The following is a 57,671-nucleotide window of genomic DNA, read 5'->3' on the forward strand; positions in this document are numbered from 1 at the left end:
ATCCGGCCCTCAGGGTATCGGGTTCCCACATTCATCCGCACATGTGCGGATGAATGTGGGAGGTGTTCGGATAAAGTCGATAATCAAGGCACCTTTGTGGTGGTTTTTCAGTTTGCCAACGATATGTGAACGGCTAAAAAAGTCTGCTATACTCTTTCCCGCTGTCCCCATCGTCTAGCGGCCAAGGACGCCACCCTTTCAAGGTGGATATCGCGGGTTCGAATCCCGCTGGGGGCACCACAGAATCTGAGCAGCCCGTTATCAATTCGGTAGCGGGCTTTTTGCTACCGATATGCCGGGATTCGAACCCGGCAGGGTGCGGATCCCGGCATCATCGCAAGGCCTGTGGTCAAAAAATGGCAAATATGAGTACTGTTACCATTTTAATAACAGCGATTTCATGCCTTCAGAAGGCGATTTAGCCGTCAGGCGTCCTACGGCGGAAAAATTGCAGACGTTTATCGGCTAAGTACTTGGACATATGTTGCGTAACACTACATATTTTGCAAATAAATAATGTTACAGGACTTGTGACAGTACTCATATTTGACGTTTTTTGCCCACGCCCCCTTATTGCGTGGGCGAATCAGTTCCAAAACGGGCTTCAAAGCGTCCTTCGCAAACAAAAACCGGGGCCCGCATGATGCGGACCCCGGCTCAATACCGTGACGATATGTCAGTTACGCTCTACACGTAGAACAGAATGTCGTCGTAGGTCGGGACCGGCCAGTAGTCGGCTGCCACGATCTCCTCCATGGCGTCCACGGCGGCGCGCAGCGCATCCATAGCGGGAACGACCTCGTGCGCGTACACGTTGGCCTGCTCCTGACCATCGAGGCCCTCGGCCTTCTGATGCACGGCGTCGAGCGCCTTGATGGAGTCGTTGATGGTGGTGATGCCGTTGCAGAGCTTGTTGAGCGTGTTCTGCTCACACTGCATGGCGGCCTCGGCGCCAGCGGCACGGATAGTCTCAAGGCCCTTAGCGACCTTGGTGGCATAGGCGGTAATGACCGGGCGATAGGTACGACGTGCCTCGCGAACCATCGTGGTGGCCTCGATGTTCATGAGCTTGTTGTACTTCTCGAGCTTGCAGTCGTAGCGGCACTGGGCCTCGGCCTTGGTCAGGACACCCGTCTCCTCAAAGAGTGCGATGGCCTTATCGGAAACAAAGGCGGGCAGGGCGTCGGCCGTGGTCTTGTTGTTGGCAAGGCCGCGCTTCTCGGCCTCGATGGGCCACTCGTCGGAGTAACCGTCGCCGGAGAACAGGATGCGCTGGTGATCGGTCAGTACCTTCTTGCAGTACTCGAGCGCGGCGTCCTGGAACTTATCCTCGGGCGTACCCTCGAGTGCGTCGGCGAAGGACTTGAGCGACTTGGCCACGGCGGCATCGAGCACCAGGTTGGAGTCGGAGACGTTCTGCTCGGAGCCGCAGGCACGGAACTCGAACTTGTTGCCGGTGAAGGCGAACGGGGAGGTGCGGTTGCGGTCGGTGTTGTCCTGCATCAGCTTGGGCAGGGTATCAGCGCCCAGGTCGAGCACGCCGCGCGTGGCATGGACGGAAGCCTTGCCATCGATGATCTTCTCGACGACCTCGGTAAGCTGGTCGCCCAGGAAGATGGACATAATCGCCGGAGGAGCCTCATTGGCGCCCAGACGATGGTCGTTGCCGGCCGAGGCAACAGAGGCACGCAGGAGCTCCTGATAGTTATCGACAGCCTCGATCACCGCGGTGAGGAAGACGATGAACTGCAGGTTGTCGAGCGGGGTGTCGCCCGGATCGAGCAGATTCTCGGACTCGGTGCCAAGCGACCAGTTGTTGTGCTTGCCCGAACCGTTAATGCCCTCAAAGGGCTTCTCGTGCAGCAGGCAGACCAAGTCGTGGCGGGAGGCGATGAGCTTCATCTTCTCCATCATGACCAGATTCTGGTCGATGGCCTCGTTGACCTCGCCATAGACCGGCGCGAGCTCATGCTGGCAGGGAGCAACCTCGTTGTGCTTGGTCTTGGCGGGAATGCCAAGCGCCCACAGTTCATCGTCCAGGTCCTTCATATAGGCCGAGACGGTGGGGCGGATAGCGCCAAAGTAGTGCTCCTCGAGCTCCTGGCCCTTGCAGGGAGCAGCACCAAAGAGGGTGCGGCCGGTGATGACCAGGTCCTTGCGCTTGCGGTAAGCGTCCTTCTTGATCAGGAAGTACTCCTGCTCGTCACCCACGGAAGGAACGACCTTCTTGGGGGTCTTGCCGAACAGAGCCAAAACGCGCTTAGACTCACGCGAGAGCGCGGTCATGGAACGCAGCAGCGGGGTCTTCTTGTCCAGGGCCTCGCCCGTGTAGGAGCAGAAAGCCGTGGGGATGCACAGGACGTCGTCCTTGATAAAGGCGGGGCTGGTGGGATCCCAGGCGGTGTAGCCACGGGCCTCGAAGGTGGCGCGCAGGCCGCCGTTGGGGAAGCTGGAGGCGTCGGGCTCGCCCTGAATGAGGTTCTTGCCCGTAAACTTGGTGATGGCGGTGCCGTCGTGGTTGGGCTCCAAGAAGCTATCGTGCTTCTCGGAAGTAATGCCCGAAAGCGGCTGGAACCAGTGCGCGTAGTGCGTCGCGCCCTTGGAGATGGCCCAGACCTTCATGGCATGGGCAACGGCGTTGGCCACATCCAGGTCGAGCGGCTCACCGCCCTCGAGGGTTGCAGCAAGGCGCTTCCAAATGTCCTTGGGGAGGTAGTCCTTCATGACTTCCTCAGAGAACACCATGGTCCCGAAGCGGTCAGTAAGATCGGCCATACGGAACTCCCTTCGTATCGGCACCGCGTGAGAAGCGGTGTTGATTACTAACGAACGAGTCATAGCTTAGACTCGCCGTGTTTCCGCGACATTACCGTTATGTTGCTGTCGCGAAACCAATCAATGAGGTTACCCTATCGAGACGGCGTTGCCACCCTCAACAGCCAATCAACTGTATAAATAGCAGACCTCTCCCCATGGTTTAAGGATAGTCAATTTGGGATGGAGCTCTATTAACTGGTATTTTGCATCAGATACCAGTCTTTATAGTCCGTGCCTAGATTAGCCGCTCTGTTATAGGGAATGCCGATAGCAAGGCATCTTTGATTGGTATCCCCGAATAACGAGTGAAACTCCGCCGTGACACAGTGGTGCTGTAGAATCCTTACAACACATCACACTATTTAAGTATCTAAAGGAGCACGATATGCGCGTCGACGAGGTTTTTAAGCAGGCAGCATCCCAGGGCACCGCGCCCGTTTCGTTTGAGATGTTCCCGCCCAAGGGCGAGCTCACCCTCGACACGGCTCGCGAAGTGGCAGGCAATCTGTGCAAGCTTTCGCCGAGCTTTGTCTCGGTCACCTGCTCGGCTGGCGGCTCGGGCAACGGCGCCACCACCGCCCCCATCGCGCATATGATTACGAGCGAATTCGATACACCCTCGGTGGCACACCTTACCTGCGTGGGCCGCTCGCACGCCGATATCGCCGCCAAGATCGACGAGTATCGCACCGCCGGCGTGGAAAACATCCTGGCCCTGCGTGGCGATCTCCCTGCCGGCGCAACCGAGGACGACAAGCCCGCCTCGGACTACGCCTACGCCCGCGACCTCATCCCCGAGCTCGTCGACGCCGGCTTTTGCGTGGGCGCCGCAGCCTACCCCGAGGGCCACATTGCCTGTGAGGATCTCAACCTCTCGGTCGAACACCTCAAGCAAAAACAGGACGCCGGCGCGAGCTTCTTTGTGACACAGCTCTTCTTTGATAACGAGTGCTTCTACCGTTTTCGCGAGCTTGCCGACAAGGCCGGCATCACCGTGCCCATTACCGCGGGCATCATGCCGTTTATGGGCAAGTCGCAGATCAGCCGCATGGTCTTTATGTGCGGCGCGTCGCTGCCCTCCCCCGTCATCAAGATTCTCGCCAAGTACGAGAACGACCCCGAGAGCCTGCAGGCAGCCGGTGTAGATTATGCCGCCCGCCAGCTTTGCGACCTCAAGGAGCACGGCGCCGACGGCCTGCACCTGTACACTATGAACCGTCCTGCGATCGCCGCGACCATTATGGAGCGCCTGGGGTAATGGAAAAACCGCACATCGATACAACCGCTGTCGAAGTGCCGGCCGACCTTGCGTCGCCGGCGCTTTACCGTGTCGATGCTGCGCACCATCCCCGTGTCGACCGTGCCGAGATGCTGCGGTATCTGGGTTACGGCGGCCAGCAGATTGAACCCGAGCTGTCACGACGTATTGAGCTTGTGGTCGAGCGTCTGGAACTTGACATTGAGCCCCGTGGCGTGCGCCGCGTGTTTGCCGTCGATGCCACGGGCGTGGACGAACAAAGTGAGCCTTGCATTCACTTGGTCGGCACCAACGTTGAGCTGCGAGGTCGCGATATCTATCGACATCTCAAAGATGCCCGCTTTGCCGCGCTCATGGCATGCACCCTCGGCATGGACGCCGAGCGTCGCCTGCGCACCACGGGAGCCCAACATCCCCTGGAGGGCGCCGTGCTCGACGCCGCGTGCTCCGCTTACGTGGAAGCCGCCGTTGAGCAAATGGACCAGCAGGTCAAGACGGACGCCGCCGCACACGGACTCGCCGGCAACTGGCGCTTTAGTCCCGGCTACGGCGACTGCCCGCTCTCGGCCCAGCGCTCGATCGTCAATGCGCTCAACGCCACGCGGCTCATCGGCCTGACCGTCACACCCACCAGCCTGCTCATGCCCACCAAAAGCGTGACCGCGGTGATCGGTCTGTTTGACGGCGAGGTCCACGACGCCCAGACCCGCCCCACCTGCAATATCTGCCGCATGCGCGAGAGCTGTCGCTTCCGCGCCGCCCACACCACCTGCTATTCCAGCCATTAGGAGCCCCCGATGTTTACTCCGCTTATCACTCATGATTCTGACGGCGCTGCATTGGCGGCACCCGTTGATGCCGCACGTCGCAACGGTGCCACGTACAAGACGCGCACGATCGACGATCTTCGCATTAAGGACGATCGCCTGCGCGCCGCCATCGAGGGCACGGGGCACCTGCTGTTCGACGGCGGCATGGGCACCATGTTACAGGCGGCCGGCATGAAGGCCGGCGCCCTGCCCGAGCTGCTCAACTTTGAGGAGCCCCAGGTCATTACCGACATTCAGCGTCAATATGTCGAAGCCGGCTGCGGCGTAATCACCGCCAACACCTTTGGCGCCAACGCCCACAAGCTCGACGGCGCCGCCACCGTGGCAGATGTCTTTGCCGCCGCTGTCGCCTGCGCCCGCGCGGCCGGTGCCCACTACGTCGCCGGCGATATCGGTCCCATCGGCGCGCTGCTTCGCCCCTTGGGCACCCTGAGCTTCGACGAGGCCTATGACCTCTTTGCCGAGGAAGTGCGCGCCGGCGTCGATGCGGGCGTGGACCTCTTTATTATCGAAACCATGACCGACCTTGCCGAGATCAAGGCTGCCGTCCTCGCCTGCCGCGAGAACTCCGACCTGCCCATCTTTGCCACCATGACCTTTGAGGAAGACGGCCGCACGTTCCTGGGTACGAGTCCCGAGGTCGCCGCCATCACGCTCGACGCCATCGGCGCCGACGTTTTGGGCATCAACTGCAGTCAGGGACCGGCCGAGCTCCGTGGGCTTGCCGCACGCATGCTCACCGTTACCGACAAGCCCGTTATGGTGCAGGCCAATGCAGGACTCCCCCATGTGGACGACGACGGCAATACCGTCTTTGATATCCAGGCCCCCGAATACGCCAAGGCCGTCTCCGGCATGATCGCCGACGGCGTGAGCGTCGTGGGCGGCTGCTGCGGCACCACGCCGGCGCACATGGCGGCCTTGCGCACGCTTATCGACAACCACACGCCCAGCCCGCGCCGCCGCAAGCCCAGCATGTCGGTCACGAGCGCCCAGACGGTCGTGGACCTTCCCTGTGACGGCCACAAGATCGCCGTCATCGGCGAGCGCATCAATCCCACCGGCAAAAAGCGCCTGCAACAGGCCCTGCGCGACGGTGACCTGGACTACGTCGTGAGTCAGGGCATCAGCCAGCAGGAACAGGGCGCCGACATCCTGGACGTCAACGTGGGCCTGCCCGAGATCGATGAGGTCAAGATCATCCAGCAGGCGACCGAGCAGCTCCAGGGCTCCACGCTGCTACCGCTGCAGATCGACTCCACCGACCCCGCAGCCGTCGAGGCAGCCGTGCGCCGCTACGCCGGCAAGCCCATCATCAACTCGGTCAATGGCAAACAGCAAATCATGGATGAGATCTTCCCGCTGGTCGCCCACTACGGCACCAACGTTGTCGGCCTTACGCTCGACGAAGGCGGCATCCCCGATACCGCCGAGGCCCGCTTCGCCATCGCCGAGCGCATCGTGGCCGAGGCTGCCCGCTACGGCATCGGACCGGACCGCATCCTCATCGACTGCCTGGTCATGACCGCCTCGACCAATCAACGCCAGGCCGAGCAGATCCTGCGCGCCATGTCCCTGTGCAAGGAGCGCCTGGGCGTCAAATGCGCGCTCGGCGTGTCGAACATCAGCTTTGGCCTGCCTGCCCGCCCGCTGCTGGGCTCGGTCTTTTTGGCCGCCGCTTTTGGCGCGGGCCTGGACGCCCCCATCATGAACCCGGGTTCCAAGCGCTTTATGGATACCGTCTACAGCTATCGCGTCCTGAGCGTTGAGGACGAGGGCTCGACCGGATACATCGAGCGCTACGCCGGCTGGACCGATCCGTACAAGATCGCCGCCAACCCGGCAGCGGCTCAGGCCGCATCGAGTGATGCCGCGCCTGCTGCTGGCACCGCCGGCACTGACGGCAACGACGACCCGATTCGTCGCATGGTCGTCTCGGGCCGCAAAGGCGAGATCGCTGCCGAGACCGAGCGTCTGTTGGCAGGCCACGATGCCATGGACCTCATCAACAATCACTTTATCCCCGCCCTCGACGAGGTGGGCGTCCTCTTTGACCAGGGCAAGTTCTTCTTGCCGCAGCTCATGGCCTCGGCCGAGGCCGCGCGCGTGGGCTTCGACACCATCAAGCGCCTGATGCCCGCCGGCGAGATCGCCGACAAGGGCAAGATCTGCGTGGCCACCGTCAAGGGCGACATCCACGATATTGGCAAGAACATCGTCAAGATGCTGCTCGATAACTACGGCTACACCGTCTTTGACCTAGGCCGCGACGTCGACCCGCAGGAGGTACTCAAGACCGTCAAGGAGCGCGATATCAAACTCGTCGGCCTCTCGGCGCTTATGACCACCACGGTCGTCGCCATGGAGGAGACCATCAAGCTGCTTCATGCCGAGGTGCCGGGCGTCAAGATCATCGTGGGCGGCGCCGTACTCACCCCCGAATACGCCAAGCAGATCGGCGCGGACTACTACGCCAAGGACGCCGCCGAGAGCGCTCGTATCGCCGAAGAGGTCTTTGGGCAGTAACACAACGGAAACAACCGAGCACCAAAACGTGCCGCACGCGCCACTTGGCACGTGCGGCACGTTAGAATAGATAAGACTATGCTCGTTTTGGCAGATAGGAGCGCAAGGATGGCGATCACGCCCGCAGAAATCGCGGAAACCCGCGGCATGGTTGAGGAGCAGAACCTCGACATCAGGACCATCACCATGGGTGTTTCGCTCATGGGTTGCGGCGACGAGAACCTCGACCGCATGTGCACGAAAATCTACGACCACGTGACGCACACGGCTGAGCATCTGGTCGAGACCGCCGAGAACCTCGAGCGCGAGTACGGTATCCCCATCGTCAACAAGCGCGTTTCCGTCACCCCGGTGGCGCAGATCGCCGCGTGCTGCAAGGATGAGGACCTCACCCCCATCGCGCATGCCCTCGACCGCGCGGCCGAGACGCTCGGCATCGATTACCTGGGCGGCTTCTCCGCACTCGTCCAGAAGGGCATCGGCGACGCCGACCGCCGCGTCATCCAGTCCATCCCCCAGGCGCTCGCCACCACGAGCCGCGTCTGCTCCAGCGTCAACGTCGCCAGCCTGCGCGCCGGTATCAACATGGACGCCGTGCTCATGGCCGCCCAGACCATCATCGATGCCGCTAAACTCACGGCCGACCAGGATTCCGTCGGCGCTTCCAAGTTTGTCTGCTTTGCCAACATGGTCGAGGACTCCCCGTTTATGGCGGGCGCCGTCCACGGCGGTGGCGAGGCCGACGCCGTCATCAACGTAGGCGTCTCGGGCCCCGGCGTTATGGCCGCAGCCCTGGAGACGCTCCCCGACTCCGCCTCGATGATGGAGGTTGCCGAAAAGATTAAGCAGACCGCCTTTAAGATCACCCGCGCCGGCGAGCTCATGAGCCGCGAGGCCGCTCATCGCCTGGGTGTCGAGAAGGGCATTGTCGACCTGTCGCTGGCTCCCACGCCTGCCATTGGCGACTCCGTCGCGCGGATCCTCGAGATCATCGGCGTGGGCACCTGCGGTGGCCCCGGCACGACCTGCGCGCTCGCCATGCTCAACGATGCCGTCAAGAAGGGCGGCGTCATGGCCAGCTCCAGCGTGGGCGGTCTCTCCGGCGCCTTCATCCCCGTGTCCGAGGACGCCGGCATGATCGCCGCCGTCGAGGCCGGCGCACTTTCGCTCGAGAAGCTCGAGGCCATGACCTGCGTGTGCTCCGTTGGCCTGGACATGATCGCCATCCCCGGCGACACCCCGGTCGAGACCATCGCCGGCATCATCGCCGACGAGATGGCCATCGGCGTCATCAACAACAAGACCACGGCCGTCCGCGTGATCCCCGCCATCGGCAAGGGCGTGGGCGACTGCGTCGAGTACGGTGGCCTGTTCGGCCGTGCGCCCATCATGCCGGTGAACCCCAACGCCGGCACCGTGCTTGCCCACCGCGGTGGTCGATTCCCGGCGCCGCTGAACTCGCTGAAGAACTAGCTGAGGGGTTCGGGCGAGGAGCCCCGCCGCCGGGCGGCAGACATATAAGGTCGCCTGCTCGGACAGTCCTGACTCGCACGGAGAGCACATTAAGTGCTCTCCGGCTCGTGCGGAACTCGCGATCGACCTTATATGTCTGCCGCCCGGCGGCGGGGCTCCCGCACAACGGGACCTCAGTTGGGTTCTATCCCGTATGGCAGTCGCTTCGCTCCTGCCCGCCTTGGTTGTGAGGGCGGTTTGGCGTTGGAACGGTTCTTTCTGATATATGCTGGCTGCGGCTCTTCTTTTAGGAGGAGTCGCTTTTTTGTTGCTAGGAGGTTGGCCCGTGGTTGATGGGGATGCTCACTCTGAGCTCCTTTCTGCTGATTGGAATCAGGAATGGATGCAAATGCAGGCAGCTCGACATCGAGCTGATGATTCTTTTGAGTGGGATAAGCGGGCTCGGCATTTTCGGCCGCTTGAGACTGCTCCGTATGCCCGGGACTTTATGAAGCTGTTGGCGTTAAAGCCTGGTGAATCGGCGCTTGATATGGGGTGTGGGGCTGGGTCGATTGCTATTCCGCTTGCTCAGGCTGGGCATCCTGTGATTGCGGCTGATTTCTCCCCTGCCATGTTGGGCACGCTTGATGCTGGCATTGAGTACTATGGACTCGAGGATCGTATTACGCCGCTTGAGCTTGCTTGGGATGATGATTGGGATTTGGTTGGACCGATCGCAAAAGCGGTAGATGTTGCCTTTGCCAGTCGTTCTGTCACCACGACCAACCTAAAAGGTGCACTTGCCAAGCTTGATCGTACGGCTCGTCGGCGTTGTGCTGTCACGATGGTCGCCAACTCCAGCCCGCGCTATGATCTGCACTTGATGAACGCTATCGGCGCCTCGGTTACCTGCAGCAATGGCTTTGTGTATGCCTTTAACATTCTCATTCAGATGGGTGCCCTGCCGCAGGTTACGTACTTTGAATCGCCCCGTCGCGACACCTTCGATAGCCTTGAGGCGGGCGTGGCAGATTTTTCCCGTATGCTCGAGCACGGCAACGAGGATAAAATCGACCGCCTGCGTAACTACATCGTTCAACACATGATTGAGAACCCCCATGCCGGTGAGCCGGGCTCCAAGGGTGTGCCGCAGGGGCGCTATATGCTCGATCATGTCCGCAAGGTTCGTTGGGCGTTTATTGCATGGAAGCCGGTCTCTGCGCCCAGCTCATAGCCTGTTCGCAGCCCGCACCGCCCACTCACTCGGCATCCGCATTCTTTTTGAACTGGGCAAACGCGCTCCACACCACGCCGTTCCTGCGCTATCGTGGGACAGCTCACGTAGATTAAGGCCCCGTCGCGGGGCGCCCCATACATAGAAAGCGAGAACCCATGGCACTGACAGGAGCCCAGGTCAAGCAGCTTCGCAGCATGGCCCATCACCTCAACCCCGCCATCATCATCGGCAAGTCCGACGTCAACGAGGGCACCGTCGAGCAGACGGTCGCCTACCTGGAGAAGCACGAGCTCGTTAAGTGCTCCGTGCTCGATGGCTCCAGCCTTTCCGCCCGCGAAGCCGCCGAGGAGCTCGCCGAGCGTTGCCACGCCGAGGTCGTCCAGGTCATCGGCCGCAAGTTCTCGCTGTATCGCGAGTCCTCGCGCAAGGACATCGAGAAGATCAAGCTCGTCTAAGAGCCAATGATCCGGCGAGCCAACACATAGCAAGCTTACGGGTGCCCAAGTACTTTGGGCGCCCGTTTTTTATCGCTCGACCAGCACGCGATTGAGCCGCCCCTCCACCAAGCGCTCGTATAGACGCCGCGTCTCGGGCTCGGGCACGCCATTGACCTGCTCCCTCAGATGGTGCATATGCCCGCTGTACAGCTCGACGATATCGCGCCGCCGCCCCGCCGCACTGTAGACACGCATGGCGCAGCGCACCATATCCTCACGCGCCGTTTCCTGCCGAAGCCCCGACTCCGCTAGCCAAATCGCCGACTGCAGATCGTTTTCTTCTAGAGCGGCATTGGCCCCCTTGATCATGCAATCGATGTACTTTGACTGCATAATGCGTCGCATACGCAAAAAGTAGGTGGGATTACAGCCATTGGGAACATACAGCGGTCCGGCATAAAGCTGCTCAATCTTAAGGCACAGCTCAACTAAATGGGGCCCGCGCGCACCCGTGCGATTTCCCAAAACCTCGCGGCTTATCTGGTCAAACAGCCGTACATCGGTCTTGACGTAGTCGCCGTTGAGCCCGATGCATTCATTTTGGATGAGCACACACGACTTGCCATCCGGCGTCGGTCCCAAAGCCGACCGCAAGCGCGATATCGTCGAGTACAGGTTGTTGCGAGCGCTATTGAACTCGGCATGGGGCCACAGCTCCATGGCCAGCGTCTCACGATCGACGAGCGCATCCATGCCCAGCGCAAGCCGCTCGGCAAGTGTCGCCGCCTTCTTGCGGCGCCACATTTTGTCCGTGATGGGAAACCCGTCGCGCTCGGCGCGAAACGCGCCAAACATGCGAATCTCGATATGGTCGATGGTATCAACGGCTTCAACCTCGCCAGCCTGGAACAGGCGCTCGCCCTCCCCTTCCAAATCGTCGCGCAACGAGTACCGCGACAGCTCGCGCACGGGAAGCTTCTTGCGTATCCTGCCCGCCGGCTCGCCCAGACAATGCATGGCAAGGCGCGCAAAGAGCCGATACGATGGCTCTAGAATCCCCGCGCGATTCATGGACATCCAGGCCGCAAGGTCGCTGTCTCGGCCCGCACAGGCCAGATGCAGCGCCACCATCCAGGCCTCCGCTCCACCAACCTGCGTCTGGCTTATATCGAGTAGCTCCGCTTCCTCGCGCACCGAAACCATCGAGGTGTTACGCAGATATGCCGCGCGCTCCAGCAGCAATGCGTTATCGCGCATGTACGCAATCGACTCCTCGGCAAGTTTGAGCACTTGGACCGCACGGAACTTTGCATTAACCGGCCGTCCCTCTGTCAGCGACTGCCAGCCTTCTAGCAACAGGCCAAACAGCTGAATCTGGTTGTCGCGCATGCGCACGGCAAAACGATCGAGCTCGTTGAACGCCGCGTCGTCGGTTACCGGCAAGCCGGAAAGGAGCCGCCGTGCCGCCAACACCATGCGCACCCAGATAGCCATCGCCTTAAGCCCACGTACGTCGAGCGCCTCCCGCACCACCGTCATCTCGTCGTCGCGCTCGTCGGTTCCCGCAAACGACCCGTCAAAGAGCTCCACCAGCATGCTATCGGCCCGTATAACAATCCCCGCGATATCGAGCTCACAGTCGTAGGCCTTGCTCGTTTTGAGCTGCTGTAGAACGCCGCCGTCATCTCCCCGCTCGGTCAGACAGCGCTTGACCTCGATATGCGCAGACAACATATCGAGTGCGGTATGGGATGTCTCGATTTCTGGCACGGCCAGGTTCGTAGGAAGCCCAAGTCCGTTGTCCCCATAGCAAACAGCCGTTAGTGTCTGGGCCACCCTCCATGAAACAGGGTCTATTTCGCAGGCCGCCCGTTCGCCCCCGCGCTCGATGACCGATGCCATATAGCGGGCGAGCTTTGTGTTGGACACGCTGACCGCCGCCAGATATACGCCAAGCGCCTCGGCAGGCGTTGGCTCTGGAGCCGGATCGTCGGCATCGATCGTGCCCAGCGCTGCTCGGCAGATATCGGCCCCGTGCCCCGTCAGGGCCAGATCGACCCCATACTGCCCAGCAAGTTCAAGGACCGCTTCACGGTCCAAAAAGGCATCCGCCAGGCCCATCGCCGCATCGCATCGGCCCGCCTTAAGCAAAATCCGGGCCGCCCTCGGAACAAGTTCGGGGCGAACCTCGGCCACCAACTTACGCAAACGCAGGCGTCCGTTATCCTCCGTGCCCAGACACGTAAAACTCCGCTCGGCGGGATCCAAGCCAAAGATCGGGTAGTCGCGTACAAAGTAGGACTGGTCGACCATCGACAGCCTCACCCCGCAAGCCTCGAGTTCTGCGATATTGCCCTCGCCCATCAAAACCATGAGACATGCCACGCAAAACAGCGCATTATTGTCGAGCGAAGCCAGATCGGCAAGTGCCGCGCCATATACGTTGACAATCTCGTTTTCGAGCAGACCGGCTACGTCGCCTTGGCCATACAGACCCGTCTGCAATGCCGAAACGAGCTCGGGCACGCCCTGCGTGAGCTGATAAAAGTCGAGCGATGTGCTGATCGAAAACGCCGATGCCCACGCCGAATACTCATAGGCATGCACCTTGAGCATCTGCGCATTGATCTTAACCGAATCGCCCAGCCCATGAATCAGCTGACGATTTGAAGGACGGCAGGAGATAAAGACCCCTACCCCCATAGCGCGCAGGCCGCGAATCCTGTCGATGAGGTCTTCGGTATCGTGCTGATCGAGGTTTGGCACATTATCAATCGCGATAAGGGAGTGCGGTTTGTCTTTGAGTTCTTCGGCAACCACCTCGAGCTGCATAAACACCTCGCGCCCAATGGCGCGATCGGCCTCGATAATCCGCACGGGGCCTCGCGTCGGGTCGCATTTAACCTCATGGGTGTACTGAAGCAGCACCGAGGTCTTCCCAAACCCGTCGGGCGCATAAAGAACCACGATGCCGGCCTTTCGGCCCTTGGCGATAAGCTCATTCATCAAGCGTTCGCGTCGCACCATATAGCCTCCGCCCAGCGGCATCAGCTCGAGGTCGTCTATACCGCTCAAATCGTTTACCATGCCCGCTCCTCAACTCGACCGTATGGACACTGTAGCCGCAAGACCATACAAGCCGCGCTATGAATAGAGCGACCTTGTGTTTTAGGTTGTCTTTTGGTACGCAAGCGGCAAGTTTTTGTACAGCGAAGGCCGATTGTTATTAATCCCCCGACTAATCGGTCTTTAAGCAGGTAAATGAGCTTGTCAGCTTGTCCCATCTAAGCGGCAGTGTAACGCAGATGAACAAGGTTCAGCCATGTCATTCAACTCGCCTAGCACCCGCTACCGTCTACGACCTTCTAGTGGCTTTTTTGCATAGAATCTGGTATAGAATGAATCAAGCTGTTGGGCATCCGGCATTCGTCAAGCTTGCGGCAAGTTTTTGGTCAAGTGGGCAAAAAGGGATAACAAAAAGGCCCCCGCAAAGCGGAGGCCTTAATCAAGGCTATGTCGAGGTGCAGGATTCGCGCTACTCGCAGAGCGAAAGGGCGGCCTCGTCGGCAACGACAACGCAGTTGGTGTGCAGCTGCAGGATCGAAGCCGGGCACTCGGGCGTAACCGGACCATAGCACATGTCATGCACAGCCTGAGCCTTGGCCTCACCGTTGGCGACGACCAGGATCATGCGGGCATACATAATGGTCTGAGTGCCCATGGTGTAGGCCTGACGGGGAACATCGTCGATGCTGTCGAACAGGCGGCTGTTGGCCTGAATGGTGCTCTCGGTGAGGTCGACGCAGTGCGTGCCCTTGGAGAAGTGGTCATCGGGCTCGTTGAAGCCGATGTGGCCGTTGTTGCCAATACCGAGCAGCTGCAGATCCGGGTAACCGGCCTCGGCGACGATCTTGTCGTACTCAGAGCAGGCAGCGGCGGCGTCGGGGTTGGAACCGTCGGGCACATGCGTGTTGTTCAGGTCGATGTTGATGTGATCGAAGAAGTTCTCACGCATGAAGTAGTGATAGCTCTGGGGATCGTCGTGCGAAAGGCCGCGATACTCGTCCAGGTTGTAGGTGCTGACCTCGGCAAAGTCGACGTCGCCCTTCTCGTACCAAGCAGCGAGCTGCTTGTAGGCACCGATCGGGGTGGAGCCGGTGGCAAGGCCCAGCACACAGTCGGGCTTGAGGATAACCTGCGCCGAGATGATATTGGCGGCCTTGCGGCTCATATCCTCGTAGTCTTTAGCTTTAATGATCTTCATTACGCGTCCTTTCTCGTACAAGAGAGGCAAGGCTCCCTTACAAGCACTTGCCCGCGGCCCGCGTCGGCCGCAACCAACGTGTGCGGCCACCAGGGCGAGGTCGCGTAATGTATGTGTCTCGTGTCTAACCGCGTCGAGGCCCCTGCCCGTCCACGGTGACCCAAAGCCTTTTAGCTTCGGACAAATCCCATCTTGCCACGGAGGGCGTCCTCTTTCAAGGGCGCCCTCCGTAAACGTGTTTGAATTGTAGGCTAATGGCCACGTGCACTTGCTAGCGCTCGCGAGCAACGATGAGCTGGTCCATCTCTTCGACATGCACGCCAACGGAGCCCTTGATGCTCGAGAACTCAACGGAGTTGCACACCAAGATGGGAACCGTCACATCGTAGCCCTCGGCAGCAATTGCCTCGCGATCGAACTCAATGAGTACATCGCCCTTATGGACGATGTCACCCACTTGCGCATGTACGGTAAAGTGCTTGCCCTCGAGCTGAACGGTATCCAAACCAACGTGAATGAGCACGTCCAAGCCATCGACCGTGTTAAGCGCAACGGCGTGTCCCGTGGGAAAAATAGCCTCGACCTTGGCATCAGCCGGCGCGATCACGCGCGTTCCGGTGGGCTGAATCGCCACGCCCTGGCCCAAAAGGCCGGTAGCAAACGTCTGATCGTTTACCTCGGAGAGCGGAATAACGTCACCCGAGATGGGAGCATCCAACGTAAGGACTCGACCACGCATACCAAAAGACCTTAGGACTTTAGTGAACATGCTCCCCCTCGGACATACCGATCAACCAAAATAACCTTAACAGTTTACCACTTGGCACCCGTTTTTGACCATTAGGGAAGTTCGCGCTTGACAACCTCAACGATGTCGTCGACAACGCGCTGGGTCAGCTCGTGCGTCTCGGCCTCGGCCATCACGCGGACCAGCGGCTCGGTACCGCTCGGGCGCACCAGAATGCGGCCGCGGCCGTCAAGCTCCTTCTCGGCAGCAGCAACGGCGTCCCAGATGGGCTGGCAATCGTCCAGACCAGCCTTGTTGTCGGAATGCACGTTGACGAGTACCTGCGGGTACTTCTTCATGATGCCGGCAAGATCGGTGAGGGTACGACCGGTGCGCTTGAGCACGGCCAGCAGTTGCAGAGCCGTCACCAGGCCGTCACCGGTGGTGTTGTGCTCCAGGAAGATGATGTGGCCGGACTGTTCGCCGCCGATGACGGCGCCGTCCGCGAGCATGCGCTCCAGAACGTAGCGGTCGCCCACGGCGGTCTGGACCATCTCGAAGCCCTGCTCCTTCATAGCGATGGAGAAGCCCAGATTGCACATGACGGTCGAGACGATCTCGGAGTTGGCGAGCTTGCCGCGAGCGGCGAGGTCGGAACCGCAGATAGCCAGGATGTAGTCACCGTCGATCTCGTTGCCCTCGCTGTCCACGAACAGTACGCGGTCGGCGTCGCCGTCGTGGGCCAGACCAATGTCAGCATGGGTGCGCTGCACGAGCTCGCGCAGGGGCTCGAGGTGCGTAGAGCCGCACTCGACATTGATGTCGGTGCCGCAATAATCGGTGTTGATGGCATGGACCGTGGCACCCAGGCGCTGCAGCGCAGCGGGCGTAGTCTGGCAGGAAGCACCGTGACCGCAGTCGACGGCAACGACCAGGCCATCGAGCCTCAGGCCATCGAGCGTATCGATGGCGTGGTCGACGTATGCCTTGCGAGCGTCCTTCATCTTGATGATGTGGCCCACGCCGGCACCGGTCGGCAGCGTGTCGGCAGCCATGGCTTCCTCGGACATGACCCAGGCGCTGATCTCTTCCTCGACAGCATCAGGAAGCTTCATGCCCTTGCGGCTAAAGAACTTGATGCCGTTGAACTCCGGCGGATTATGCGAAGCGGAGATGACGATGCCGCCATCGAGCTCGTTCTGAACGGTGAGCAGCGCCACGGCAGGCGTGGGGATGACGCCGCAGCAGTGCGGACGGCCGCCCTCGGCCATAATGCCGGCGGTCAGAGCGCTCTCGAGCATGGTGCCCGAAAGGCGCGTGTCGCGGCCGATGCAGATGTCCGGACCAAGGAACTTGGTCGCCGCGCGGCCCAGGCGAAACGCGAGGTCGCACGAAAGATCGGCGTTGGCGACGCCACGGACGCCGTCGGTACCGAAGATGTTCTGGGGCATAGGATTGCTCCTTCCCTAGCAGGCGATATGCAACCGCCCACCCTAGTCGAAAAAGAAAAGCGGGACCCGCCGAGGAATCGGCAGGCCCCGCTTGTACATTGTATCTCGAAAGGAGATAAAACCTTAGCGCTTGGAGAACTGGGGAGCGCGGCGGGCCTTCTTGAGGCCGTACTTCTTGCGCTCGACCACGCGAGCATCGCGCGTAAGGAAACCGGCCTTCTTGAGGTCAGCACGGTAGTCGCCAGCGTTCAGAAGAGCGCGAGCGATGCCCAGGCGCAGAGCGCCGGACTGACCGGAGATGCCGCCGCCATCGCACAGAGCGATAACGTCGAACTGACCGGCGGTGTCGGTCACCTTGAAGGGAGCAAGGGCGTTCTCAACGAGCTGATGACGGCCGAAATACTGCTCGGCGTCACGCTTGTTGATGGTCACCTTGCCGGTGCCGGGGACGAGACGGACGCGGGCGACGGCGTTCTTACGACGGCCGGTACCCTGGTAGACAACGGTGTTCTCAGCCATCTTTAAGCCTCCAGCTCAATCTTCGTGGGGTTCTGGGCAGCATGCGGATGCTCGGCACCAGCGTAGACCTTAAGCTTGGTCATCTGGGCACGGCCGAGGGTGGTCTTGGGCAGCATGCCGCGAACGGCGCGCTCGATGACCTTCTCCGGGTGCTTCTCCATAGCCTGGCGGAAGCTCTCAGCCTTGAGGCCGCCGTTGTAGCCGCTGTGGCGATAATAGGTCTTCGTGTCGGCCTTGTTACCGGTAAGCTGGACCTTATCGGCGTTGATGACGACAACGAAGTCGCCGCAGTCGCTGTTGGGCGTGAACTGGGGCTTGTTCTTACCGCGCAGGATCATTGCGATCTGGGTGGCAAGACGGCCCAGGACAGCACCATCGGCGTCGACGAGAACCCAGTTGCGCTGGACCTCGCCCTGCTTGGCGTAGTGAGTCGATTTCGAAATCACTTAGACTCCTCCATGTACAGTACGTGTTGTTACAGAGATTCACGGGGCTCTGCAAGTAACCCGTCCATATTACCCCGCTCGCCGTACAAGTCAACAGGTATTTTGGCTCAGACCAGAGTTTCTGCACATGTCATCCACGAGCCGTGATTTTCCAGCTCTTTAGCTGTTGCCATTTTTTGAGGGTTCGCCGTCGTTAGCGCTCAACGAACTCTTGTATTTCCGCGAGCAGGCGCTTTGCCTCCTGACGGCCCTGGATATACAGGTCGAGGAGCTTTGCCGAATCGTGCTCGACATGGCCGACCTCGACCGGCTTTTGCGGAGCGACGACCAACGCACGGCCCTCGCGCTCATACTTCCACAGGTGCATGCGCTGGATGTTGTAACGGTCGTGGCGTGTCTCGATAGCCTCGAGCAGATAGGGGTAGTCGGCATAACGCGCACGCGCGGCCGGCAAAAACTCGTAGGGCTTTTTCTCATACGAACGGTCCTGCGTGACGATGACGACCGCACGGTCGAAGCCCGCCTCCTCCAGCACGTGCTCGATGGGGACCGAATCGGCCACGCCGCCGTCGACGTATTTGTGCCCGTCAATCTCGACCGGCGGCGTCACCAGCGGCAGCGACGTCGAGGCGCGCACGGCATCGAGGTCAAGCACGGCGCTTTTGACCGGGAGATACGTGGCGGTTCCAAAGAGCATGTCCGTCGCGACGGCGAACATCTCGATGGGGCTCGCGTCGAACGTCTCGCTGTCAAAGGGATCCAGGCGGTCCTGGACATCGTTGAAGATGAAGTCGTAACCCACAATGGAGCCCGTGGACGCAAACGATGCGGCGCCCATGAAGCGGCTATCGTTGCAGAAAGCCAGGTTGATGCGGTTGGCACGGCCGATCTGGTGCGACTTGTAGTTCACGCCGTTGAGGGCGCCGGCCGATACACCGTAGACAGCCGGAATCTCGACGCCGGCCTCCATGAGAACGTCGAGCACGCCCGCAGTAAACTGCCCGCGAAAACTACCGCCCTCCAAAACGAGCGCGACCTTGCCGGCGTTCTTTGCCTTATCTTCTGCAGTCATGTTGACCTCCTGCGATTGCGTTTTGGCTTTCTTCTACCCAGTTTTGGGATGGCGAGCGCGCAGGTTTTGGAGCAGAGCTCGATTCTCCGCGGTTTGGGGCTTGCGTTAAAGCGGGGCATGGGCAGCCGGAGCTTAGTCGGCATCGCATCGATATTGGGCTGAAGCATTGCGCGGAGAATCCGCGTGTTCGCTTCGCGAACACGCACCGGCTTCGGCCGCCTGCCGGCGTCCTCGCCCGCTCGCTACAAACGCTCCGCGTTTGTTTAACGCTCGCGCCCTGCACAGAGTTCGATTCTCCGCGGTACGGACTCGAAATAAAAAGGCAGGTAGATACGAATATCTACCTGCCTGTTACTTATGGTGGAGGCGCGGAGAATCGAACTCCGGTCCACGAAAGCCCCCTGATTGGCATCTCCAAGCTCAGTCGCTGGTTTTGTCTCGGACGCTTTGCGCGCAGCGACACGCTCGCGGCGTCCTAACCGGTTCGGTCTTAGCCCGCGCCATACCGATTACGTGCGCAGGAGCATTCCCCTAAAATGACGTCGCGCCGGTGTCGGGGAAATCACCGGGTTGACGCGCCGCTATAAACTAAGCAGCGAGAGCCATAGGCTCAAAAGAAGAGTTGTTGTCAATTCAATTTGACGGTACCTCTGTTTAACGAGGCGAGGAGACCTCGGCTTGCTTCCTCTCTCAGAGCTATCGTGTCGAAACCAGTCGCCCCCGAATGTCGGGAAAGTCTGGATGGCATTGGGCACGAGCGCCCAACACTCGTCGACTTTTCAAGGAACATGCAGGGCGAGCCCCGCTTGTGGAGTGTTATCTTACCACGTTCTGAAAGCGGACAGCTGTTCTATGCACGAGCTGTGAAGACCCCAATGTGCGCCGCACTTCACACTTTTGCTACCGATTGCGTCACGTATATTTTCGCCAAGCAAAATTGACCCGTCGAAAGGACCGTTATGGATACCAAGCAGCAACTCGTCAATGCCCTCGCAGGCCTGGGCTCAACCATTACCGAAGCTATGGATGTCATCGAGGGCTTTGTCCCCTGCGGACATCCCGCCCTCACGGTATCGAACGCACTCGTCGCGCTGGACGCTGACGATGATGCGGCTCTCGCCCAGCAGCTTGAGACCGTCGAGGGCTTTATCGACCACGTGAGCGAGAACCGCGGCGTGGCCGCCTACCACGGCATCGAGGTCGAGCTCGCGGGCCCCAAAGCCGATCTGCTCGCAGCAATCCGCGAGGTAGGCGCCCTTATGCAGACTGCAGGCGTCAAGAACACCCAGGTCAACGAGTGGGTCTACCGCAGTCTGGCAGCACTCGACAGCTCCGACGAAAAGGCAGCCGAAAAGCTCGCAGAAAGCCCCGCCATTAAGGCCGAGCTTTTGTAAATAGCAGACGCGGGTCCCTTGGCGCATCGTCGTCCAAGAGGCCCGCAAACAGTTCGCGTCAACCGATAGCCGCGCCGCCGCGTTCGGCCAAAGCAAGAATCGGCATCATTTGACGCGGGGTCTTTGCTGCAAGATCGGCATGTTCGAGCAGCTTGCGATCGTTAGTTACCAAGTAATCGACCTGGGCGCGTTTGCATGCGGCGAGTACCAAGTTGTCCTCGTAATCGCGATGGAGCGCTAAGTATTTGTCGGCCAGCCAAAGGTCCGACGCATCTGCACCCACGGCCGTGGCGTTTTCGGTCATGTTCCGCACAAACACCAACGCCGCATCGCCAATCGCGCGGGCAGATGCCTCGTCGAGCGTTCCCCCGCTGGCAAGAACGCTACGCTTCAGCTCGTGTTGGACAACGTATAGCACGTCCTTAGCGATATGCACCGGAAAGAACAGCAACGCCCGCGTATCCGTCGCCTGCCCAATAAACGCACGCGCGGCAAGCGACTCGGCATGGTCGACGCAAAACGAATCAACCCATACGTTGGCGTCCACCATTATTTTGAGGGGAGCCCCGCTCACAGGATCATCCCCTTTTGGCGATAGCGCTCGTCCATGGCTTCGGAATAGATTGCGTCCCAATCGCGATCGTCGGACACGGACGACGTAGCGATGCCCAAATCTGCATAAAGCCGGTCGGCCGCTGCCCATGATACGGAGAACGGAGTATCGTGCGCGACGGTCTGTTGCCGACCATCAACGGCAGACAGCACTTCCTCACACTGCCCGCCACCCTGTGCGACCTTGGCCACGACCTTTTTGATGAGCTCGGGCAGTGACCTGCCCGAAAGCTGTAGCGCTTCCTCGGCGCGCTCTTTAACCGAGCGATCTACGCGAACATTCACCTGCGCCATGCCGCTAACAGCACCCACGTTGATCCCGCTCCCTTCAATTGCTAGCACCGATATCAACACTATATAGAGAAGCTAGCAGATGGTCAAACGCAAAAGGCCTGCGCCCAGACGACACAGATGCCGTCTGGGCGCAGGCCAGATAACGTGAGCGAACACGTCTGCTAACGCAGGTAAGCCCTCGCGTTGCCCAGGCTGTAGGCAATCGTCGAGCCGTTGTGCAGCAGTGACGACGCCTGCGGAGTAATCATGCCGGTAATACCCAATGCCAACAGCGCCGAGTTGGTGAGCATCACCTTGGAATACGAACTCGTCAGACGATCGATGAGTCCCTGGCTCATGCGGCGCAGGCGAACAATCGCATCGAGTTCCGTATCGGTCAGGATGATATCGGCGACCTCCTTGGCGATGTCGCTTCCACCGCCCATGGCCAGACCCACATCGGCCAGGCCCAGCGCCGGTGAGTCGTTGACGCCGTCGCCCACCATGGCAACGTGGCGTCCCTCGCCCTTAATGCGCTCCACATACGCGTACTTGTCCTCGGGCAGCAGCTCGGCCTTAAACTCATCGACGCCCGCCTCTCGCGCAATGCGCTCGGCCGTGCGCTCGGAGTCGCCCGTGAGCATAACGACATGCTTGACGCCCAGCGCATGCAGGTCGGCGATGGCCTCGCGGACCCCGGGCTTGAGCGGATCCTCGATGCCGAGCACACCCACGACCGTGCCGTCGACCGCCAGATACAGCGGCGACAGGCCCTGCATCTGGGACTCGATGCGCTCCTTAATGTCGGACTCGAGTTGCGCGCCCTCATCCTCAAACACAAAGTGTGCCGAGCCAATAATTGCGCGACGACCCTCGATGGACGAGGCGATGCCGTGTGCCACGATGTACTCGACGGCAGCGTGACGCTCGCGGTGCTCGAGCCCACGCTCGTGAGCAGCGTTGACCACGGCACGCGCCACCGGATGCGGGAAATGCTCCTCCAAGCAAGCGGAAAGGCGCAGGACCTCGTCCTCGCTCCAGCCATCGGTGGTGAGTACGCAGGCAAGACGCGGCTGCGCCTCGGTGAGCGTGCCGGTCTTATCAAACACAATGGTATCGGCCTTGGCAAACGACTCAAAGTACTTTGCGCCCTTGACCATGACGCCCATCTTGGCAGCATCGCTCATAGCGGTCATGACGGCAACGGAACCCGTGAGCTTGAGTGCGCACGAGTAGTCGACCATCAGCGCCGCCGAGGTCTTGATGAGGCTGCGCGTAGTGAGCGCGACCAGGCCCGCAAGCAGGAAGTTCCACGGGACGATCTTGTTGGCGAGGTCCTCCATATGCGACTGGCCCTCGGACTTGAGCGAGTCGGCCGTCTGCACGAGCGAGACGATTGAGCGCAGCTTGGTCTGCGCCGTGTTGGCGCGCACGCGCACCAAGATGCTGCCGTCCTCCACGACGGTGCCGGCGAACACGTCGTCGCCCACGCTGCGCTCGACGGCCAGCGGCTCGCCGGTCAGGGTCGCCTGGTTGACCATAGCGCTCCCCTGCTCGACAACACCGTCGATGCAAATGGACATGCCAGTGCGCACGGCTACCAAGTCGCCGGGCTCAAGCTCGGTGGCGGCAACGCTTACCTCAGTGTCGCCGACGACCTTTTGCGCCTTGTCGGGCACATCGAGCAGCGAGTTGATGAGCTCGTTTTCGCTCATGGCGCGGGTGTAGTCCTCGAGCAGCTCGCCCACGTTGAGCAGGAACATTGTCTGGCCCGCGGTGTCGACATCACGTTTGACGAACGAAATGCCGATGGCCGAAGCGTCGAGCACAGGAACGGTCAGGCGTGGCTGCGCCAGCTCATGAAGAGCAGCGCGCAAAAATGCCATGTAACCGGCCACGACAAACACCGCACGCAGAGGCGTCGGCAAGAACCAACGACGTGCGTAATGGGCACCGACGAGTGTCGCCAGGTCCATAACGAGTTTGTGCTTGCGCGGCTCGAGTTGCATCACGTAGCCCGACTTGGCATCGGCGATAGCTTGAGCATCGAGTGCGCCCAAGGCGTCGAGCACGCTCGCGCGGCGCGGCTCGTCGTACTCCAGCGCCATCTGGCCAATGCGGCCATACACGCGCACCTTGTGCACGCCATCGATGTCGCCGCCAAGCTTAAGAAGTGCATCGAGATCGCTCTCTGGCACAGGACCCGCCAATTGAAGACGGGTCCTGCCGGGGATCTCGCTAATAATCGAGAATCTCATAGTTTGTGCCTGGGAGCGTTACTCGGCTGCCTCGTCAGCAGCGGCCTCGCTCTGGGTGATGTAGGCAGCCTCGGCAACCATGTCATCGACATTGGCCTTGGCCTGCTCGACCATGTCCTGGTAGCAGTTCTTGACGCGCATACCGCACGCGATACCCTGCACGCAGGCATTCTTTACCGGAGCGCTGGTAAGCAGCTTGATGCCGGCCGTACCAAGCAGAAAACCGCCACCGACAAGCAGGGTGTTAAAAGTCGACTTCTTCATGTTGCTTCTCCCTTTTGCCGCACAAGCGCGGCATGGTGCCTTAGCACCCGAGTTCATTAGTTTGCTCGAGCACGCTTTTGAGACTAGTTTAGTCGAACTATTATGGTCAACCAAAGTTAACCTTTGGAAATCTTGGTCCCCTTTCCTACAGCTGCCAGGCAGCCGCTTCCTTTTGCAGTGCGACCATGCGGGCAAATTCTCCGCCTGCCGCCTTAAGCTGCGCCGGAGTGCCCTGCTCGGCAACCACACCATCCTTGAGCACAACGATTTTGTCGGCATTTTCCACCGTACGCATGCGATGCGCAATCACGATAACCGTCTTGCCTGCAAGCAGACGGGAGAGCGCCTGCTGTACCACGGTCTCGTTCTCCACATCCAAGCTCGCCGTCGCCTCGTCCAACAGCACGATAGGCGCGTCTTTGAGCAGCGCACGGGCGATAGAGATGCGCTGGCGCTCGCCGCCGGACAGCTTGGAACCGTTCTCGCCGATCATGGTGTCGTATCCCTGCGGCATGCGATTCACGAACTCGTCGCAGTTGGCGGCACGCGCGGCCGCAAGCACTTCCTCATCGGTGGCGTCACGACGCCCGAGGCGGATGTTTCCCATCACCGTGTCGTCAAAGAGCAGCACGTCTTGGAACACAATAGCGTAATCACGCAGCAACACCTCGGGATCAATGCTCGCAACATCCACGCCACCCACGGTGACCGTGCCTTCGGTGGCATCCCAAAAGCGCGCGGCCAGGCGGCTCACCGTAGACTTACCGGAACCCGAAGGACCGACCAGTGCCGTAACTTCGCCTTCCTTGGCGGTAAAGCTCACATCGGTAAGAACTTTCTCGCCGGCGCGGCCGTCCTCGCCCGCACCATAGCCAAATGCCACGTGATCGAACACCACATCGTGGCCCGCGGGCTCAAATTTCTCGCTGCCCCGCGCCACAGGCTCTTCCATGATGGAACGCATACGCTTGGCAGACGACTCGGCGGCAAACAGCTCGGACACCAGCATCAACGCCTGGTCAAAGGGTGCATAGATACGGCTCACCATAAGCAGGAAGGCAAACATCACCAAAAAGTCGACCTGCCCGGAGGCGACCATCGCGGCACCCGTGACCAGCGTGGCGGCAATGCCCAGACGCAGGATGACAAAAGCAGAGTTGACCAAAAGCCCGTTAGCGAGCTCGCCCTTGGTGGTCTCGCGCTCCTCGGCATCGATCACGGCGTTGAGTCCCTCAAGATAATGGGCCTCCTGGTTGGTGGCGCGGATCTCGCGAACGCAGTCGAGCGTCTCTTGAATTGCCTCGGTAACCTTGACCTTCTCGGCACGCACGCGATCGAACACCGGAGTCATGGGGCCGCGTGTTAGATACAGCACGGCAAAGGCAACGGGAACGCTCCAAAACGCCGCGATCGCCAGCTGCCAGCAAAAGAACAGCGACGCCACGAACACAATGGCGCTTGCGATGATGGCACCCCAAAGCTCTCCCAGCACGTGGCTGTAGGCGTGCTCCATGGCCTGGACGTCGCCCATGATGGTCTCGGTTAAATCGGCCAGATCACGACGACCAAAAAACGACAGCGGCAGTTTGCGCAAGCGCTCGGCGATCTCCATACGCTGCTTGCCGCACTCCTCGTAGAAGATGCAGTAGGTGTAGTAATACTGCTGCCAGTTAGAGGCAAAGAGCAACACAAAAAAGACCACGAGGCCGCCCACGATCGGCAGCGCATCCGGCAGGTCAGCCCCGCTGGCGAGATGCTCGACAAAGCCGGCCATAACCAGGAATAAAAAGCCCATGCCGGCCATGGTAATAAGATTTGTGAGCGTGGTCCAGAAAATTCCGCGTTTTACTCCGGCGACGCCTTTATCGGATAGGAAATACTTCTTTTGGAATGAGGCGAACATTTAGGCCTCGCCTCCCTTCGTGACGGCGGCATCCACGATCGCAGCAGTGATTTTCCAGCTCGCGGCCTGTTCGTATTCGGCCCACATCTTGGCATACAGACCATTTTGTGACAGCAGCTCGGCATGAGTACCCGACTCCTGCACGCTGCCCTGGTTGAGCACCACGATCCTGTCTGCGCCCACTACAGTCGAGAGTCGGTGTGCAATCATAATGACCGTGCGACCCGCCGCCAGCTTGCTAAAGGCGCGCTGGATGAGTGCCTCGTTCTCGGGATCGGCAAACGCCGTGGCCTCATCGAGCACCACGATAGGCGCGTCTTTAAGGATCGCGCGGGCGAGTGCCACGCGCTGGACCTCGCCGCCCGAAAGATATGCTCCGCCGGCACCGAGCATGGTATTGATGCCCTGTGGGAGCTTGGCCACAATGTCGTCGCACTGAGCTGCGGAGAGGGCCGCACGCACTTCGTCGTCAGTGGCCGTAGGCTTGGAGGCGCGCACGTTATCGGCAAGTGTTTGCCGGAACAGCTGGTTGGTCTGGAACACGAAGGCAACCTGGTCCATAAGCTCGTGCGGATCCATATCGCGAACGTCCACACCGCCTACGAGCACTCGACCCGAGGAGACATCCCAAAAACGTGGGATCAGGCTTGCGCAGGTTGACTTACCGCCACCCGAGGGACCCACCAGGGCGAGGGTGCTACCAGCGGAAACGCTAAAACTCGCATGGTTGATGGCAGGCGCTTCGGCACCCTCGTAGGTAAAGCTCACATCCTCAAATCGTACGTCGCTGCCGGCAGGGTGCTTGGGTTGGGCGGGCACGGAGAGCTGCTTGGAATCCATGATGCTTCGGATGCGAGCCAGCGAATCGGCACTCATCTGAGAGGCCTCGCCCACAAACATGAGCTTGGTCATGGCCGTCGGTACCACGGCCGAAAATATCGCGTAAAACGTGAAGTTTGCCATAAAATGCGCGAAGTCCGTCTCGCCCGGCGCCAACAGCAACGCCACGGGCAGCAGGAATGCCACAAGACCATTGAGCGCGGTAAGGTTGAGTACCTGCGGACCTCGGCAGAACGTGCCCGCATAGTTTTGTGCCATGTCGGCGTATTCGGCGATCGCATCGTGGAAGGCCTTGAAGGAGTAGACCGTCTGCTGAAACACCTTGACCACGGGGATGCCGCGTACGTATTCGGTGCCGGTCTTGTTCATCTTGACCAGCGCTCCCATGTAGGCCTTCATGAACTCGGCGCCTTTACCGCTCATCATGGTGGCCATGGCGCCAAACGAAACGACGACCGAGATAAGGCATGCCGCCCCCAAACGCCAATCGAGCGCGAAAAGCAGCACGAGCAAGCCCACGACCATGGCGACGGCGCCTGCGATATCGGGCAGCATGTGTGCGAGCAAAGTCTCGGTGGAGGCGGCGCATCCGTCTACAATACGGCGCAGCTCACCGGTGGCGTGCGTGTCAAAGTAGCCAAGCGGCAGCTTAAGCAGGTGCTCGCTCGTAGTCTTGCGAATATTGGACGCGCAGCGAAACGCAGACAGGTGCGTGCACATGAGCCCCACGAAATAAGCTACGATGCTTGCCAGCGCAAACCCCACGGCCCACCAACCGTACATCGCGATGTTAGTAGCTTCGCTCCAGTTGGGCGCCACGGCGATCAGATCGCGCGCGACAAGCCAAATGCACACGTACGGTCCAAAGCTCAGCAGCTGCGAGAGCGCCGAGAGCGCCATGCCCAAATACGTTAGGAATTTACGGTCGCCGGCATATGCAAGCAGCTCGCCGATACCGCCGCCTTCCCTTTTTGATCCCTTTGCCATGAGATTCCTTTCTAACGGCTTGAGAGTTAACCGTAATGAACTTATCATTGATGTGTTAGCCATGGCTCACAATCAAGCCAGGCGTGGACGTTTCTGCAAAGGAAAGGGACGCTTTTGCAAATGCGGCGGGCAGCGACCGACATAACCGAGCTCTACGCACCGCAGTTTGAGCAGTTTGGCCTGGAGCTTACCGGCAAGGGCGCCGTCTTTACCGGCGAGGTAGCAAACGACCGGGCGCACGGACGCGCATGGATCATGCCTCTCTCCCCTGCCTGCATCGTCATGGAGCATTTCATCACCCCGACGCACGATATGTACCTGGCCGAATACACACCCGAACCATACGCCTGCGTGAGCGAGGTCAGCGCGCCCACGCTTACATGCATGCCCGAGGCTGGCATAACGCCCGCGAACCTTAAACCGTTGCATGGACCGTGGCCAAACAATGCCGTTTGCAGCTTTATCCAAGATAACTGTGGCGAGGAATTAAGCCCGCTGTTTGCGGGGCAGCTCTATCACTCGCGCTCGGTGCTCTTTTTGCCTGGATATTTTGACGAACTGGAGCACCGCTATCCCACCGAGTTCGCGGGAATCTTTGAGGCATTTGCCGAGCCATGGCACGAGGAAGCGACGTCTGCCATCTGTCACACGCTGCGCCGGATCAACGAGGACCGCGCCCGCACCGTAGGCGGACACGTCTATATGCAGGGCATCGTGGAGACCATGGTCGCGGAGCTCGCCTGTTCGCGCGCGGCCCACAAGCAGGCGCGGCAGGCAGCAGACACACGCGTCAGCATAACCATTGCCGAAGAAGCAACGGCAATGATTGAGCGCGCGCTCGACAAAGGCAGACGTATGGGTATCAACGAGGTGGCCGAGAGGCTCTACACAAGCCGCTCCAAACTATGCGCAACCTTTAAGGCCCAAACTGGCGAGTCCCTAGGCGTCTACATTCGCAGACGCCGTATGGAGCGAGCACAGGACCTTTTGGCCGATAGCTCGCTCACGATAGCGCAGGTGGCAGAGCGGCTCGACTACCCTCAGCAGGCCGCCTTCACCCAAGCCTTCAAGCAATACACCGGCATGACACCCACGGCTTGGCGCTCCCAACATATATAAAGAATGAAGGCGCCAACGGCGCCCTCATTCACCAAATTCAATCCAGCCCACCTGACCCGAACGGCCGAGTCGTTACGGAACCGAGGGGCCGGGCGCAGGGCCTTGCCTCTCAATGAGTTCCCTTCAAAAACAATGGGCGTGCCGACGGCACGCCCATTCACTCTATTCCATTCAGCCCACCTGACCCGAACGGCCGAGTCGTCGCAGAACCCGGGAGCCCCGGCAGGGCGGGTGCTTGCTCAAAATGAGTTCCGCACGCAAAGAAGGCCACTTAATGTGGCCTTCGTCTTGCGCAGGACTGTTCGAAATTTTGAGGAAGCACCCGCCCTGCCGGGGCCCCTCGGTTCCCGCTTACGAGAGCGACGTTCTCAGCAACTCGTTGAAGAGCTTCGGGTTGCCCTTGCCGCGGCTCGCCTTCATGCACTGGCCCACCAAAAAGCCGATGACCTTCTGGTTGCCGTCACGATACTGCTGTGCCTGATCGGCACAGTTTGCCAGCACCTCGTCCACGATCGGCTGCAGCGCGCCGGCATCGCTCACCTGGCGCATACCGCGCTCGTCGACGATCTTATTGGGGTCGTCGCCGGTCTGGGCCATGGCCTCAAAGACCTCGTGCGCCTGGTTGGAGCTGATGGCGTCGGTCGCCAGCAGCTTAGCCAGCGCTGCCACCTGAGCCGGCGCGATGCCGGACTCGGCGAGCGACACACCCGCTCCCTTAAGGTAGGCGATCATCTCGTTGACCAGCAGGTTTGCGACCGTCTGGGCCTCCTTGCCAGCCATACCGGCAGCGGCGGCCTCAAAGAACTCGGCAAACTCCGGGTCGCCGGCAATCTGCTCGGCGTCGGCCGTCTTAATGCCAAAGTCGGCCTCAAAACGAGCGCGCTTGGCATCGGGCAGCTCGGGGATCTCGCCACGGCAACGATCGATAAACTCGTCGTCCAGGTCGAACGGCGCCAAGTCGGGATCGGGGAACAGACGATAGTCGTCAGCCGTTTCCTTCACACGCATGACCACGGTGCGCTTGCGGCTAGGCTCCCAGTGGCGGGTCTCCTGATAGATGATGCCGCCCTCCTCGAGCACCTCGGCCTGACGGCAGATCTCGTAGGCAAGGCCGTCATGCAGGCTCTTAAACGAGTTGAGGTTCTTGAGCTCGGTCTTGGTGCCCAGCTTGGTCTCGCCGCGGCGGCGCAGCGACACGTTGCCATCGCAGCGCATGGAACCCTTCTCCATGGAGCAGTCCGAAATGCCCAGCGTCACAAAGATGCGGCGGAGCTTCTCCATAAACAGGCGCGCTTCCTCGGGCGTGCGCAGATCGGGCTCGGTGACGAGCTCAATCAGCGGCGTGCCGCAGCGGTTGTAGTCGACGAGCGACTCGGCAGCGGCGGTAATGCGACCCTCGGCACCGCCCACGTGCACCATCTTGGCGGCATCCTCCTCCATGTGGATGCGCAGGATGCGGATGGGCACCGTGTAGGAACCGTCCTCGCGACGCTCGGGCATCTGCAGGTTGGACGCGTCGTAGCTGGCCAGATGGCCGGCGCGCTGGTTGCCCTCGCGCATGGTCGACGTCATGGACGTGGACAGGCCCTCGGCGTTGGCCGAGGCGCTTGCCAGGCTCTGGGCCTCGGCCTCACCAAACGCGCAGTCGGGGCGCTCGGCGGCACCGCGACCGGTCACGTCCAGGTCCAGGTGACCGTACATGGCAAAGGCGACCGGACCCTGCGTGGTCTGGAAGTTCTTGGCCATATCGGGATAGAAGTAGTGCTTGCGGTAGAACATCGAGTGGCGCTGGATCTCGCAGTTGGTGGCGAGACCGGCCTTGACGATGCTCTCGATGGCGCGCTTGTTGGGCACTGGCAGGGCGCCGGGCAGGCCCAGGCACACCGGGCACACGTTGGCGTTGGGCTCGTCATCGTGGCTGAGCTTGCAGTTGCAGAACATCTTGGTATCGAGTGCGGTGAGCTCGGTATGGATCTCCAGGCCGATCACGGCCTCCCAATCCTGCAGGACCTCGGAAAGCCCCTTCATTACAGCTCGCCTCCCTTCCCGGCAAAATCGGGCGCGACGGAAAGCGCGGGCGCACCCGTGACGGCATCGGCAAAGCCGCGCTCCAGGGCGCGGGCAAACGTGAGCAGCTGACGGTCCTTAAAGGCGGGTCCCACCAACTGGGCAGAAACGGGCAGCTGAGTATCCTCGCCCAGGCCCAGCGGCACCGAGATACCGCCGTTGCCGCATATGTTGAGCGAGATGGTGTACAGATCGGAGAGGTACATCTGCGTGGGGTCGCTGATCTCGCCAAACTTAAAGGCCGTGCGCGGCGAAGCGGGCATAAGGATGGTGTCCACCTTGGCATACGCGGCGTCGTAGTCCTGCGTGATGAGCGTGCGGGCCTTTTGCGCGGCGTAGTAGTACTTGTCGTACACGCCCGAGCTCAGCAGGTAGGCGCCGAGCATCTGACGGCGCTTGGCCTCGGCGCCAAAGCCGTGGGCGCGCGAAAGCGAGCTCTGGTCGGACAAGTTGGCGCAGCCCTCCTCCTGATAGCCGTAGCGAATGCCGTCGAAACGGGCCAGGTTGGAGAACGCCTCGGCCGGGCCGATGACGTAGTAGGCGGCGATGGCGGCGTCCAGGTGCGGCAGGTCTACCTCGACCAGCTCGGCGCCCTGGCTCTGCAGCTCCTGGGCGGCGCGCTGAACAGCGGCCTTGACCTCGGGCGTCAGACCCTCGGCCTCCATAAACGCGGGGATGATGCCCACGCGCTTGCCCTCGATGCTGTCGTTGAGGTGCTCGGTAAAGTCGACGGCGCAATCCTGGCTGGTGCAGTCATACGGATCGTGGCCCGCACCGGTAAGCGCGTTCATGGCCAGCGCGACGTCCTCGACCGTGCGGCCAAAGGGCCCCACCTGGTCGAGCGACGAACCAAAGGCGACCACGCCGTAACGGCTCACGGCGCCATACGTGGGCTTTAAGCCCACCACGCCGCACAGCGACGCCGGCTGGCGAATGGAGCCGCCGGTGTCCGAACCCAGCGAGAGCGCGACCTCGCCCGCGGCGACAGCTGCAGCGGAACCGCCCGAGGAGCCGCCGGGCACGCGCTCGGTATCCCAGGGGTTGTTGGTGCGGTGGAACGCCGAGCTCTCGGTGGAGCTGCCAAAGGCAAACTCGTCCATGTTGGTCTTGCCCATGGGCAGGCAGCCGGCATCCAGCATGCGCTGGACGCAGGTGGCGGTGTAGACGCTCTGGTAGTTCTCGAGCATGCGGGAAGCGCAGGTGGTGCGCGTGCCCACGAGGTTCATGTTGTCCTTGATGGCCAGCGGCACGCCCGCGAGCGGGGGCAGCGGCTTGCCTGCGGCACGGTCGGCGTCCACGCGCGCGGCGGCCTCGAGCGCGAGCTCGGGCGCCACCTGCAGGAATGCCTGGACCCCGCCCTCGCGCGCCTCGATGGCGGCAAGGGAGGCCTGGGCCACCTCGGTAGCGGTAAAGTCGCCAGCGGCAACACCCGCGGCGATCTGGGCGGCGGTAAGGGAATCGAAGCTCTGCGCCATTACTCGCTCTCCCCCTCTCCCAAAATGGACGGCACGCGGAAGTAGCGCTCACGCGCGCTGCCGGCGTTTTCGAGCGCAACGTCGAGCGGCAGGTCGCGCTCGGGCTCGCGCAGGTCATCGCCCATCACGTTGGACAGGCTTCCGATAGGATGGAACGTAGGCTCCACGTCGGGCAAGTCATATTGCAAGACGGGCTCGAGCATCTGGACGGCATCGTTCATGTAGGACGTCATCTGGGCGAGCTCGTCATCGGTCAGTGCGATCTTTGCGTACTCGGCGATGCCGCGAACATCTTTCTCGCTGAGTGCCATAGGCGCTCCCTTCCGCATAACAGATAAACCGCTCTAGTATACAAGGCAACGCCACTTGGAGCAGGTGCTTTACCCAAATGCAGCGAAAACGTAACGAGAGCGGCGTTTGGTAGGCTGCGGGCTGGCGGTTCTGCAGCGAAACCGCACCGTCCATAGCGAAAACCGTCCCGCCCGCAACGAAGACCATCCCGACCGCAACGAAAAGCATCACAACATTCGACACTTTTCGCCAAAATCGAGATTTTCATCGAATGTTGTGATGGTTTGGAAGTCCCGACCACCACAAAGGCGCCTGTCCCCATTGTGGCGGTTCTGGAGAATGTCTTATGCCGAGGCCTTGGCCTTGCGGCGCTTGCGGACCGCGTGGATCACGATGTCCAGCAGCAACAGCACAATGGCCACGACCACGATAAGCACGGCGAACTCGCGCTTGCCCCAGTGGCGGCCGGCCAGCGACTTTTGCTTGTCGACGTCCTTCTTGCTGTACTTGGTGCGCACGCAATGCACCAGCAGGCGATGGTCGTTTACGCCGTAAGGCGTGCAGGTGACGAGCGTCACTTTGTCGGCGCCCGGCTCGATGGTCAGCGACTCCATCTCCTCGGGCAGCACCACCTCGGAGTCCACCATCTTGTAGGCAAGCGTCTTGTTCATGGTGTGCAGCAGCACCAGGTCGCCGGGCTCCAGCGAGTGGATATCGTCGAACATGCTCAGGTTGCGCATGCCCGAGTGCGCGGTGAGCACGCAGTGCGTCGAGGTGCCACCCACCGGCAGGCTCGTGCCTTCCAGGTGGCCGACGCCGGCCATAAGGACTTCTTCGCTCGTGCCGTGGTAGATGGGCATGCTCACGTCGATGGAGGGGATCTCGACCCAACTCATCATGGGGTCGCGATCAAAGATGAGCTGCTGAGCGTAGGGCTCGATCTGGTCGGCGGGAAGCTCGGTGGCCTCGCCCGCCAGCTGCTCGTTAAAGGAGCGCGCCTGCAGCAAGATGCGCTCGCGCTCCTCGGCAGACAGCGCGTCCACGGTGCTGGACACCGTGCTGATCTGGTTGAACACGCCCGAGGCCTCGAGCCGGTCCAAGATCCACGGCCAGGTCATAAGGCCCACGCCGATAAGGATGATGACGATGGTGATGAGCCGGTCGGCCCAGCGCGGCAGTCGCTTGCGACGGCGCTTAGGTTTTGGTTGAGGTTTGGGCCGGGGGCTTGAGCCGCCGTTGGCCGCGGCGTTATTGCTCTTCATATGTTTGGCGCCCTGCACCATCGCCGGTCACTCCTCTATAGTTCAGGTTGTCTGAACAAATAATAGCCGAATTGCGAGCTTCCGCGCCGGACAACGCAGCCTGGCAGCATTGCGCAACGCGAGTATGGGCCCGCATTTGCGTTTTCAAAATGTCCCGGATCGGCGGGGCGATTCGGGATACAATGTCAATAGAAAACGACGCACCCCGCGTAAATGTTTGGGAGCGCGGGCGGCCTAGTTTTCAGCTTTTGTTAAATGCCCGGGATCCTACCCCCGGGCATTCTTATTTGCGCTTGTTGCGGCGCAAATGCCTTCTACCGTCCGCACCGCGCGTGCGCCTACGGACCTTAAACCGAACCTCATACGAGTCAAGAAACGCGATGACGAACGTGCCCACCGCCGCGAGGGCGGCGAGCGCGTTAAGGAATTTCAGCATTTGGGGACCTCCGATCGAGTCGTCGGCCGCCCGCGCACGGGATGCGTCGCAAGGGTATTTTACTGCGAGCACTCGCACTTACAGCTGGTAAACGCAATATTTGCAAACATCTGTTCGATATTCATACGCTTGATCCATCGGACGATGGAGGCTGGCTGCGTTATCCCAAAAGAACGGGGCAGACTCCAGTGCGGAGTCTGCCCCGAAAAGAGAATGGCAAAGCAAGAACGTCGATGGACGAGAAAAGTGTCCGCAAGTCTCATGGCCATCACATCCCACCTGCCAAAGGGATGGGTGAGCGAGCGTTACTCCTGCTCGGACTCCTCGGCCTGCTTACGGCTGCGGATAAGGTGCGCCACGCCGATGCACAGCACCGCGCCACCAGCGATCCAAGTGAAGGTCACGCCGTTGAGACCGGTCAGCGGGAGGCCAGAGCCCTTCTTGTTCTTAATCGTGAGGGGAATGGTTGCGCCATTTGCATCCTTAATGACGGTCATCTCCTTATTGTTGGAGCTGACCGTAAGCGTATCCAACTCACCATTTTTCTTGTAGGACGGAGTTACCGTGATTTCAAATGGGGCGACGGTGTTGTAGCCAGTGGGCGTAGTGGTCTCAGTAATCTGGTATGTACCGGTATCAAGGCCGGGAATATAGACCTTGCCGTCATCGAGTTGCGTCTTGAACTCATATGCCTGGCTCTCTTCGACAATTTCGCCGTTTTCACCAAGCCACTTGTTATCCAAAGTGCCCTCGTCACCTCGAATAACCTTAACCTTAAAGCCCGCCTGGAGATTCTTTCCCGTGAGCGCGCTCCCGGTGTCCTTATCGGTCTTGGTGACATCGAGACGGAAAACGTGATCCGTCACAACATCGATCTCGGATTTACCGGTACCTTCGGCCATGGGGTTGTTGGAGTACTCGAGATAGACCTCGTTTTTATTACCGGGAGCTTCATAGCTAGCCTTGCTATTGAGTTCGGCCTTGTAGAAGACAACGATTTGAGTTTTAGCATCGATATTAAGAAGATCGCTTTCATTAGCCGCAGTAGCCGACTTCAACCCCTTATCATTAAAACTCACCGTCAGAGTATTATTATTGTCCTCAGCAGGCTCAACCACGGTGTAGCTATTCTGATCTATCTTGGTATAGCTCTCGTTATTCAGCGCATAAACCTCGAGCGAGCCCTTAGCATAAGTAAGGCCCTGCGAAAGGGTATCCGTAAACTTGTATGCATAGGAATCATAGGTGGCGTAGTTGTCTGCAATCGTGCCGGTGAGCTTGTAGTTCACCTTCTGGCCGATCTGGGAGTCGGCGTAATCTTCCCAGCCAGTCTGGTCAGTAATGTTGGCGTCCTTCACCTTGGAGTCATTAAGGACCTTTTTCTCGACCGTGGGGATGCTGGTCTTCTCGGTGACTGTTACGGGCTCACCACCCACGATAGCGAAAATCGGAGAGGTGCCAGTGTTCGGCTTATCCGCCTTAAGGCCGTCCGACACGAACAGGTAATAGCCATCGCCGTAATGACCATCGGAAGTGATGGCCGGACGCGTCCACGAAGTGTCCACCGGAATTCCGTTTCCCGCAGGAGTCTCGTCTGTTACCGCAGCCGCAATTGCATACAGTACATCCCCGGGAGCAACCCGCGTGCCTTCGCTGCTGCTTGCCGAGCTGGCGTTAGTATCCGTCACATTGTTAGAAAGCCACTCGGCAACAACCGGAGCAGTGGCATCTGCAGCGAGTGCCTTGGTGGAATCCGCCTTCACAAGCTCTTTGTACTTGGTAGACCCCTGAATAGCAGCAATCACCTTGGATCCGATAGTCGTGCTTGACCATTCAATATCGGAGGCAACTTTACCTTTGTCCTTCTCATCAACGACTTTGGCCTTGAAAATCTGATAGGCCTTAAACGTATTGTCCTTGTTGTCCTCGGCAATCCTATTGATCGTAATGCTGTTGGCCGGTGCCGCCTCCGCTGCAAACGCCATACTCGCCGGGGCCATGACGCCGCCGAAGCTCAGCGCTGCGGTGAGGCCGGCGGTTACTGCCAGGCGTGCGATGTTCTTGCTCATGCTCATCTTCTTTTCCTCCGTTTTCCGTTTGATTCTCATTCGATCGGTCATCATCTGTCTGTGTCTTAGCATCTACTTCGCTACGTCTCGCCCCGCTCTCTGTGGGGCTGCCAGCTACTCTTTATGGCTGCCACCTCCCCGCTTGACCAGGAGCGCGACCACGATGAGCGCGGCTCCGGCGACCGCTGCGGCGGCCGCAGCGTACATTGCCATATCGCCAGTCGAGGGCATAAAGCCTCCGGTGGTAATGCTAGGGGGTGTGCCGGTGGGCGTGTTGATGAGCGACGCCTCCAGGCTGCCCGTCGACCCGTCCGCGCTGTCGGCGCGCAGGGGCGACTCGGCCGTGATGGTGAGCTTGGGCTTGGCGGCGGCCACCTGGTCGACGTCCAGGCCCTCGGCCTTGACCGTCACGGAGCGCGTGCCCTCAAAGGCGGTGTAGCCCTTGGGCGCCTTGAGCTCGCGGACCTCCAGCTTGCCCGAGTCCACGCCCGAGACGGTCACGCGGCCGTCCTCGCCCGTGGTGACGGTGGCCTTGCCCTCCGCATCCCACGTGCCGTCGGCCGCCAGTGTGCGACCGCGGTCGTCGGCGATGCTCAGGACCGCCCCGGCAAGCGGCTTGTCGCCGTCGCTGCCGCGCTTGGTGAGCGCGAGATCCCAGGTGTAGGCAGTCGCATCATCGCTCGGCGTGCGAGTGAAGCCGGCGTCGCCGGACTGGTCGGCAAAGGGAGAGCGCGGGTAGCGCAGGTAGACCTCGTTGGGGTTGCCCTTTGCGATGCCGTGGCTGCAAGCGCTGCTGAGCGGCGCATTGTACACGGCGACCACGCGGGCACCCGCGGTAAAGGCGTCGGCCCCGCCGAGCGCGGCGACCAGGTCGCCGGTGCGCACGGTGAAGGTCTTGCCGTCGGCCGCTACCTTGGTGGCGCACTGGGCCGTGATATCGGTCCAGCCCTTCGCGGGCTCGGTGCTGGCGCGCCCGTCCTTGCCGGTCTGGACGGCGTCAAAGCCGCCGTCCGCGCCCGCCGCCACGTACACGCGCATGCTCGCGGCCACCTTGGAGGGGTCGAGCCCCGCGCTCATGGTGTCAACGAACCGCACCGTATAGGTGTCGTAGGCGGTAAGACCCGCCGGGACCGTGACCGAGAGGCGCCAGTACAGGTCGTCGGCGACCGTGGCGTCGGCGGCCTTCTGCCAGGCAGCAGTGCTGTCCTCCAGCACATGCTTGGACACCTTGGGGGTCGCCGCCTTGGGCTTGACGGTGACGGCGCTGCCGCCGACCAGGGCCATGATCGGCGCGGTGCCGGCCTCGCCCTGGGCGATGGCGCCGTCGTCGGCGACGATGAGCCAGTAGCCGCAGTGCAGCTCGGCCGCCGTGCCCGCGTTAAGGGCCACGGACTCGGCGGCAGAGCTCTGGAGGGAACGAGCGAGCTGTGCGCTCAGCGCGCTCGTAAGGTGGGAATCGGTGTTGAGCCACTCGGCAGCTTCCTGCGCGGTGGTCTGGGAATTGGGCATGCCGGCGCTGTGCAGCACAGGCAGCGCGGCGTCGCGCACGGCGTCGCTTGCCCAGGCGAGGTCGGTGGCGATCTTGGCGTCGCTGTCGCCGTCGACGACGTTGGCGCTAAAGATCTGGTAGGCGTCGTAGCTGCTCGCCACGGTGCCGCTCACCGTGATGGAACCGGTCGAGGTCGGCGCGGCCTGCGCGGAAGCGGGGAACACAACCGCACAGGTGCCGATCAGGAGGGCAAGCAGCGCAAACAAGATCGGGAAGGAGCAAACTTTCTTATTCACGACGCTCGCCTCCCTTCGCATTCGCCTTGCGGCGAATGTGCATCCAGGCCGCAGCAGCGCAAAGCACCGCCGCGCCGGCAAGGTACGTCAGAGTGACGCCCGACATACCAGAAAGGGGCAAAGAGGTGGAGTAGGTGTTGGTGAAGGTGGGAAGGCTTTGGCCAGCGTTGGCGTCCTCGCCGTACTGCTTCGGTATCCGCTCATTCTCAGGAATTTCATTGCCTTTGGCATCGACGATCTGAGTGTAGGTCACATTGGTTGTGATTCCAGCATCGTCATCCTTTGCGACAACCGTAAGCTCATAGACCGACTGATCAAACTCGTAATGCGGATAGGTCGATCTTTCGTTCTTCTCGCGCACGTAGTACTTGAAGGTCTTGGAAGGGCCGCCCGTGGAGTCGCCCGGGTCGGAACTATTCCTGATATCTGAGAGCGAGTACGTGAGCTCAATCTCTTTACCATTGCCATCCAAGAATGAATGCGTCTGCTTATTTTCATTTTCAGAGGTCACGGCAGTTCCGATGATGTTATTAAAGTCTCTGTCTGTCGCAAGTTGAAGCGTAAACTCCTTCATCTCGCCACCCTCAACAACCTTAGTCGCCTTAGGAGTCCAGGAAACACTAGGGGTGTACTTGTTGGTGAATGTACTTCGCTTACCGGAGTCAGCAATCAAATAATAGTCATCAGTAGGTGACACAGGGCCCAAAGGGCCAGCTGAATCCCCAAGATTCTTAGTCACGTCCACACTATCAATCGTGAAGTTATAGACACTAAGATCTTTAGACTTATTCGAATCATTCTTTATCGGAACAGACATAAGTACAGTCTTGTTGTATTCGACTGTCACGTTAATCTCGTATACAGCATGATCGTAATCAACACCAGGAATATTGCCCGCATCTTCGACCAAGTAGTATGAGTATGTAATTTTGCCAGTATCACTTAAGGACTCCTTGCTGAAGTCACCGAGCCGCTTGCTAAGGTCATTGCTAAGGTCAAAGGCGATGTTGCCAGCGGTATTCTTGGCAGATTGGACAAACTCGCAGCCACCTTTGCTGAAATTACCATTATTGTCCCAAGAAGGCGCCTTCGCAGTATCCGAGTCCTTGCGATAAACCGTAAAGGTGAACTCCCCATCTTTGAGGTCGCGGCCGTCCAACTCCTTGGTTGCCTTCAACTTAAGGCTCGGATAGACGTACGCATCCGCAGGCACGCCTAGGTACAAGTCGCCATTCGACATGATGCCGCCACCATGGTCCCAGGAATAGTTGCCCGTGATGATAGTTGTCGCTTCATTCTGCGCTTGATTCCGCGCATTAATCGCCGCCTCATCCTCGGCCATAACACCCGACATAACACCCGAGGTCAGGCCGATGCTATTTTTTACCCCAACAGCACCGTTGGCGGGGATGTTGATAGTTTTTTCAAGTTCGATGCTTCCCGAGTACCGGGCGTCTCCACCACCAAGCATCTCACCAGTCACAACTGCGATCGGCGTTGTGTGATCATGCGCTGCGAGGAAGAAATCGGCATGACCATTGTCACGAAAAACATCTTTCAAATAGGCGGTATAGTCTTGATTCTTACCGTCGCCGCCTTTAGAAAGATGGGGCGCTTTGTCATTGCCGGTATTGCGCGCTGGGTCGTAAGCAGGATTAGGATGATCTTTGCCAAGATTCTCATTACCGGCAGACTTATTGCCAAAGATTGCCGTGCCTTCAGTGCTCGTTACCAAGGTCTTACCCGATGGGCAAACCGCAACGCCGCCACCATAGCCGCCAGCGGTATTGCTGCTTATATACGAGTTGTATACAAACAGCCTGCCTGCGTTATCCGCGTTTTTCGAATCACCCTGAACAAAGATGCCGCCGCCGCCCCAGTCGTAGCGAGACATGCAGTGATTGTTTGTGATGTAGACTATACTTTTTTTGGTGCCGTTACTTTCTTTAGGGCCGTTAATAAACGCGTCAACCTTCTGGCCCACTCGGATGCCGGCACCTTCAGATCGGTAGCTCACGTTAGAGGCAATAATTCCTCCCGTAACTTTGAGCCATGCCATATCTTGTTGACCAATATTGGTAACGTAAACGCCGCCGCCAGCTTCATCGGAATAGTTGCCAGTAATCTGGCCGCCATAAATGGCGACATCGGCGCCCCTTATGGCGGCAAGCCCAGCGCCGCCATGACAACCATCGCCATCTTTACTGCAGAATTTGGCATAGCGATTGTTCGTAATGTAACCGCCGGAAACAGTAACGCTGCCGCCATATTCGGCCATGATGCCGCCACCAAAGTCAGCAGAATCAAGCGTGCTGTTGCCGGAGATTACGCCATTAGTTATGGTGACCGTGGAAGCGTTGGCATGCACACCACCGCCACTATAAGCGCTGTTGCCGGCAATTACGCCACCGGAAACGTTGAGGCTCGAATTGTTGCATATTTCAATTCCGCCGCCCGCACGCAAGCTGGAAGCACCACACACATAGCCGCCGCTCATGTTGACGGTAGAGCCGTTCTCGGCATAAACCAAGCTGCTAACGCTGCCACCTTGTTTTTGCGTGATCACGCCGCTCACAAGGTTAAACGTGCCGCCCTTGCCGTTGTTGTTATACAGATTGATGAGCTTTAGATTTGCGTTGCCGCCGCACGCCACGATGGCACCCTTAATATCGACGTTATGACTGACAAGCGTCTCGATTGTCCCTGTACCACTCGGGGTCGATTTGGTCACGTAGTAGGTAAGATTAGACGGAATGCCATCAACGTAATTTAGCACGGCTTTCTTGCCATAATTATCGGGACTCAGCTTCTGCCCCTGATCAGTCAGCTGTTGAACATCGTTGACCGTCTCAGTCACCGGCGCGGAGTCCTTAATTTCGTCCTTAATTGTAAGTGTTGCGCCATTAGCAACATCAAATAACGGCTTATCGGTGTTCAAGCACTTGATCTTATGACCGTTTAGATTAAGGGTGATATTGATAGGGTTGTCGTCAGTTTGTTCAAACCTAATCTCTTGGTTGCATTCAATATCGTTAACGAGCTCAAAAATAGCTGAGCCGGATGCATCGCAAAGTCTCTCGTCAAGAAGCTTCTTGCTGAGTTCAGCCCCACTGCTGATTGTATAAGTCGATTCATTATTTGCAGCAAGTGAAATCGCGCCCTCGCCGTTAGCACCGTCATCCGCAGGCTGTGCATCGGAAGGCTGCGTGTCACCCTCGACCTTCGTGTCGTCGGACGGCAGGCCTGCGGCAGCGGCGTCTTCGCTCGCGTCATTCCCGGCATCGTCACTATTCTGGTTTTCGGTATCCCCGTTGTTGGTGTTTTCTACATCAGTAGACTCACTTGAGGAACCCCCCCCCATCACAGTTTCCTCGGCAGAAACCGTATGGACATCGTTGGCAATGGCCTGCGCGATCGGGGGCATGACGAGCGACAGTACCAGGCTCAAAACGGATGCTCCGCACAAAACGCCTGCCAGTACACGGCGCGTCGCTTTATTACTCTGCTTAGATTTGTCCGAATTCGCTTTCATCGATGTCTCCTCCCCAAGAGACCGCGATCTTGCTCTTTCCCTATCAAACGTATCTGCGCAATCTGTAATTGCGCTCGTTTAGTAATGCAATTATAACGATTGTTTAAACATCTGAGCAACAAAACCGACATTTTTGTAGCGAGTTCTAAATTCTCTTGACATTTGCTCAGATTTACCTTCGTTTATTCGCTATCTATATTTTGTTTCTGCTGGTAATTTAGTTGCGTATTATTTTTTAATGGCATTAGATTTATTTGCACAACATTTTGCTCAAGAGCAAACATCCTGTGAACGGTCGAAAATCGACCGTGAGCGGTAGGTCATTAACCGGAAGGAATATCCTACCAAACTGATGAGAATATCTTTAACCCATCGGTAGTTAGAAGCGTGATGTTCAGACAACTATATTTGAATTTTCGCGCAGATTTTAGGCATCATTTCGCCCAAATCGCCTGAGGCCGCCACAAAGGTGCCTATTCCCTTTGTGGTGGCTCTCCCCCGGCGCTACAGCAGATGTTCCTCGATAAAGATCGCGATGCCGTCTTCGTCGTTGCTCGCGGTTACAAAATCGGCGGCGGAGCGGGTGGCATCGCTGCCGTTTGCCATGGCCACGCCCGCGCCGGCGTCGGCAACCATGCAGGTGTCGTTATCGGCATCGCCAAACACGCAGATGTTCTGGAGCTCCATGCCGTTGAGCTCCGCCACACGCACAAGGCCGCGTGTCTTGGACACGCGCGGATCCATAAACTCGTAGAGCCGCTGCGTGGTTTGCAGAGCCGCCGCCTTAACAGTGTCATCGGCAAACGTCGATGCTTGCTCAATCACCCGCGGCATTACCTCGGGCGCCATGGTAAACATCACCTTGGGCTGCGGCTCGCGCAAGAACTCGGCAAAATCGACCACCTGGTAGGGCACGCCGTCGACGCGCGACAGGTGCTCGACGCACGCGTTGCTCTCGGGCACGTAGAACACACCGTCTCGGGGGCAGACGGGCGTTGCCGGAAGGTCCGCCATGTGCTTGCAGATGCGCGCGATGGTCTCGCCCGGCAGCGGATAGCTCAGCTCGTTGATGTCGTGCGCGCGGTCGATGACCTCGGCACCACCGCAGCCCACGAGCACGTCCACCAGGCCTTCGATGCCCCAGAGCTCGTACATGGCCTCGGTCGCGTGGGCGTCGCGCCCGGTGCACAGGCCAAAGAGCACGCCGCGCTCGCGCAGGGCGCGGATCGCCGCCACGGTGCGCGGGGACACCGTGTGCTGGCTCGTGAGCAGCGTGCCGTCGATATCGCAGAACACGGCTTTGATGTGGCTGAAGGTGGTGTCCATGGGGGCCTTTCTGGGTCGTGCGGCGGTGTGGGGTGTATTCGTGAACGGCGTACATGGTATACCAAGGCACAGGCGCGGCCCGTCAAAGCAAAAACCACCACAAAGGCGCCTGGCCTCTTTGTGGTGGCCGGATCCGCAGCGCAAACCATCACAACATTCGACGTTATTCGGCAAAATCGCGATTTTCAACGAATGTTGTGATGGGTTTTACTGCCTTGCAGAACAATCGAAATGCCGGCGGCCAAACAGCAGCAACGCCGCGGGGACCGCCGTCACGACCATGCCTGCCCCCACGAGTGTCCGTTGTACGCCAAATGTTGCCGCCAGCCACGGTGCAACCGCCAGAGGGGCCACGCCGGCGAACATATTGCCAAAGCCCATGACCGAGTTCACACGGCCGAGTTGCTCGAGCGGCGCCGTCGTCTGCACAATGGTGTTGTGGAGCGGGTTGACGACACCCCAAGCAATGCCCAGGGCGATCTGGCCGACGAGGGCCACGCCCACGTACGGTGTCCCCACATAGAGCAAACTTCCCAGGCCCACGGACATGAGCGCCACGAGCAGGGTTTTAAGGTTGACCAGGTGCGGCGGCAAGCGGAGCGCGAGGACGGCGCCCAGCACCGCGCCGACACCGCTGGCCGACGAGAGCCAGCCCATCCATTCGACACCGACGTGCAGGACATCACGGTAGAAGAACGACTCCAGCGGGTCGAAGGCACCGTAGCCAAAGTTCGAAAGGAAAATAATGCAGAAAAGTAGCGCGAGGACGCTATTGGTAAAGACCGTCTTGATGCTGGTCGCGAAGGTGGCGCGGGAAGATGTGTTGGGGTCGGGGCTTTGTCCCGCACGCTCCCCTTCCTCTGCCGAATCGGCATCCGTATGCCCGGCGGCATGGCTGGTCTGCGGCCTAAAGTCCCAACCGGCAACGAGCGCCTGTACGGTAAAGAGCATCATGAGCAAAAACACCGCACGCGACGACGCAGCAGCTGCGACAAAGCCGCCCAGCGTGGGGCCAACGATGATACTCACGTTTGAGAACATGGCGATGGCGGAGTTGATGTCTTTGAGCTCGACGGGGTCGTCGGTGAGATACGCCGGATAGGACGTGGCAATGGGCTGGGCAAATCCCATCACAAAGCCCAGGAGTACCGCGCCGGCAAGGACCGTTTCGGTCGCGCTGCCAAAGGCGAGAATTGCCGCGCCGGTTGCCAACGTGCCGACGATACTCGCCCGGAAATGACGGCGCGGACCCCAGGCGTCGAGCGCAGCGCCACCCGCAAAGGATCCCAAGATCACGAATACGTTCATAAACAGAACGGCCAGCGATGTCGCCACAACCGAGGCATCGTCTGCATAGGTGAGCGTTCCGATGACGCCGATAAAGTAGCTGGTCTGAAAACCGGTGTAGATGAGAAAGCGCATCGCCACCAGGCGCTTGGCCTGCACGGACAACGATGATTGAGGCTTTGAGAAAAGAGGGGCGAGCATAGAGACTCCTTGTTTCATACGAATGCGGACGGTGGGCATTCGCCACCGTCTGTCAAATCAATCTATCCGCATGAAACATTAAGGACGCATCAAGCCCCTTCTCTCCGTTTTTCGCCCGTCATGAACTACTTGGTAGATTGTAAGACATGTCCCACACATCTACCAAAGCAAAAACCACCACAAAGGTGCCTGACCCCTTTGTGGTGGAAATGGCGTTTGCCCAGATAAAACCTGCCGAAATAAACCTGTTCCTATTTGGCATGTTATGGCAACACAGCGAGCCGGTTCCAAGTGCCCCAGGTCGCCCCGAAAGAGGAGCGACGCGTACTTTGGTACGCGAGCGACGGCTTGAGGGGCGAGATGGGGTGCTTGGGGCCGGCGCAGCGTCAAGCCTGAAGGTGATCTTGGATAAGATCACAGATGGCTCGGGCGTCGTTGATGTTGATGGCTCGGGTCGCAAAGCCGGCGTCGAAGGCCTGACGCGCCAGGGCCTCGTTGCAGGCAAGGGCCAGCGTGTGGCCATCGACCAGGTCGAGCGAGCTCTTGCCGCGCAGACGGTCGACACCGGAGCGCGCGACGACGATGTTGTCGAAGCCCTCGGTCTTGTAACCCTCGATGATCACCACGTCGACATCGTTGTAACGCGACAGCAGCTCGCGTGCGGGCATCTCGTCCTCCTCGCGCGTGTCGGCGTACTCCGCCCAGCGCGTGGCACAGATGAGGCCCACGTGCTTTGATCCGGCCTGGTGATGGCGCCAGGTGTCCTTAGCGGGCACGTCGATATCAAAGCCGTGGTGCCCGTGATGCTTGAGAGAACCCACGCGCAGGCCGCGGCGGGTGAGCTCGGCGATAACCTTCTCGACGAGTGTGGTCTTGCCCGAGTTTTGGTAGCCGATAAACGCGATCGCGGGGACGGCCGGTGTCGGAGCTGCGGGCGCGACGGCGACGGGTGCGCCCGCGGGCGCGGCACCGTCAGCGGCCACGGCCTCAACAGCAGCGGCCTGACGCTCTGCGCGGTCCCACACGCCCGAGCGGCCGCCCTCCTTGTGCAGCAGGCGCACGTCGACGATCTCCATGCCGCGATCGACCGCCTTGCACATGTCATAGATTGTTAAGCACGCAGCACTCGCTCCAGTCAGGGCCTCCATCTCGATACCCGTCTTACCCGTCACGCCGGCCGTAACCAATACATGAAAGCCAACCTGCCCGTCAACGCGCGCCGGCGCCCAGCCCTCGGGCACGTCCTCGGCCGGCGTCCCCGCCGAAGCAATGGGCGCAATGTCGCACTTGCTCTTGGTAATGAGCAACGGATGGCACATGGGGATGATGTCGCTTGTGCGTTTGATGGCCATAATGCCCGCCACGCGCGCGCAGGCAAGCACGTCGCCCTTTTTGGCGCGGTCCTGCAGCACCATAGCCTGCGTCTCAGGATGCATGAGGATAGTGCCCTCGGCGATAGCAATGCGATGGGTCTCGGCCTTGTCGGACACGTCGACCATGCGCACCTCGCCCTTGGCGTCCACGTGTGTCAGCTCGTCGCGGCGGGCATCACGGGTGGGCTCGGTGGCAGCGCTGGCAGTCGGCTGTGCGGCTGCGACGGCATCGCTGTCAGTAGCCGTGACTTTGTGGGCAGACATCGCGGCCCTGCGAGCGGCCTTGGTGGCATCGGCGTACCTGCTCTTGGCCATATGATCATCCTCCGATTTGGGACATAAATCGTTGCGTGCCCTCAATTATCGCGTGTTCCTGCGGTTTGTGGGCCACGGCATCGCGCCAAATCGAAAGTACCTGCATATCATCACCACGGCGCAACGCCTCACGCACCGAATACTCGGCATCGCTGAACAGGCACGGACGCACGTTGCCATCGGCCGTCAGGCGCAGACGGTTGCAGCTCGCGCAGAAATGATTGGACATGGCGCTAATAAAGCCAACCGTTCCCGCCGCGCCCGGAAAGTGCCAATAGCGCGCGGGGCCCGCGCCGGCAGGAGCGTCGTTGATGTCGAGCGGCTCGAGCTCGAGCTCGCCCAGTCCCGCCGCCGCGGCCCCGGCATTGATGCGCGCCCGCAGCTCGTCGCTCGGCACGGTGTCGCTCGCGTCCCACAGCTCGGGATTGAGCGCGGGCGCGTGAGGGTCTACGGCGCAATGCGAGCTCGTGCGCTCGTCACCGATGGGCATGTATTCGATAAAGCGCAGGTGGATGGGTCGGTCGAGCGTGAGCCGCGCAAGGGCCGCCACATCCTGGTTGAGTCGGCGCACCACAACGCAGTTGACCTTAACGGGCTCAAAGCCCCAAGCCAGCGCCGCGTCGATGCCGGCCATGGTCTGCTCGAGTCGACCCAGGCGCGTGATCTTTCCAAAGAGCGTAGGGTCGAGCGTGTCGAGCGAAATGTTGACGCGGTTAAGACCGGCGTCTTTGAGCTGCGGCGCCAGCTTGGGCAGCAGGGCGCCATTGGTGGTGAGCGAAATGTCCTCGATCTGCGGAATCGCGCGGATATCACGAATGAGCGGAATAATACGGCGGCTGACCAGCGGCTCGCCACCCGTCAGGCGTACGCGGCGAATGCCCTCCCCCGCCACCATGCGCACAAAGCGGGCGATTTCCTCGGCGCTGAGCAGCTCGTCGTGTGCACGGGGCGCCACGCCATCGGCCGGCATGCAGTAAATGCAGCGGAAATTGCACTTGTCGGTAACGGCAATGCGCAGGTAGTTGATATCGCGGCCAAAGCCGTCATGTTGCACGTGCCCGTCCACGCAACCCTCCCCTCACGCGGCGTTTTATTCTTCGGAAAACATAATACCCCATGCGAGAATCATGCCGACACCCGTACGACAGGACAGGTCGCTTCGAGCAAAACGGACTTTCCAAGCCCATCCTCAACACGCAAACCATCACAACATTCGATGCTTTTCTCGTTTTTGGCAAAAAACGTCGAATGTTGTGATGGTCTGCCTGCCCACGGCACCCCGTAGAAGGACCAAAGCGCCCCTAAAGGCCGCCATCCCAGTGTCGAATCACGAATTCTCGCAGGTCGTTCTGCCGTTTCTGGAACACCTCGCTTCGGTCGCACTTGAGGCCCATAGCGAGCGCGATGGCGTTCATCGCCCGATGCAATTGCAGCTGGTGGGCAAACTGAGTCCCGGTGAGGACGATCATCCTAAAGCCCAGCGCGCTCAGCACGGTCATACGCTCCGCGTCCGACGCGCTGCGCTGTTTATCAAGATGGTCCGAGCCGTTGTATTCAATCCCCGTACCGCTCGCAGGCGCGTATACATCGATCTCGAAATACCCGGCCTTTGCGAGATACTTGAACTCGTTGGGAACATCGACCCGATGGTTGAGCTCGATCTTGGCGTATCCCAGCCCGCCCTGGGAACGTTTTGCTACGACCATGATTGCGGTGGCCGTCTCCATGGGCGAACGCGCGCCATCGTGCACGCGCTTGAGCACGGCGGCCGCGCGTATAGCCCCCTGACGAGATCGGTTCTCATTGCAATAGGCAATCAAGTCGGCAACGGTGTACCTCTGCCCCATCTCGACATAATCGCCTGTCGACAGATGATTCAAATGGTATCGGGCGCAGATTTCGTAGCCATATTCCAGCTGCTCGGGCTCGCTCATCCACGAACCCGCTTGGACAAAGCACATGGCCTCATCAACCACCAGAAGGCCCTCTGCCACCTCGATAAGATGGCCTGGAGGTACCGGCGCCCCAAACACGTGGCACCTAAATCCAGCCGGCGTCGAGCGCTCAAAATCGAAGTTGACGAGCGTGTCGATATGATCGAGCTCTTCTCGTGGAATACCAAGTGAGACCAGATAGTCGGTAACGATCCCAACTGCCGTTGAAGCCCTCAGCCCCTTGGCATCGAGTCCCAATTTGGGCAGGCCCGCGGTCGGCTCCGCCTCGTTAGCAAGCGAGTCCTCATCGTATAGGCTGCTTGCTCGCGAGAGCGGCTCAAACGGACGCTCCACGTTGTGGTACAGCCAGGCAGTCTTATGGGACAGGACGATCGGCAGGTCCATGAGCCCTCCAATGGAGTCGGATAACCAACCTTATTCCCCTGCCCACGGGTCCGCACACCTTCGCGCGCAAGAAAGCGATTCCGCCCGGTCGAGTGGCAGAAAAACCATCACAACATTCGACGCTTTTCCCGATTTTGGCAAAAAACGTCGAATGTTGTGATGGTTTGAGGCGAGGTGAGAGGCACGGAGGGGTCAAAGCATCGTGCTCGAACGGGTTAATCCAACTCTTTTAAGCCATGCGCCAGCTGCCAGTACTCGCCGTGCTGGGCGAGCAGCTCTTCGTGCGTGCCGCGCTCGATGATGCGGCCGTGTTCGAGGACCATGATGGCGTCGGCGTCGCGGACAGTGGACAGGCGGTGCGCGATCATAAACGTGGTGCGACCGCGCATGATGCGGTCCATACCGCGCTCGATGAGCTTTTCGGTACGCGTGTCAATGGAGCTCGTGGCCTCGTCCAGGATGAGCACCGGCGGATCGGCGACGGCCACGCGCGCGATGGCGAGCAGCTGACGCTGACCCTGCGACAGGTTGGCGCCGTCGGCCGTGACCGGTGTGTCGTAGCCCCGCGGCAGGCGGCGGATAAACGAGTCGGCGCAGGCGGCCTCGGCAGCGGCGCGCACCTCCTCGTCGGTCGCGTCGAGCTTGCCAAAGCGGATGTTCTGCGCAATGGTGCCGCTAAACAGGTGCGTGTCCTGCAGCACAATGCCGAGCGACCCGCGCAGGCTGGCCTTGGCAATGTGCTTGACGTCGATGCCGTCGTACGTGATCTCGCCGTCATCGACCTCGTAGAAGCGGTTGATGAGGTTGGTGATGGTCGTCTTGCCGGCGCCCGTGGAGCCCACAAACGCAATCTTTTGCCCCGGCTTGGCAAACAGGTTGAGGTCCGTGAGCACGCGGGCGCCCGGCACGTAGGAAAAGTCCACGGCATGGAAGCGCACGTCGCCGGCAAGCGGGACCAAGCCGCACGTGAGCTCGGTGCCGTCGGCGGCCACCGCGCGGCCCGACTCATCAACGGCTGCCACGTCATGCAAGTGCCCGTACGCGCCCACGCCCTGGCCCTCGGGAATCTTCCACGCCCACGCGGCGTCGCCCGTCTGCACCAGCTCCACGCAGCCCTCGTCCACCTCGGGCTCAAGGTCCATAGCCGCAAACAGGCGCTCGGCACCGGCCAACGCGTTGAGCAAGAAGTTGCCGAGCTGCGTAAACTGGTTGATGGGCATGGCGGCCTGGCGCACAAAGACCAGGTAGCTTGCAAGTGCGCCCACATCGGCGAGCCCCTTGATGCAGAGCATGCCGCCCGCCACGGCGACGATGGCATAGTTGACGTAGCCAATCACGACGGTCATGGGCACCATGGAGTTGGCATAGCTCACGGCGGCGGTGCCGGTGCGGCGAAGCTCGTCGTTGCGGCAGGTGAAGCCGGCGACATTCGCTGCCTCACGGTTAAAGACCTTGATGACCTTTTGGCCCGAGACCATTTCTTCGATATATCCGTCCAGGTCGCCAAGCGATGCCTGCTGGGCGGCAAAGAAACGCTTAGAGCGCGCGCCCGAGTAGCGCGCATACAGCACAATGGCCGCATCGCACACGAGTGTGATAATCGTGAGCTGCCAGTTAAGGATGATGAGCATAGCCGTGGTGCCCACAACCTGAATGGCGGCCTGAATCACGTTGGCAAAGCTGTTGTTGAGCGCCTCGGAGACGGTGTCGACGTCGTTGGTGAAAAAACTCATGATGTCGCCCGAGCGCGTGCTGTCAAAATAACTGAGCGGCAGCGTCTGGATGTGCGCGAACAGGTCGCGGCGAATATCGGACACCACGTGTTGGGCCGCGCGCACCATAATCTGCGAGTAGCCCAGGGCCGAGAGCACGCCCGCAGCGTAGATGATCGCCGTCAGGATGACCTGCTTGGCGAGCAGTTCCTCCCCGCCCGTGGCCAAACCGTTAACGATGGGGCGCACCATGTAGGTGCCGGCGAGGCTCGCGATGGCGGCAACGGAGGCGAGCACGCCCACCGCGAGCAACGAGAACTTGGCATGCCCCATGTAGGAGAGCAAGCGGCGTACAGTGCGCTTGAGGTCGGCCGGGCGTGCTTGGGCTGCGGTCTTAGGCATGGCGCTCACCCCCTTCCAAGGGTGATCCGCATACGACGGAGGAAAACGGATCATTCGCGCAACCATCGTCGCTGCCGTCGCCGGCGTCCGCGTTCCTCGCAAACTCCATCTGCGAGGCATAAATCTCCTGGTATATGTTGTCGCCCGCTAGCAGTTCCTCGTGCGTGCCCACGCCGTGGACACGACCGTCGTCCAATACCACAATGCGATCGGCATCCATGACACTCGCGATGTGCTGGGCGATGATGAGCACGGTCGCATCGGGAATCCGAGCGATGTGCTCGCGAATCTTTGCGTCGGTCGCCATATCGACCGCGCTGGTGGAGTCATCAAAAATGAGCACGCGCGGATGCTTGAGCAGCGTGCGCGCGATGCACAGGCGTTGCTTCTGGCCACCCGAGACACCGGCGCCGCCTTGGCCCAACTCGCCGTCCAGCCCGCCGATGCGATCAAGGAACTCGTCCACGCACGCCGCGCGGCAAGCCGCGAGGAGCTCATCGTCCGACGCCTGCGGATTGCCCCACTGCAGATTCTCGCGCACGGTGCCCGTAAACAGCACGTTCTTTTGCAGCACAATGCCCACGGCGTCGCGTAGGGTCGCGAGGTCGTAGTCACGCACGTCACGTCCGCCCACAAGCACGGCGCCCTCGGTAGCGTCGTACAGGCGCGCAATCAGCTGCACAAGTGAGCTCTTGCCCGAGCCCGTGCCGCCGAGGATGCCCACCGTCGAGCCGCTCTCGATGCGAAGGTCGATATGCTCGAGCACATCCTCGGCTGCATCCGTGCGGTATTTAAAGGAAACGTCGCGAAACTCGATACTGCCGTCCGCTGGCGCCGCAATCGCGAGGTCTCCCGCGGGGTTGGCGATAAAGGGCTCCTCATCGAGCACCTCGGCGATACGGCCCACACTCGTAAGAGCGCGCGTGAGCAGCAAAAACACGTTGGAAATCATCATGAGCGAATTCATGATCAGCAGCACGTAGCTCATAAAGCCCGTGAGCGAGCCCACGCCCAGCTTGCCGGCGAGAATCATGCGGCCGCCAATCCACAGGATGGAGAGCGCAGCCACGTACATCGACAGCTGAAACACCGGCAGGTTGAGCACCGCGCTGCCAAAGGTCTTTGTCGCAGTGCGCGCGAGCTCGGTATTGACGGTGTCGAACTTGGCCTCCTCGTGCTCGGTACGAACGTAGGCCTTGACGGCACGCACGGCGGTGAGGTCTTCCTGTACCACGCCGTTGAGGTGGTCCATCGAGGTCTGCAGCTGGCGGTAGAGCGGACTGACGCGACAGGTGATAACGCCCAGTACGATCGCCAGCACCGGCAGAATAATCGCGAATACCGTAGCAAGCGGACGCGACAGCACCAACGCATAGACCAAGCCGACGATAAGCGTCACGGGACCGCGCACCATGGGGCGAAAGCCGTTGCCGATGGCGTTTTGAATAACAGTGATGTCCGTGGTCATGCGGGTGACGAGCGAGCTGGCGTCGTAGTTGTCCAGGTTGCCAAAGGCGAGCGTTTGAATCTTTTTGTACTCGGCCTCGCGCAGGTTAGCGCCTAGGCCCGAGGCAACGCGGGCGGACGTGCGGGCATAACCCAAGCCCAGTACCAGCGAAAGCGCAGCGCACACCAACATGTACGCACCCTGTAGCAGCATGTAGTTGATATCACCCGCAGGCACGCCCACATCGATGATGTTGGCCATGATGACCGGGATAAACAGCTCGAGCACCGTCTCGACCGACACAAAGAACACGCCGAGGATGGCATCGCGACGGTATGCCCCTAGATAGGAAAACAGTATTTTGAGATTGCGCACGCAGGTTCAACCCCCATCAAACGTTGTTCGCAAATGCACGTATTATTGCGCGCCGAATAATGGTGTCAAGTATTCCGAAATCGTTTTCTGCAAGGTTAGCGCCGGCGGCGAGTTCTCGTGATGTGTGTCCATATTCACTCGGAATAATGGTGCGCGAGACTTTTTCGCTTCGGCGTCAACACAAACCTTGACTCTACAATCGTTGTAGGGTTTTCACTACACTGGTACGTAAACGAACCCAGCCAGAAAGCCCCGCCCATGGAACACGACCTCACACGCGGCAATGTCCTTAAGACCATCGCGGTCTTTGCCCTGCCCTATATGCTCTCGTACTTTTTGCAGATGCTCTACGGCATGGCCGACCTGTACATGATGGGGCAGTTTAGCGGCGCCGCCGGCATCACCGCCGTGGCAAATGGCGCTCAGACGCTCTATATGATTACCGTGGCACTCGTGGGCCTGGCCATGGGAACGACGGTGATCGTCGGTCTCGCCGTGGGCTCGCGCCGCTTCGACCGCGCCGAGACCGCCATCGGCAATACCATCACGCTCTTTATGGGCGTCTCGGTGGTGCTGGCCGCTGTCCTGCTCGCGCTGTGCCCGCAAATCGTGGCACTCATTGGCACGCCGGCCGAGGCGGTCGAAGGAACCGCCGCCTACCTGCGCATCTGCTTTGTCGGCATTCCGTTTATCGCCGCATACAACATCCTCTCGGCCATCTTTCGCGGGCTGGGCGATTCGCGCTCGCCTATGTACGTGATCGGCGTGGCATGCATCATCAACATCGCGCTCGATTTTCTGTTTATCGGGCACATGGGGCTCGGCCCCGTGGGCGCGGCACTCGGCACGGTGACCGCGCAGACGGCCAGCGTTGCCCTCGCGCTCGTGTGGCTTAAGAGCCGCCGCACGAACATCCACGTTAAGCGCAGCGACCTGCGCCCCCAGCCCGAGGTGCTCGGCAGTATTCTTAAGATCGGCGTGCCCGTGGCCGTGCAGGACGGCTGCATCCAGGTGGCGTTTATGTTTATCACCGTCATCGCCAACCACCGCGGCTTGGTCGACGCCGCCGCCGTGGGCCTGGTCGAGAAGATGATCAGCTTCTTGTTCATTGTGCCGAGCTCCATGGGCGCCACCGTCAGCGCACTCACGGCGCAAAACGTCGGCGCGGGCAAGGGTGACCGCGCGCGTCAGGTACTCAAAGATGCCATGACGATCTCGGTGGTGTACGGCTGCCTGATCACGGCGCTGATGTGGCTGGTGGCACCGGCGTTTATTGGCTTTTTTGCCAAGGACGCCGCGGTGGTCGCCGCCGGCACCGGCTATATGCGCAGTTATATTTTCGACGCGATTTTTGCCGGCATCCACATTTGCTTTAGCGGCTTTTTCGCTGCATACGGCAAGAGCTATATCGGCTTTGCGCACAACGTGCTGGCCGTGGCGCTCATTCGCGTGCCAGGCGCGTGGCTGCTGTCGAACGCCTATTCCGATACGTTGTTTCCCATGGGCATCGCCTCGCCGTGCGGATCGATTTTGTCGGCGGTCATCTGTGTTGTCGCGTTTACCGTGCTCAACCGGCGCGGGGCTTTTGACAAGTTGGTGGCGTAGCGGGGCGACACAGGCTGGCACCTCTCCCCTGCTTTTTACCGAAAGGAGCGATCCTGTGACCGACACGCCAAGTGAACATACTGAGGGCCTGCTCCGCATTGGCGAGATTGCGCGCCTGTTTAACCTGAGCGTGGGCACGCTACGTCATTACGAGCAGATGGGCTTGCTGGATCCGGCGCACATCGATCCGGCAAGTGGATACCGCTACTACGGATCGCGGCAGCTCTCCACCCTCAACACCATCAGTCATCTGCGTGTTCTCGACTTGCCGCTCACACAAATCCGTGAGTTTGTGACCACGCGCGATGTGGACCTCATGCAGCGGCAGCTGGCGCAGCAGCAGGAGCTCATCGAGCGCAAGCGCCGCGAGCTGGAGCGCGTGTCGCGCAAGATCGACAACCGGCTTGCCCTGCTTCACGATGCCCTGAACACCGAGCTCGATACCATTTGCACAATCGATGCGCCCGAGCTTCGCTGCGCCGTATTGCGCGAACGCGTCAAGCCTACCGACGCCTATGCGCTGGAGTGGCAGATTCGTCAGCTGCAGAAGGGCCAGCACGAGACCTTTGTCTTTCTGGGCAACTTAGGCGTCGGGATTAGCGCCGTGCGCCTCGCCGCCGGCGACTTTGACGGCTACGACGAGGTCTTTATGCTGCTCGATGACACGGACGATTACCTGGGCGATGTCGAAGTACGTCCCGCCGCGCGGTGTCTGACGGTCAGCTTCCGCGGCACGCACGGTCAGGCGGCCCCGCGCTATGAGCGCTTACTCGATTACATGCACGAGCGCGACCTGTCCCCCGCCGGTCCCTCGCGCGAAATCGCCCTCATCGACGACATCATCAGCGACGACCCAGGGGCGTATGTGACGAGGATCGCGATACCGGTCCGCTAATCACTACCATTTATCGAGCAATTCCATCCATTTACCTTAATCCGAATTAGATTGTATTATGTAGCAAATAAAATGACAGCATATTGCCCCCCATAGGCAGGAGACATTATGCCCAGAGTTCAATCACGTCGCTCGTTTCTTCTCGGCCTAGCCTCGATCATCGGCTTATCCGCGTCACGCCCAACAAGAGTATTCGCTGCCGACTCAAACTCATCCGTCGCTTTTACATCAGACCTAGCACAAGACTACGCGCTTTCCCTGTTGCCCATCGTCGACGGATCCGCGAACTTAGAGATCGAGCAAATCGTTCCCGTATGCCAACAAATCGGCCTTATCTGTGGCTATGAAATCAGTGTCACAAGGGAAGGAAGCCCTTACGGTTATTTAATACTTGACGCATCATATCCTGGGCTTCTGAAGGAGATAACCCTCGGCGATACCATTCTTCCGATTTCAGCTTCTCTATCAAACGCCATTTCAACTTATTCCGGCCAACAGGCCACAAACCCAACCGTACTAATTTCGTACAACGATATTGAATATGGAACTTTGGTGCCAGGAACTAGAGACTGTGTAACCAACTATAACAATATACGGTCTGTCCCGATTGTCACCGAAAAGGGTATAGCACCTCAAAGCAATAACCCAACTTCATGGAATGCAGTCATTATCAATGAAGATGACTTGATGTTGCATTTCCAAATAGACGATTTAAACGGAATACCGTTCCGAGGAGTCTCGGAATCATTAGTTGAAGCCCGCACTAATAAGTATGCATGCGTCGTTTCTGCCTTGTACGCTGTATCAATGCATTACGGTCTCACCAGTTCAAACGCTAATCAATTTAATCCCGATTATTATAAAGAAATATGGAACGTCACTGGCACAACAACGTATAAGACCAATGATCAGGGCGTCGAGTACGGAAGCACGATCATCCCAGATGGAATTGTTCCGTTTAAAAGTCTTGCCGCTCAAAAGGGTAGAGCACTTAATACTCAATTTTTCGGTTATCAGCCTCAATTCGCTCAGTACAGAGCAACTATCGATCAAGGGAATATCGGCTTGTATCATATGTGGATCAACAGCCGAAACAGTGAAGGATCCGTCGAGCTATCAGGTCATACAGTCACGGTAACTGGCTATTTTACTGGGCATAATGGAAGCTCTGGCATCGAACTGCAGTGGCTCGAAGTATTCGACGGATGGAACACTTATCCCCGAGCGATTAACTATGCAACGCCCAATATGGTCAAATTGAACGGAACAGTCTTTTGGTAGACCGGATGGCACCATCAAAATGCTATGGCACCACGGCCTTTGCCCTGGTTACGATATTGGTGATTTTCGCTATGTTTGCATCCGTTTCTTCATGCACAGATAGAGCCCGCTATAGCGGAGGAGATGATTACCTTGTCTTTGGAGCCGGCAGCGTTCATTCTATTGAGGGAACGGAACTCGTAATCCAAACAGACAACAGTCCCCGCTACACCGACGCTGGAAAGCAAACCCGGATTACATTCCCCTCATCTGGCCGAATCAAAGACAAGCTTTCCCAAATCAAAGTTGGGACAAGAGTTTCCTACTCACGCTTTGAGTCGGTAGACGCATCTGGATCATACGAGGGAAACGATATCGAAATTGAACAGGCAAACACTATAAGGAGATGTTGAGGAACTGAGCCTCTGCGCAGCTCCTCAACAAATCATTATGCCTCCGGGACCCTACCCGTCGCCAAAATCTGTTCAAGTGCCGCCTCATCCAACACGGGCACACCCAGCTGCTCGGCCTTGGTGAGCTTGGAGCCCGCTTTGGGGCCGGCGACCAGGTAGCTCGTCTTCTTTGAAACACTGCCCGAAACCTTGGCACCGAGTACCTTGAGCGCCGCACCTGCCTCGTCGCGGGTGCGGTTGACGAGCGTGCCGGTGAGCACGAAGGTCAGACCCGCGAGCGGCTGTGCGTCGGCGAGCTCGCCCGCCACGCCAGCGTCGGCTGCGGCTTGCGCATGCGCGGCGCCCAGGTCGACCTCGAGCGAAAGGCCCGCTTGGCGCAGACGTTCCAGCACGGCAAGGTTTTCGGGCACGGCCAGGAACTGCTTGACGCTCGCCGCAATCTTGGGACCGATGCCCTCGCACTCGGCGATGTCCTCTTCGCTCGCCAAGATAAGCTTGTCGATCGACAGGAATCGCTCGGCGATGACCTCACCCACACTCTTGCCCACGTGGCGGATGCCCAGGGCAAACAGCACGCGACCGAGCGGCTGGCTCTTGGACTTGTTGAGCTCGGCGATGATTTTCTCGGCCGTCTTGAGGCCTACCGGAATGGGGTCGCCCTTCTTGACGCCCTTTTTGCTGTTGGAGCTGGCATAGGTGCGGCCCGTGTCCAGGCCGGCGATGTCGTCGACCGTGAGCTGGTAGAAGTCTGCGACATCGTGGATCAGCCCGGCGGCGATCATCTTGTCGACGATCTCGTCGCCTAGGCCGTCGACGTCCATGCAGCCGCGGCTCACCCAGTGAAGCAGGCGCTCCTTGAGCTGCGCGGGGCAGTCGATGGAGACGCAACGGTAGGCCACCTCGCCATCCTCGTGGACCACGGGGCTGCCGCACACGGGGCAGACCTCGGGCATCTGCCAGTCGACCGAATCGGCCGGGCGCTTGTCGAGCACCGGGCCCACGACCTCGGGGATTACGTCGCCTGCCTTGTGCACGATGATAGTGTCGCCCTCGCGCACGTTTTTTCGGCGGATCTCGTCGATGTTGTGCAGCGTGGCGCGCGCGATGGTGGAGCCGGC

40 protein-coding genes, 1 tRNA gene and 1 other RNA gene (1 of these 42 running past the window's edge) are annotated in these 57,671 nt (G+C 59.8%); 12 read left to right on the forward strand and 30 right to left on the reverse strand.

Annotation, left to right across the window (positions count from 1 at the left end; translation table 11 throughout):
- Nucleotides 1–163: 163 nt before the first annotated feature.
- A tRNA-Glu gene (locus FGQ67_RS01170) sits at nt 164–240 on the forward strand.
- A gap of 447 nt (nt 241–687) precedes the next feature.
- Here the strand turns inward: FGQ67_RS01170 and FGQ67_RS01175 are convergent.
- Nucleotides 688–2,775: a glutamine synthetase III family protein gene (locus tag FGQ67_RS01175; RefSeq protein WP_138339667.1), complete on the reverse strand. Its 2,088-nt coding sequence runs from the start codon at nt 2,773–2,775 to the stop codon at nt 688–690.
- 427 nt (nt 2,776–3,202) lie between these two features.
- Here FGQ67_RS01175 and FGQ67_RS01180 point away from each other — a divergent pair, with 427 nt between their 5' ends.
- From FGQ67_RS01180 to FGQ67_RS01205, 6 genes are all read left to right on the forward strand, one after another.
- The gene (locus FGQ67_RS01180) at nt 3,203–4,075 is read left to right on the forward strand and encodes a methylenetetrahydrofolate reductase (protein ID WP_138339668.1); all 873 of its coding nucleotides are present in this window, start codon (nt 3,203–3,205) and stop codon (nt 4,073–4,075) included.
- Nucleotides 4,075–4,863: a vitamin B12 dependent-methionine synthase activation domain-containing protein gene (locus FGQ67_RS01185; protein ID WP_138339669.1), complete on the forward strand. Its 789-nt coding sequence runs from the start codon at nt 4,075–4,077 to the stop codon at nt 4,861–4,863. The genes FGQ67_RS01180 and FGQ67_RS01185 overlap by 1 nt, the downstream gene beginning before the upstream one ends.
- A 9-nt stretch (nt 4,864–4,872) precedes the next feature.
- Nucleotides 4,873–7,431, forward strand: coding sequence for a homocysteine S-methyltransferase family protein (locus FGQ67_RS01190; protein ID WP_171025122.1), 2,559 nt, complete (start codon nt 4,873–4,875; stop codon nt 7,429–7,431).
- Between the two features lie 108 nt (nt 7,432–7,539).
- A complete protein-coding gene (locus FGQ67_RS01195) occupies nt 7,540–8,904 on the forward strand; it encodes a PFL family protein (protein ID WP_035136908.1) in 1,365 nt (454 codons plus the stop codon).
- Nucleotides 8,905–9,229: 325 nt separating this feature from the next.
- Nucleotides 9,230–10,117: a class I SAM-dependent methyltransferase gene (locus tag FGQ67_RS01200; protein ID WP_249934345.1), complete on the forward strand. Its 888-nt coding sequence runs from the start codon at nt 9,230–9,232 to the stop codon at nt 10,115–10,117.
- Nucleotides 10,118–10,275: 158 nt separating this feature from the next.
- The gene (locus tag FGQ67_RS01205) at nt 10,276–10,575 is read left to right on the forward strand and encodes a YhbY family RNA-binding protein (protein WP_006234690.1); all 300 of its coding nucleotides are present in this window, start codon (nt 10,276–10,278) and stop codon (nt 10,573–10,575) included.
- Nucleotides 10,576–10,644: 69 nt separating this feature from the next.
- On the opposite strand, the gene FGQ67_RS01210 is transcribed toward FGQ67_RS01205, so the two are convergent.
- The 8 genes from FGQ67_RS01210 to ssrA form a co-directional block, all read right to left on the reverse strand.
- Nucleotides 10,645–13,644 carry an AfsR/SARP family transcriptional regulator gene (locus tag FGQ67_RS01210; RefSeq protein WP_138339670.1) on the reverse strand — a complete coding sequence of 1,000 codons (3,000 nt, stop codon included), beginning with the start codon at nt 13,642–13,644 and terminating at the stop codon, nt 10,645–10,647.
- Nucleotides 13,645–14,092: 448 nt separating this feature from the next.
- A complete protein-coding gene (gene nagB, locus FGQ67_RS01215; RefSeq protein WP_022094631.1) occupies nt 14,093–14,821 on the reverse strand; it encodes a glucosamine-6-phosphate deaminase in 729 nt (242 codons plus the stop codon).
- A gap of 271 nt (nt 14,822–15,092) precedes the next feature.
- Entirely contained in the window at nt 15,093–15,560 is a 468-nt protein-coding gene (locus FGQ67_RS01220; protein ID WP_306421699.1) for a PTS sugar transporter subunit IIA, read from the reverse strand.
- 101 nt (nt 15,561–15,661) lie between these two features.
- Nucleotides 15,662–16,999, reverse strand: a complete 1,338-nt coding sequence (gene glmM, locus FGQ67_RS01225) for a phosphoglucosamine mutase (RefSeq protein WP_138339671.1) — start codon at nt 16,997–16,999, stop codon at nt 15,662–15,664.
- A gap of 123 nt (nt 17,000–17,122) precedes the next feature.
- Nucleotides 17,123–17,518: a 30S ribosomal protein S9 gene (rpsI, locus tag FGQ67_RS01230; protein WP_022094634.1), complete on the reverse strand. Its 396-nt coding sequence runs from the start codon at nt 17,516–17,518 to the stop codon at nt 17,123–17,125.
- 2 nt (nt 17,519–17,520) lie between these two features.
- A complete protein-coding gene (gene rplM, locus FGQ67_RS01235) occupies nt 17,521–17,964 on the reverse strand; it encodes a 50S ribosomal protein L13 (RefSeq protein ID WP_022094635.1) in 444 nt (147 codons plus the stop codon).
- A gap of 193 nt (nt 17,965–18,157) precedes the next feature.
- Nucleotides 18,158–19,036, reverse strand: a complete 879-nt coding sequence (locus FGQ67_RS01240) for a patatin-like phospholipase family protein (protein ID WP_138339672.1) — start codon at nt 19,034–19,036, stop codon at nt 18,158–18,160.
- A 358-nt stretch (nt 19,037–19,394) separates the two neighbouring features.
- Nucleotides 19,395–19,758, reverse strand: a transfer-messenger RNA (tmRNA) gene (gene ssrA, locus FGQ67_RS01245).
- A gap of 237 nt (nt 19,759–19,995) precedes the next feature.
- Between ssrA and FGQ67_RS01250 the strand changes: the two genes are divergently transcribed.
- Nucleotides 19,996–20,430 (forward strand): hypothetical protein, encoded by a 435-nt coding sequence (locus FGQ67_RS01250; protein ID WP_138339673.1) that lies wholly within the window; start codon nt 19,996–19,998, stop codon nt 20,428–20,430.
- A 58-nt stretch (nt 20,431–20,488) separates the two neighbouring features.
- Here the strand turns inward: FGQ67_RS01250 and FGQ67_RS01255 are convergent, their stop codons facing one another.
- The 6 genes from FGQ67_RS01255 to FGQ67_RS01275 form a co-directional block, all read right to left on the reverse strand.
- On the reverse strand, nt 20,489–21,004 hold the full coding sequence (locus FGQ67_RS01255; protein WP_171025123.1) for a type II toxin-antitoxin system VapC family toxin: 516 nt from the start codon (nt 21,002–21,004) through the stop codon (nt 20,489–20,491).
- Nucleotides 21,001–21,354, reverse strand: coding sequence for a hypothetical protein (locus tag FGQ67_RS10020; protein WP_171025124.1), 354 nt, complete (start codon nt 21,352–21,354; stop codon nt 21,001–21,003). Before FGQ67_RS10020 ends, FGQ67_RS01255 begins: the two co-directional genes overlap by 4 nt.
- A gap of 143 nt (nt 21,355–21,497) precedes the next feature.
- A complete protein-coding gene (locus FGQ67_RS01260) occupies nt 21,498–23,513 on the reverse strand; it encodes a heavy metal translocating P-type ATPase (RefSeq protein WP_249934346.1) in 2,016 nt (671 codons plus the stop codon).
- A gap of 78 nt (nt 23,514–23,591) precedes the next feature.
- Nucleotides 23,592–23,837 (reverse strand): DUF6110 family protein, encoded by a 246-nt coding sequence (locus tag FGQ67_RS01265; RefSeq protein WP_022094642.1) that lies wholly within the window; start codon nt 23,835–23,837, stop codon nt 23,592–23,594.
- Between the two features lie 145 nt (nt 23,838–23,982).
- On the reverse strand, nt 23,983–25,740 hold the full coding sequence (locus FGQ67_RS01270) for an ABC transporter ATP-binding protein (RefSeq protein ID WP_138339676.1): 1,758 nt from the start codon (nt 25,738–25,740) through the stop codon (nt 23,983–23,985).
- Nucleotides 25,741–27,567 (reverse strand): ABC transporter ATP-binding protein, encoded by a 1,827-nt coding sequence (locus tag FGQ67_RS01275; RefSeq protein ID WP_171025125.1) that lies wholly within the window; start codon nt 27,565–27,567, stop codon nt 25,741–25,743. It lies immediately after the preceding gene.
- 120 nt (nt 27,568–27,687) lie between these two features.
- Between FGQ67_RS01275 and FGQ67_RS01280 the strand changes: the two genes are divergently transcribed.
- Entirely contained in the window at nt 27,688–28,686 is a 999-nt protein-coding gene (locus FGQ67_RS01280) for a helix-turn-helix domain-containing protein (RefSeq protein ID WP_138339677.1), read from the forward strand.
- Nucleotides 28,687–29,037: 351 nt separating this feature from the next.
- Here FGQ67_RS01280 and gatB read toward each other — a convergent pair whose 3' ends face one another.
- From gatB to FGQ67_RS01350, 14 genes are all read right to left on the reverse strand, one after another.
- Entirely contained in the window at nt 29,038–30,714 is a 1,677-nt protein-coding gene (gatB, locus tag FGQ67_RS01285; protein ID WP_138339678.1) for an Asp-tRNA(Asn)/Glu-tRNA(Gln) amidotransferase subunit GatB, read from the reverse strand.
- Nucleotides 30,714–32,228: an Asp-tRNA(Asn)/Glu-tRNA(Gln) amidotransferase subunit GatA gene (gene gatA, locus FGQ67_RS01290; RefSeq protein WP_138339679.1), complete on the reverse strand. Its 1,515-nt coding sequence runs from the start codon at nt 32,226–32,228 to the stop codon at nt 30,714–30,716. The genes gatB and gatA overlap by 1 nt, the downstream gene beginning before the upstream one ends.
- Nucleotides 32,228–32,539 carry an Asp-tRNA(Asn)/Glu-tRNA(Gln) amidotransferase subunit GatC gene (locus FGQ67_RS01295; protein WP_138339680.1) on the reverse strand — a complete coding sequence of 104 codons (312 nt, stop codon included), beginning with the start codon at nt 32,537–32,539 and terminating at the stop codon, nt 32,228–32,230. The genes gatA and FGQ67_RS01295 overlap by 1 nt, the downstream gene beginning before the upstream one ends.
- Nucleotides 32,540–32,863: 324 nt before the next feature.
- Nucleotides 32,864–33,781 (reverse strand): class C sortase, encoded by a 918-nt coding sequence (locus FGQ67_RS01300; RefSeq protein ID WP_171025126.1) that lies wholly within the window; start codon nt 33,779–33,781, stop codon nt 32,864–32,866.
- A 741-nt stretch (nt 33,782–34,522) separates the two neighbouring features.
- Complete coding sequence (locus tag FGQ67_RS01305) at nt 34,523–36,286, reverse strand: isopeptide-forming domain-containing fimbrial protein (RefSeq protein ID WP_171025127.1); 1,764 nt, start codon at nt 36,284–36,286, stop codon at nt 34,523–34,525.
- A 114-nt stretch (nt 36,287–36,400) separates the two neighbouring features.
- A complete protein-coding gene (locus FGQ67_RS01310) occupies nt 36,401–38,071 on the reverse strand; it encodes a SpaA isopeptide-forming pilin-related protein (RefSeq protein ID WP_171025128.1) in 1,671 nt (556 codons plus the stop codon).
- The gene (locus tag FGQ67_RS01315; RefSeq protein WP_138339684.1) at nt 38,064–41,603 is read right to left on the reverse strand and encodes a Spy0128 family protein; all 3,540 of its coding nucleotides are present in this window, start codon (nt 41,601–41,603) and stop codon (nt 38,064–38,066) included. Before FGQ67_RS01315 ends, FGQ67_RS01310 begins: the two co-directional genes overlap by 8 nt.
- Nucleotides 41,604–42,107: 504 nt before the next feature.
- Nucleotides 42,108–42,929, reverse strand: coding sequence for an HAD family hydrolase (locus FGQ67_RS01320; RefSeq protein WP_138339685.1), 822 nt, complete (start codon nt 42,927–42,929; stop codon nt 42,108–42,110).
- Between the two features lie 207 nt (nt 42,930–43,136).
- Complete coding sequence (locus tag FGQ67_RS01325) at nt 43,137–44,417, reverse strand: MFS transporter (protein ID WP_171025129.1); 1,281 nt, start codon at nt 44,415–44,417, stop codon at nt 43,137–43,139.
- A gap of 386 nt (nt 44,418–44,803) precedes the next feature.
- Nucleotides 44,804–46,105: a molybdopterin-guanine dinucleotide biosynthesis protein B gene (mobB, locus tag FGQ67_RS10380; RefSeq protein ID WP_138339687.1), complete on the reverse strand. Its 1,302-nt coding sequence runs from the start codon at nt 46,103–46,105 to the stop codon at nt 44,804–44,806.
- 4 nt (nt 46,106–46,109) lie between these two features.
- On the reverse strand, nt 46,110–47,171 hold the full coding sequence (gene moaA / locus FGQ67_RS01335; protein ID WP_249934347.1) for a GTP 3',8-cyclase MoaA: 1,062 nt from the start codon (nt 47,169–47,171) through the stop codon (nt 46,110–46,112).
- 235 nt (nt 47,172–47,406) lie between these two features.
- Entirely contained in the window at nt 47,407–48,444 is a 1,038-nt protein-coding gene (locus tag FGQ67_RS01340; RefSeq protein WP_138339688.1) for a hypothetical protein, read from the reverse strand.
- A gap of 215 nt (nt 48,445–48,659) precedes the next feature.
- Nucleotides 48,660–50,558 (reverse strand): ABC transporter ATP-binding protein, encoded by a 1,899-nt coding sequence (locus FGQ67_RS01345; protein ID WP_138339689.1) that lies wholly within the window; start codon nt 50,556–50,558, stop codon nt 48,660–48,662.
- A complete protein-coding gene (locus FGQ67_RS01350; RefSeq protein ID WP_138339690.1) occupies nt 50,551–52,380 on the reverse strand; it encodes an ABC transporter ATP-binding protein in 1,830 nt (609 codons plus the stop codon). The genes FGQ67_RS01345 and FGQ67_RS01350 overlap by 8 nt, the downstream gene beginning before the upstream one ends.
- 258 nt (nt 52,381–52,638) lie before the next feature.
- Here FGQ67_RS01350 and FGQ67_RS01355 point away from each other — a divergent pair, with 258 nt between their 5' ends.
- The 3 genes from FGQ67_RS01355 to FGQ67_RS01365 all read left to right on the forward strand — a co-directional run bounded on the left by FGQ67_RS01355 (nt 52,639) and on the right by FGQ67_RS01365 (nt 56,161).
- A complete protein-coding gene (locus tag FGQ67_RS01355; protein WP_138339691.1) occupies nt 52,639–53,985 on the forward strand; it encodes an MATE family efflux transporter in 1,347 nt (448 codons plus the stop codon).
- Between the two features lie 55 nt (nt 53,986–54,040).
- Entirely contained in the window at nt 54,041–54,880 is an 840-nt protein-coding gene (locus FGQ67_RS01360; protein ID WP_138339692.1) for a MerR family transcriptional regulator, read from the forward strand.
- Nucleotides 54,881–54,988: 108 nt separating this feature from the next.
- A complete protein-coding gene (locus FGQ67_RS01365) occupies nt 54,989–56,161 on the forward strand; it encodes a hypothetical protein (protein WP_138339693.1) in 1,173 nt (390 codons plus the stop codon).
- Between the two features lie 427 nt (nt 56,162–56,588).
- Here the strand turns inward: FGQ67_RS01365 and ligA are convergent, their stop codons facing one another.
- Nucleotides 56,589–57,671 carry the end of an NAD-dependent DNA ligase LigA gene (gene ligA, locus FGQ67_RS01370; RefSeq protein ID WP_138339694.1) on the reverse strand. 1,146 nt of this gene lie beyond the right edge of the window, so the window shows 1,083 of its 2,229 coding nt (coding positions 1,147–2,229); its start codon lies off the right edge, out of view; its stop codon occupies nt 56,589–56,591.

The sequence above is a fragment of the Collinsella aerofaciens genome, assembly GCF_005845035.1.
GTDB lineage: Bacteria > Actinomycetota > Coriobacteriia > Coriobacteriales > Coriobacteriaceae > Collinsella > Collinsella aerofaciens_I.

What these genes read in the sequence shown, in the direction of transcription:
- FGQ67_RS01205 (WP_006234690.1), top strand. Translation starts at nt 10,276, where the DNA reads ATGGCACTGACAGGAGCCCAGGTCAAGCAGCTTCGCAGCATGGCCCAT.
- FGQ67_RS01300 (WP_171025126.1), bottom strand. Translation starts at nt 33,781, where the DNA reads ATGAAGAGCAATAACGCCGCGGCCAACGGCGGCTCAAGCCCCCGGCCC.
- FGQ67_RS01265 (WP_022094642.1), bottom strand. Translation starts at nt 23,837, where the DNA reads ATGAAGAAGTCGACTTTTAACACCCTGCTTGTCGGTGGCGGTTTTCTG.
- FGQ67_RS01340 (WP_138339688.1), bottom strand. Translation starts at nt 48,444, where the DNA reads ATGGACCTGCCGATCGTCCTGTCCCATAAGACTGCCTGGCTGTACCAC.
- FGQ67_RS01305 (WP_171025127.1), bottom strand. Translation starts at nt 36,286, where the DNA reads ATGAGCAAGAACATCGCACGCCTGGCAGTAACCGCCGGCCTCACCGCA.
- mobB (WP_138339687.1), bottom strand. Translation starts at nt 46,105, where the DNA reads ATGGCCAAGAGCAGGTACGCCGATGCCACCAAGGCCGCTCGCAGGGCC.
- FGQ67_RS01220 (WP_306421699.1), bottom strand. Translation starts at nt 15,560, where the DNA reads ATGCGTGGTCGAGTCCTTACGTTGGATGCTCCCATCTCGGGTGACGTT.
- FGQ67_RS01240 (WP_138339672.1), bottom strand. Translation starts at nt 19,036, where the DNA reads ATGACTGCAGAAGATAAGGCAAAGAACGCCGGCAAGGTCGCGCTCGTT.
- FGQ67_RS01280 (WP_138339677.1), top strand. Translation starts at nt 27,688, where the DNA reads ATGCGGCGGGCAGCGACCGACATAACCGAGCTCTACGCACCGCAGTTT.
- FGQ67_RS01210 (WP_138339670.1), bottom strand. Translation starts at nt 13,644, where the DNA reads ATGGTAAACGATTTGAGCGGTATAGACGACCTCGAGCTGATGCCGCTG.
- FGQ67_RS01365 (WP_138339693.1), top strand. Translation starts at nt 54,989, where the DNA reads ATGCCCAGAGTTCAATCACGTCGCTCGTTTCTTCTCGGCCTAGCCTCG.
- rpsI (WP_022094634.1), bottom strand. Translation starts at nt 17,518, where the DNA reads ATGGCTGAGAACACCGTTGTCTACCAGGGTACCGGCCGTCGTAAGAAC.
- nagB (WP_022094631.1), bottom strand. Translation starts at nt 14,821, where the DNA reads ATGAAGATCATTAAAGCTAAAGACTACGAGGATATGAGCCGCAAGGCC.
- FGQ67_RS01270 (WP_138339676.1), bottom strand. Translation starts at nt 25,740, where the DNA reads ATGTTCGCCTCATTCCAAAAGAAGTATTTCCTATCCGATAAAGGCGTC.
- gatA (WP_138339679.1), bottom strand. Translation starts at nt 32,228, where the DNA reads ATGGCGCAGAGCTTCGATTCCCTTACCGCCGCCCAGATCGCCGCGGGT.
- FGQ67_RS01190 (WP_171025122.1), top strand. Translation starts at nt 4,873, where the DNA reads ATGTTTACTCCGCTTATCACTCATGATTCTGACGGCGCTGCATTGGCG.
- FGQ67_RS01250 (WP_138339673.1), top strand. Translation starts at nt 19,996, where the DNA reads ATGGATACCAAGCAGCAACTCGTCAATGCCCTCGCAGGCCTGGGCTCA.
- gatB (WP_138339678.1), bottom strand. Translation starts at nt 30,714, where the DNA reads ATGAAGGGGCTTTCCGAGGTCCTGCAGGATTGGGAGGCCGTGATCGGC.
- glmM (WP_138339671.1), bottom strand. Translation starts at nt 16,999, where the DNA reads ATGCCCCAGAACATCTTCGGTACCGACGGCGTCCGTGGCGTCGCCAAC.
- FGQ67_RS01180 (WP_138339668.1), top strand. Translation starts at nt 3,203, where the DNA reads ATGCGCGTCGACGAGGTTTTTAAGCAGGCAGCATCCCAGGGCACCGCG.
- FGQ67_RS01325 (WP_171025129.1), bottom strand. Translation starts at nt 44,417, where the DNA reads ATGCTCGCCCCTCTTTTCTCAAAGCCTCAATCATCGTTGTCCGTGCAG.
- FGQ67_RS01315 (WP_138339684.1), bottom strand. Translation starts at nt 41,603, where the DNA reads ATGAAAGCGAATTCGGACAAATCTAAGCAGAGTAATAAAGCGACGCGC.
- FGQ67_RS01195 (WP_035136908.1), top strand. Translation starts at nt 7,540, where the DNA reads ATGGCGATCACGCCCGCAGAAATCGCGGAAACCCGCGGCATGGTTGAG.
- FGQ67_RS01345 (WP_138339689.1), bottom strand. Translation starts at nt 50,558, where the DNA reads ATGCCTAAGACCGCAGCCCAAGCACGCCCGGCCGACCTCAAGCGCACT.
- FGQ67_RS01295 (WP_138339680.1), bottom strand. Translation starts at nt 32,539, where the DNA reads ATGGCACTCAGCGAGAAAGATGTTCGCGGCATCGCCGAGTACGCAAAG.
- FGQ67_RS01275 (WP_171025125.1), bottom strand. Translation starts at nt 27,567, where the DNA reads ATGGCAAAGGGATCAAAAAGGGAAGGCGGCGGTATCGGCGAGCTGCTT.
- FGQ67_RS01355 (WP_138339691.1), top strand. Translation starts at nt 52,639, where the DNA reads ATGGAACACGACCTCACACGCGGCAATGTCCTTAAGACCATCGCGGTC.
- FGQ67_RS01185 (WP_138339669.1), top strand. Translation starts at nt 4,075, where the DNA reads ATGGAAAAACCGCACATCGATACAACCGCTGTCGAAGTGCCGGCCGAC.
- FGQ67_RS01175 (WP_138339667.1), bottom strand. Translation starts at nt 2,775, where the DNA reads ATGGCCGATCTTACTGACCGCTTCGGGACCATGGTGTTCTCTGAGGAA.
- FGQ67_RS01320 (WP_138339685.1), bottom strand. Translation starts at nt 42,929, where the DNA reads ATGGACACCACCTTCAGCCACATCAAAGCCGTGTTCTGCGATATCGAC.